General features: G+C 46.6%; 38 protein-coding genes. 23 read left to right on the top strand and 15 right to left on the bottom strand.

Annotation, left to right across the window (positions count from 1 at the left end; genetic code table 11):
- Nucleotides 1-1,022: 1,022 nt before the first annotated feature.
- The 6 genes from ACO0LE_RS18245 (at nt 1,023) to fabI (ending at nt 10,033) form a co-directional block, all read left to right on the top strand.
- Nucleotides 1,023-2,804 (top strand): ABC transporter substrate-binding protein, encoded by a 1,782-nt coding sequence (locus ACO0LE_RS18245; RefSeq protein WP_422961763.1) that lies wholly within the window; start codon nt 1,023-1,025, stop codon nt 2,802-2,804.
- Between the two features lie 238 nt (nt 2,805-3,042).
- Complete coding sequence (locus ACO0LE_RS18240; protein ID WP_422961762.1) at nt 3,043-4,890, top strand: ABC transporter substrate-binding protein; 1,848 nt, start codon at nt 3,043-3,045, stop codon at nt 4,888-4,890.
- 181 nt (nt 4,891-5,071) lie between these two features.
- On the top strand, nt 5,072-6,010 hold the full coding sequence (locus ACO0LE_RS18235; protein ID WP_422957221.1) for an ABC transporter permease: 939 nt from the start codon (nt 5,072-5,074) through the stop codon (nt 6,008-6,010).
- Between the two features lie 8 nt (nt 6,011-6,018).
- Complete coding sequence (locus ACO0LE_RS18230; protein WP_422961761.1) at nt 6,019-7,125, top strand: ABC transporter permease; 1,107 nt, start codon at nt 6,019-6,021, stop codon at nt 7,123-7,125.
- A gap of 9 nt (nt 7,126-7,134) precedes the next feature.
- A complete protein-coding gene (locus ACO0LE_RS18225) occupies nt 7,135-8,823 on the top strand; it encodes an ABC transporter ATP-binding protein (RefSeq protein ID WP_422961760.1) in 1,689 nt (562 codons plus the stop codon).
- Between the two features lie 427 nt (nt 8,824-9,250).
- Complete coding sequence (fabI, locus tag ACO0LE_RS18220) at nt 9,251-10,033, top strand: enoyl-ACP reductase FabI (protein WP_422961759.1); 783 nt, start codon at nt 9,251-9,253, stop codon at nt 10,031-10,033.
- A gap of 89 nt (nt 10,034-10,122) precedes the next feature.
- Here the strand turns inward: fabI and ACO0LE_RS18215 are convergent, their stop codons facing one another.
- Genes ACO0LE_RS18215 through modA form a run of 4 tightly spaced genes read right to left on the bottom strand, consistent with a single transcriptional unit; the run spans nt 10,123 to nt 12,868 of the window.
- Nucleotides 10,123-11,013, bottom strand: a complete 891-nt coding sequence (locus tag ACO0LE_RS18215) for a sulfate/molybdate ABC transporter ATP-binding protein (RefSeq protein ID WP_422961758.1) — start codon at nt 11,011-11,013, stop codon at nt 10,123-10,125.
- Between the two features lie 6 nt (nt 11,014-11,019).
- Nucleotides 11,020-11,700, bottom strand: coding sequence for a molybdate ABC transporter permease subunit (gene modB, locus ACO0LE_RS18210; RefSeq protein WP_422961757.1), 681 nt, complete (start codon nt 11,698-11,700; stop codon nt 11,020-11,022).
- Complete coding sequence (locus tag ACO0LE_RS18205; RefSeq protein WP_422961756.1) at nt 11,697-12,116, bottom strand: TOBE domain-containing protein; 420 nt, start codon at nt 12,114-12,116, stop codon at nt 11,697-11,699. Before ACO0LE_RS18205 ends, modB begins: the two co-directional genes overlap by 4 nt.
- Complete coding sequence (gene modA / locus ACO0LE_RS18200) at nt 12,113-12,868, bottom strand: molybdate ABC transporter substrate-binding protein (RefSeq protein WP_422961755.1); 756 nt, start codon at nt 12,866-12,868, stop codon at nt 12,113-12,115. The genes ACO0LE_RS18205 and modA overlap by 4 nt, the downstream gene beginning before the upstream one ends.
- 333 nt (nt 12,869-13,201) lie before the next feature.
- On the opposite strand from modA, the gene bcsZ reads away from it, so the two are divergent.
- The 5 genes from bcsZ (at nt 13,202) to ACO0LE_RS18175 (ending at nt 21,698) form a co-directional block, all read left to right on the top strand.
- Nucleotides 13,202-14,302, top strand: coding sequence for a cellulose synthase complex periplasmic endoglucanase BcsZ (bcsZ, locus tag ACO0LE_RS18195; RefSeq protein WP_422961754.1), 1,101 nt, complete (start codon nt 13,202-13,204; stop codon nt 14,300-14,302).
- Nucleotides 14,303-14,647: 345 nt separating this feature from the next.
- The gene (locus ACO0LE_RS18190) at nt 14,648-16,144 is read left to right on the top strand and encodes a DEAD/DEAH box helicase (RefSeq protein WP_422957212.1); all 1,497 of its coding nucleotides are present in this window, start codon (nt 14,648-14,650) and stop codon (nt 16,142-16,144) included.
- Nucleotides 16,145-16,337: 193 nt separating this feature from the next.
- A complete protein-coding gene (selD, locus tag ACO0LE_RS18185; protein ID WP_422961753.1) occupies nt 16,338-17,393 on the top strand; it encodes a selenide, water dikinase SelD in 1,056 nt (351 codons plus the stop codon).
- A gap of 102 nt (nt 17,394-17,495) precedes the next feature.
- Nucleotides 17,496-18,440 (top strand): transaldolase, encoded by a 945-nt coding sequence (tal, locus tag ACO0LE_RS18180; RefSeq protein ID WP_422961752.1) that lies wholly within the window; start codon nt 17,496-17,498, stop codon nt 18,438-18,440.
- Nucleotides 18,441-18,908: 468 nt separating this feature from the next.
- Entirely contained in the window at nt 18,909-21,698 is a 2,790-nt protein-coding gene (locus tag ACO0LE_RS18175; protein ID WP_422961751.1) for a TonB-dependent receptor domain-containing protein, read from the top strand.
- Between the two features lie 113 nt (nt 21,699-21,811).
- On the opposite strand, the gene ACO0LE_RS18170 is transcribed toward ACO0LE_RS18175, so the two are convergent.
- The 5 genes from ACO0LE_RS18170 to ACO0LE_RS18150 all read right to left on the bottom strand — a co-directional run bounded on the left by ACO0LE_RS18170 (nt 21,812) and on the right by ACO0LE_RS18150 (nt 26,274).
- Nucleotides 21,812-21,952 (bottom strand): integrase core domain-containing protein, encoded by a 141-nt coding sequence (locus ACO0LE_RS18170; protein ID WP_422961750.1) that lies wholly within the window; start codon nt 21,950-21,952, stop codon nt 21,812-21,814.
- Nucleotides 21,953-22,113: 161 nt separating this feature from the next.
- Complete coding sequence (locus ACO0LE_RS18165; RefSeq protein ID WP_422961749.1) at nt 22,114-24,126, bottom strand: prolyl oligopeptidase family serine peptidase; 2,013 nt, start codon at nt 24,124-24,126, stop codon at nt 22,114-22,116.
- A 174-nt stretch (nt 24,127-24,300) separates the two neighbouring features.
- Nucleotides 24,301-24,897, bottom strand: a complete 597-nt coding sequence (locus tag ACO0LE_RS18160; protein ID WP_422961748.1) for a HupE/UreJ family protein — start codon at nt 24,895-24,897, stop codon at nt 24,301-24,303.
- Nucleotides 24,898-25,010: 113 nt separating this feature from the next.
- Nucleotides 25,011-25,448, bottom strand: coding sequence for a ribonuclease HI (gene rnhA / locus ACO0LE_RS18155; RefSeq protein ID WP_422961747.1), 438 nt, complete (start codon nt 25,446-25,448; stop codon nt 25,011-25,013).
- Nucleotides 25,441-26,274, bottom strand: a complete 834-nt coding sequence (locus ACO0LE_RS18150) for a class I SAM-dependent methyltransferase (protein WP_422961746.1) — start codon at nt 26,272-26,274, stop codon at nt 25,441-25,443. Before ACO0LE_RS18150 ends, rnhA begins: the two co-directional genes overlap by 8 nt.
- 8 nt (nt 26,275-26,282) lie before the next feature.
- Between ACO0LE_RS18150 and gloB the strand changes: the two genes are divergently transcribed.
- The 3 genes from gloB to ACO0LE_RS18135 all read left to right on the top strand — a co-directional run bounded on the left by gloB (nt 26,283) and on the right by ACO0LE_RS18135 (nt 29,164).
- Entirely contained in the window at nt 26,283-27,122 is an 840-nt protein-coding gene (gene gloB / locus ACO0LE_RS18145) for a hydroxyacylglutathione hydrolase (protein ID WP_422961745.1), read from the top strand.
- A 139-nt stretch (nt 27,123-27,261) separates the two neighbouring features.
- Nucleotides 27,262-28,428: an elongation factor P maturation arginine rhamnosyltransferase EarP gene (gene earP / locus ACO0LE_RS18140; RefSeq protein ID WP_422961744.1), complete on the top strand. Its 1,167-nt coding sequence runs from the start codon at nt 27,262-27,264 to the stop codon at nt 28,426-28,428.
- A gap of 160 nt (nt 28,429-28,588) precedes the next feature.
- Nucleotides 28,589-29,164 (top strand): elongation factor P, encoded by a 576-nt coding sequence (locus tag ACO0LE_RS18135; protein ID WP_262838891.1) that lies wholly within the window; start codon nt 28,589-28,591, stop codon nt 29,162-29,164.
- Nucleotides 29,165-29,257: 93 nt separating this feature from the next.
- On the opposite strand, the gene ACO0LE_RS18130 is transcribed toward ACO0LE_RS18135, so the two are convergent.
- Complete coding sequence (locus ACO0LE_RS18130) at nt 29,258-29,758, bottom strand: hypothetical protein (RefSeq protein ID WP_422961743.1); 501 nt, start codon at nt 29,756-29,758, stop codon at nt 29,258-29,260.
- Nucleotides 29,759-30,017: 259 nt separating this feature from the next.
- Between ACO0LE_RS18130 and ACO0LE_RS18125 the strand changes: the two genes are divergently transcribed.
- Complete coding sequence (locus ACO0LE_RS18125) at nt 30,018-31,601, top strand: ABC transporter substrate-binding protein (protein WP_422961742.1); 1,584 nt, start codon at nt 30,018-30,020, stop codon at nt 31,599-31,601.
- Between the two features lie 101 nt (nt 31,602-31,702).
- On the top strand, nt 31,703-32,530 hold the full coding sequence (locus ACO0LE_RS18120) for a class II glutamine amidotransferase (RefSeq protein WP_422961741.1): 828 nt from the start codon (nt 31,703-31,705) through the stop codon (nt 32,528-32,530).
- Nucleotides 32,531-32,676: 146 nt separating this feature from the next.
- On the opposite strand, the gene ACO0LE_RS18115 is transcribed toward ACO0LE_RS18120, so the two are convergent.
- From ACO0LE_RS18115 to ACO0LE_RS18105, 3 genes are all read right to left on the bottom strand, one after another.
- The gene (locus ACO0LE_RS18115; protein ID WP_422961740.1) at nt 32,677-34,296 is read right to left on the bottom strand and encodes a thioredoxin family protein; all 1,620 of its coding nucleotides are present in this window, start codon (nt 34,294-34,296) and stop codon (nt 32,677-32,679) included.
- 246 nt (nt 34,297-34,542) lie between these two features.
- A complete protein-coding gene (locus ACO0LE_RS18110) occupies nt 34,543-34,965 on the bottom strand; it encodes an energy transducer TonB (protein ID WP_422961739.1) in 423 nt (140 codons plus the stop codon).
- Nucleotides 34,966-35,486: 521 nt separating this feature from the next.
- Nucleotides 35,487-36,833: an MFS transporter gene (locus tag ACO0LE_RS18105; RefSeq protein WP_422961738.1), complete on the bottom strand. Its 1,347-nt coding sequence runs from the start codon at nt 36,831-36,833 to the stop codon at nt 35,487-35,489.
- Between the two features lie 140 nt (nt 36,834-36,973).
- On the opposite strand from ACO0LE_RS18105, the gene cyoA reads away from it, so the two are divergent.
- The 7 genes from cyoA (at nt 36,974) to ACO0LE_RS18070 (ending at nt 44,020) form a co-directional block, all read left to right on the top strand.
- On the top strand, nt 36,974-38,038 hold the full coding sequence (gene cyoA / locus ACO0LE_RS18100) for a ubiquinol oxidase subunit II (RefSeq protein ID WP_422961737.1): 1,065 nt from the start codon (nt 36,974-36,976) through the stop codon (nt 38,036-38,038).
- A 2-nt stretch (nt 38,039-38,040) separates the two neighbouring features.
- Entirely contained in the window at nt 38,041-40,059 is a 2,019-nt protein-coding gene (gene cyoB / locus ACO0LE_RS18095; protein ID WP_422961736.1) for a cytochrome o ubiquinol oxidase subunit I, read from the top strand.
- Between the two features lie 61 nt (nt 40,060-40,120).
- Nucleotides 40,121-40,717: a cytochrome o ubiquinol oxidase subunit III gene (cyoC, locus tag ACO0LE_RS18090; protein WP_422961764.1), complete on the top strand. Its 597-nt coding sequence runs from the start codon at nt 40,121-40,123 to the stop codon at nt 40,715-40,717.
- On the top strand, nt 40,714-41,217 hold the full coding sequence (gene cyoD / locus ACO0LE_RS18085; RefSeq protein ID WP_422961735.1) for a cytochrome o ubiquinol oxidase subunit IV: 504 nt from the start codon (nt 40,714-40,716) through the stop codon (nt 41,215-41,217). Before cyoC ends, cyoD begins: the two co-directional genes overlap by 4 nt.
- Complete coding sequence (locus ACO0LE_RS18080; protein ID WP_422961734.1) at nt 41,214-42,086, top strand: SURF1 family protein; 873 nt, start codon at nt 41,214-41,216, stop codon at nt 42,084-42,086. Before cyoD ends, ACO0LE_RS18080 begins: the two co-directional genes overlap by 4 nt.
- Before the next feature lie 54 nt (nt 42,087-42,140).
- A complete protein-coding gene (locus ACO0LE_RS18075) occupies nt 42,141-43,466 on the top strand; it encodes an ATP-binding protein (RefSeq protein WP_422961733.1) in 1,326 nt (441 codons plus the stop codon).
- 17 nt (nt 43,467-43,483) lie between these two features.
- Nucleotides 43,484-44,020 carry a response regulator transcription factor gene (locus tag ACO0LE_RS18070; protein WP_422961732.1) on the top strand — a complete coding sequence of 179 codons (537 nt, stop codon included), beginning with the start codon at nt 43,484-43,486 and terminating at the stop codon, nt 44,018-44,020.
- Between the two features lie 123 nt (nt 44,021-44,143).
- On the opposite strand, the gene ACO0LE_RS18065 is transcribed toward ACO0LE_RS18070, so the two are convergent.
- Together ACO0LE_RS18065 and ACO0LE_RS18060 are read right to left on the bottom strand one after the other, a co-directional pair.
- The gene (locus ACO0LE_RS18065; RefSeq protein WP_422961731.1) at nt 44,144-44,695 is read right to left on the bottom strand and encodes a fasciclin domain-containing protein; all 552 of its coding nucleotides are present in this window, start codon (nt 44,693-44,695) and stop codon (nt 44,144-44,146) included.
- 569 nt (nt 44,696-45,264) lie between these two features.
- A partial coding sequence (locus ACO0LE_RS18060; protein WP_422961654.1) for an IS3 family transposase occupies nt 45,265-45,358 on the bottom strand: 94 nt, incomplete at its 5' end.

Below are 45,358 nucleotides of genomic sequence, written 5' to 3'. Positions count from 1 at the left end.
CGACTACTTTGACCCCTAATCCGTTGATCAGGGCGTACACGAGTACGACGTGAAATGCAACGACCAGCCCTATCCCTAGCAACTTCTTGCCCGGCTCTTGCTGGCGATTTGAAAAATCCATACCTACTTTCCTCCGAATACCACAACATATTGCTAACAGGCATACCCACTTCAACAAATACTGAACTGGATAACCATTAAAAGGTGGCACGCATATTGGGTGCCGATCTGACTCAAGCAAACTTCATGCTCAGCGCAGAACGACAAATCGCATTTCGCCAAAAAAATGAATTATATGGCGAAGCAACCGATTGCGTACCCATTCTTTCACTCAATTTTTTGTAAATACAAAATAAATCCGGTTTTAAAAGAATTTATTTTCAGCCATATCACATCATGTATATGAGTGAGATCAGTGAATAAGTTGACCGTATTTACATCTAAAGATTTATGTAAAAAAAAGCGTTTTTTCACATAAGAAATGAAAATGAAAGCATCAAAAAAATTTCGATGGCGCATGGAACCACTTCTGAGCACGCCCTGTCAATACTCGCTATTTTACATTTCCCAAAAAAACAACAGCCAATTTTTTAGAGAGAAAAACAGACAATTGCGATGCATTCCATTTGTGCTTTGCAGCAAATAAATAGTGCGTAGATATAACATTTGCGACAGAAGCTACTTTTATTTTGTGGCAGACCTAAACATCCAGAATAAAATTTTTTTTCATCTCAAAATCATTGCATATTCGGCTGAATATTATGTATCTCACATTGTGCATTTTGGTGCAGAACAGCATTGCTCTTGCCATTCATGCAAATAGAAAGATAGTATTTTTTACAAGTCAAAAAATATCGCGCCATATTGGTGCAAATAAATAAGAAAAATAAATTTTACTTTTGTGCTGTACCGTATTGACTTGCGTTATGGTTACGGCTTTTTTAGCCCCCTGCCTGCCATGAGCCTTTACCCGTATGAAGAAAGCTCAAAACAACGTCAGAAAAATGAAGAGGTGTCGAGTAATGTTGGGTTCACTTAAATTAAAGCTCATTGCGTTTGGTCTGATCCTGATGTCGGGCGCGACGACCACTCTGGCAGAGAATCCGGCAAATCCGAACAAAATCATAAGGCAAGCATTTGAAGGTGCGGATGATGGCTTTGATATGGTTAAAACATCCAATCACTATTCAGGCTGGGTGGTGAATGCTATTTTTGAACCGCTGCTCACCTATGATTATCTGGCACGCCCGGCAAAACTGATCCCAGGTACGATAGAAGCGATGCCGGAAGTCAGTGACGCAGGCAAAGTTTTTGTGTTCAAAATCAAGCCAGGCATCTTCTTCGCCCCAGATGATGCATTTAAGGGTAAAAAACACGAGCTGACCGCACAAGACTATATATATACCTTTAAACGCATACTCGATCCGGTTAACCGCTCCCCTCACGCCAGTTTCATTGACGGCAAAATTGCGGGTATGTCCGAAGTCCAGGCAAAAGCAAAGAAAACCGGTAAGTTCGATTACGACATGCCCATTACAGGCTTAAAAGCGCTCGACAAATACACACTCAGAGTCGAACTCCAGGACACCGACTATAACTTTCTGTACGTGATGGCCTATTCTGCCTTTGGTGCGGTCGCGAAAGAAGTGATCGACACTTATGGAGAGCAATCAGGTCTGCATCCTGTCGGCACTGGTCCCTACATGATGGAAAAATATCTGCCTCGCAGCAAAATTTTTCTCAAGGCGAATCCGGAATACCGTGGCTACATCTGGGACTTCCAGTCATCGGGCAGTGCCTGGGATGATCAGATCGTCAAAGTCATGAAAGGTAAAAAAATGCCGCAAGTCGGCAGAGTCGAGATCAGTATTATCGAAGAAGAACAATCCCGCTGGCTAGCGTTTCAGGATAAACAGATTGATATAGATAAACTGCCTCAGATCGCCGCACCTGCTGTACTTGACGGAGACAAGCTCAAAGCCTCCTTTGTCGCAGAGGGTATCAAAATGGACAGGGTCGCCGACGCAGGCCTGACTTTCTCCATGTTTAATATGCGTGACCCCGTTGTTGGCGGTTACACCAAAGAAAAAATCGCACTACGGCGTGCAATCGTTATGGCTTATAGCAATGCGGACGAAGTCGCTCAGATGCGGCTTGGGCAAGCGATTCGTGCCGAGAGCATGATACCGCCGGGTGTCGTCGGATATGACCCGAAATACCGCAGCAGCATTCCTTATGATATTGGCCTCGCCAACAAACTACTCGATCATTTCGGCTATAAACGCGGTGCTGATGGCTACCGCAACAAGCCAGACGGCTCACCCCTGGTCATTAAAAAAACCATGGAAGCGGCCAATATCTATAAGGTACAAGCAGAGATTTTTAAGCGTGGACTGGATCAACTCGGTATTCGCATCGACTTCGTGGTCAGCAACTTTGCGGACAATCTGAAAGCCGCCAGTGCCTGCCAGCTCGCGATGTGGAGTGGTGCCTGGAATGCCGACTATCCTGACGGTGAAAATTTCCTGCAATTACTGTATGGCCCTAAAGCAGGTCAAGGCAATCACGCCTGTTACGAATCGCCGGCCTATGATGCAATGTATAGAAAAGCCATGTCACTACCCTCTGGCGAAGAAAGAAATAAAATTTATTCGCAGATGAGTCGTCAGATCGAAGCAGATACGCCATGGGCATTGCACTCAACACGTATCCGCAGCTGGCTGATACGGCCATGGATACAAGGTTACAAAAAACATCCTATCCTGCACGCAGACTGGCAATATCTCGACGTTGAGAAGCATTGAAATTGCCCATCAATCAGTATCAAGAACAATTCAGGACACTCAGAACTGTTTGGAACAGGTATAGACACAAATAAATACGCGAGTAAAGTGAAAACACTAAGACGTAAAAGCATCAACTGAGGCCCAGTGTCTTCGTTTACATTTGCCAATATATTGTCTCTGTATTGTCCATATTGTTGTCCATACAGTTAAACAAGTATTTTTATTCAGGTCGCTTTAACAAGGAGACCCACTAGCAATGAAGTCATCATCTATTTTGCACAAGCTCATCGTTTCGCATCGACCAAAAGTCTCCGCACTCGCACTTGCCATCGGTGTATTCACCAGCCTCGCCTCCCTCCCCGTGTCTCATGCAGACGCCGCGACCAGTCCGGCAGATCCTGACAAAGTATTGAAGTGGGTATTCAACGTTGCGGAGACCGGTTTCGATCCGGGTGCCGCAAAAGATTTATATTCAAACGGTGTTAACTACGTCATCTTTGAAACACTATATTCGTATGATTACCTCGCCAGCCCGGTCAAACTGATTCCGCGTGTGGCGGAGAGCATGCCGGAGGTCTCTGCCGACGCAAAAACCTATACGATTAAAATCAAGAAAGGCATTTTCTTTACGCCGGATGAAGCATTCAAAGGGAAGAAGCGCGAGCTGACCGCTGCCGATTACGTCTACACATTAAAGCGGCTGATGGATCCCAAACTATCCTCGCCGCATTCCTGGCTAATCGCCGGAAAAATTGCCGGTCTGGACGCCTTGGCCGCACAAGCCAAAAAAACTAATAAATTCGACTACGATGCCAAAATTCCTGGCCTGGAAGTCGTCGATAAATATACCTTGCGGATTCACCTGAACGAACCGGATTTTAATCTCGGCCTGATTCTGGCGCACAACCCGACCGGCGCCGTCGCACGCGAAGTCATCGAAAAATATCAGGACATCCAGGGTCAGGTCATGTCCAATCCTGTCGGAACTGGTCCATACATGCTGGTGCCAGATGAATGGGTGCGTGGATCTAAAATCATACTTGTCGCGAATCCCGATTATCGTGGCGACGTCTGGAATCATCAAGGCAGCAGTCCTGAAGATCAAAAAATCATGGCCGCAATGAAGGGCAAGCGCATGCCGCAGATTGGTCGTATCGAAATCAATGTCATGATCGAAGACCAGTCGCGCTGGCTCGCTTTCCAGGGTGGCGAGGTCGATATTTTTGAGCTAGAAGGGCCACTCGCTCCGCAGGCGCTGGACAACGGCAAACTGAAACCCGCATTACAGAAAAAAGGCATCTTACTCTCACGGATACCTGACCCTGAGCTCACCGTGTATTACTGGAATATGCAGGATCCGGTCTGGGGTGGCCTGACAAAAGACAAAATCGCACTGCGCCGCGCCGTTGCGATGGCGCACAACGTCACAGAAGAAATCAATATTGTCTATAACGGCAATGCCGTTCCACTCGACTACCCTATACCACCGGGCGTAGTCGGTCATGATCCTAATTATAAAAGCAGCATTCAATACAATCCGGCCGCCGCCAATATGTTGTTAGACAAATTTGGCTACAAAAAAGGGCCCGATGGTTTCCGCGCCCTGCCCGATGGCAAACCGCTGGAAATCCGCTACACCGCACGCACAGGTCCGATCGGCAAGCTGCAGACCGAGGTCTGGAAAAAAACCTACGACTCGATCGGCATCCGCATGAAAGAAGATCTGGTGCAGTTTTCCGAAATGCTGAAAGCAGAAAAAAACTGCCAACTACAAACACGCAATGCACCGTGGATCGCCGATTACCCTGACGGCGACAACTTCATGCAATTATTTTACGGCCCTAATTCCGGTTCAACGAACAATGGCTGCGTCAAGATTCCAGAATATGACGCTCTGTACGTACAGTCACAGAAACTACCACCTGGTGCAGAACGCGATGCGCTATATCACAAGATGGCACGGATTATGGAAGTCAATACAGCACAAAGAACTGGCTTTGCCCGCTACAGAAACATGCTGGCACAACCCAGAGTCATCGGCTATAAAAAACATCCGATTATCTATGGCGAATGGATGTTCTTTGATGTTGAGAAAAATAAATAAGCCCTGAGATCGTGATCGACTTTTATCTATCTTAGGGTTCAAGCAAAATGACTCCGGCAAGGCGCAGCAAGCAAGACCGTATCAATACCAATAACGATAGGGTGCTGCGACACCGCCGGAATGTTTTGCCTGAGTCCTGTATACCAACAATCGCGTAATTAACTTAGTTAGAAAGTACTCCATGACCGCCTATATATTGCGCCGCTTATGGCAGATGGCACCCACGATGCTGGGGGTGATTTTGCTGGTGTTCTTTTTATTTAACTGGGTAGGCGGCGATCCCGCCTATATTCTGGCAGGCAAAATGTCAAACGCTGAGCAGATTGCAAATATCCGCACCCAGCTTGGTATTGATCAGCCTTACTATGTCCAGCTAGGAATTTTCATCAAGCAAATTCTTACGTTCAATTTCGGCACCAGCTGGAGCACCGGCGAGGCCGTGTCCTCCATCATCGGCACACGCCTTGGACCATCACTCACGGTGCTGGTACCCTTAACAATCATCGAAACACTGATTGCGATTGCACTTGCGCTGGCGATTGCATTCCGTCGAGGCAGCCTGACCGATCGTGGAGTTATGATTGCCTGTACCTTCGGCATGTCTATCAGTATTCTGGTCTACATCATCGTGGGGCAGTATTTCTTTGCTTATAAACTGGGACTGTTTCCTGTTCAGGGCTGGGGTAATAGCTTTGCCGAAAATCTGTTCAAATATTCTGCACTGCCCATCCTGATTGCTCTCGCTGTCGGTGTCGCCCCCAATCTGCGCCTGTTCCGCACGTTTGTACTCGACGAGGTGAATCAAGACTATGTACGCACTGCACGCGCTAAAGGTGTGTCCGAGGGCCGGGTCAAATGGGTCCATGTACTACGCAACGCCTCAATCCCCATTATTACGCACGTCATGTCGAATTTGCCGGCATTGCTGATCGGCGCGTTTCTGATTGAGCGCTTCTTCTCTATTCCCGGTATCGGTCGTGAAGTCATTCTGGCGGTAGAGCGTAGCGACTTCCCTGTCATCAAAGCGATCACTGTCTATGTTGCCGCCGCAACGATGTTCTTTAATCTGTTGACCGACCTGCTGTATCAAGCGGTTGATCCACGAGTTCAGTTGAAATAAGGTTTCCCATGTCAACGTTACAAACAAATCACACTGCATCGCCTGGATTGTGGGCACTAGCATGGCGCCGGCTGCGCGCCGACAAAATTGCGATGTCAGCCATGTCTGTGGTCATCGCCTTTTTAGTGGTTCTGATCTTATCGGCCACGGGTCTGATCGCAGCCGATTGGGAACAAGAGATTGGTGCCAGCTATGCGCCACCGCACTTCATCGGCGCGGACTCCTCAATGGCTATTGCCAAAGTAGCAGACGAACCTTTACCTGATAATCCGCTGGACCCTTTAGCCGATGTCCTGCGCGAATTGCGTAAAGTGCCGGCAAGTCAGCAAGTAATTATTACCAATGAGTATGGCGTACCGGATCCACTCGCTAAAGAAATGAGCGAGATCTATACGGAGCTGGCGAAGGTAGGTAAAGCGACCGTTGCTGCCAAGCTCGATACACTGCCGTTTGGCGCGGACAAATGGGGACATGACATCATCAAAAAAACGATCAAGGGAGCAGAAACATCGATCATCGTTGGTCTGGTCGCCGCCTTCCTGGCAACCCTGCTGGGCACACTGTTTGGTGCACTGGCGGGTTACTTCGGCAATCGTGTCGATGATTTTTTTAACTGGTTTTACAGCATCTTCACCTCGATTCCCTACCTGCTATTGATTCTGTCAGTCGCCGCCGTATTACAGCAAAAAGGCGTGACTACGATTATTCTGATCCTTGCATTTACTGGCTGGACAGGTCCATTCCGTCTGATACGTGCAGAATACATGAAGCATAAAAACCGCGAATACGTCTGGGCCGCTGACGCAATCGGTGCATCGGATTTCCGTAAGATGTTTATTCATATTTTTCCGAATGTCAGCCATGTCGCCTTAGTCCAGGTATCGATTCTGGTCGTCGGCTTTATCAAATCAGAAGTCATTTTGAGTTTCCTTGGTTTTGGTGTACCCGTTGGTGTGGTGTCCTGGGGCAGTATGTTGAATGAAGCGCAGAATGAACTCATTCTGGGTAAGTGGTGGCAACTGGTCGCCGCGACGGCGGGGATGGCTGTATTAGTCACCGCCTTCTCTTTGTTCACCGATGCCCTGCGTGATGCGCTCGACCCCAAGCTCAAATAAGGACAGACCATGAGCCAAGAATCATTACTAAAAGTTGAGAATTTGCGTGTCTCTTTTCGTATCAATAAAAAAGAGAGCGTAGAAACTGTTAAAGGTATTTCCTTTGAGATTCCGCGTAATTCAACCGTCGCCCTAGTCGGTGAATCCGGTAGCGGCAAATCGGTCAGCTCGCTCGCGATCATGGGCTTACTTCCGCCCGATACCTCCAGTATTGCGAAAGAAAGCAAGATCACCTTCGAAGGCCGTAGCTTGCTCGATCTCAGCCTGGCTGAGCGCCGCCAGTTATGCGGCAAAGATATCTCGATGATTTTTCAGGAACCGATGACGTCCCTGAATCCGGTATTTACCGTGGGATTTCAGATCGGCGAAGTTTTGCAATTGCATATGGGGATGAACGCCAAACAGGCGCGGGCCAGAGCGATTGCCTTGCTTGAAGAAGTCGGCATTCCTGACCCTGCAACAAAGATCGATGCGTATCCAAGCCAAATGTCTGGCGGTCAGCAGCAGCGGGTGATGATCGCGATGGCAATTGCCTGCGAGCCAAAACTATTGATCGCCGATGAGCCGACAACTGCGCTCGACGTCACGATACAAAAACAGATTATTGATCTGATCGAAGCGCTGCGTGCAAAACATAAGATGTCCGTGCTATTCATTACACACGATCTCGCACTGGTAGGCGAAATTGCCGATCAGGTGATCGTCATGCGTAATGGCGAGGTACGTGAAGCCGGTGATGTGAAACAGATATTCGAGCAGCCAAAAGACACGTATACACAAGCCTTGCTGCACTGCCGCCCTACTCTGGATTCGCGCCCGTGGCGTTTGCCTGTGATCGCTGATTTTATGAATAACCAAGGCGCCGTCATCAATCATAAAGAACGTCCCCGCGGTCTCAAAGGGGATGAAGATATCGTCCTCGACGTACGCAATCTGGGTAAGAGTTTTTATAGCCGTGAAGGTTTTTTCGGGAAGAAAGAATTCAAGGCAGTCGAAGGCGTGTCATTCAAACTGGCGCGTGGCAAGACATTGGGCGTCGTCGGTGAATCTGGTTCCGGTAAGACAACGGTAGGTCTGACACTGATGCGCTTGCATCAGGCAACTTCAGGTGAAGCTATCTTTGATGGCAAGGATATCTTGTCCATGTCGAATAAAGACTTCCTGCAATATAAGCGTCGAATTCAAATTATTTTCCAGAATCCCTACGCCTCGCTGAACCCACGCTTTACCGTAGGCCAGATTCTGATGGAGCCAATGCAGATACATCAGATTGGCACCAATGACACCGAGCGCTCACAAATGGCCTACACTTTATTGGAAAAAGTCGGTCTGCCTGCGGTGGCTTTTCACCGCTATCCGCATGAATTCTCCGGTGGTCAGCGTCAACGTATAGCGATTGCACGTTGCCTGACTATGAAGCCGGAAGTGCTGGTGTGCGACGAATCAGTCTCTGCGCTGGATGTGTCGGTGCAAGCTCAGGTATTGAACCTGTTACAGGATTTGCAAGAAGAGTTTGGCTTGTCTTACATTTTCATTTCGCATGATCTGGCCGTCGTCAAATATATCGCCGATCAGGTGATGGTGATGAACAAAGGCAAAGTCGTTGAGCTGGCAAATTCAGATGACTTGTACCTGAATCCAACACAGGCTTACACCAAGACCTTGCTTAACGCGATTCCACGTGGTTTGCATTCTTAGTTAATCGCTTTAGTTTTGCTTCTGCATCGCTTCTGCGTCGGCTCTATTTCACTCCTACTTCGCTCTTTTTAATGGCAGAACACATTAAAACGAGCGAAATAGCCAGTGGCTTGGGATTTTCAGTCTGATATTGCTTAGTGCCTCATGTGGAAATATTTGCCGACTGGGCTTCTTGCATCTACAATTCCGTGCGGCTGAGGGATTCCTCTAATTGGCGCCAATAAAAATTTGTTCAGAATTATTTCAGCACAATACCGCTGAGTGAGTAACGGATAAGTTTTGGCAACTAAGACGACAACGCGCTGAATTACCTCAATTCATTACATCACTACAACGCACCACAAACCAATACCGCACTGTTTATGCGCTTCTTCAAGGTTTTTTGACCTGTAGGCCGCATAGATACTACGGTAGCATAGGAGTTAATATGGGATTTCTGCAAGGCAAAAAGATTTTGATCACAGGTTTGTTATCAAACCGCTCTATCGCTTACGGCATCGCCAAGGCATGCAAACGCGAAGGTGCCGAGCTCGCATTCACTTATGTCGGTGAGCGCTTTAAAGACAGAATTACCGAGTTCGCAGAAGAATTCGATAGCAAACTGGTGTTTGACTGCGACGTTGGCAGTGATGAACAAATTAATGCCGTATTTGCGGATCTGGCCCAATCCTGGGATGGCCTCGATGGTCTGGTACATGCGATCGGTTTTGCACCGCGTGAGGCGATTGCCGGCGATTTCCTCGATGGCTTATCACGTGAATCCTTCAAGATTGCGCATGATATTTCCGCATATAGTTTCCCGGCGCTGGCCAAAGCGGCACTTCCAATGTTGCGTCAGGATTCTGCACTGCTGACCTTGTCCTACCTCGGTGCGACAAAAGCTATTCCAAACTACAACACCATGGGTCTGGCAAAAGCCTCGCTGGAAGCCTCCGTACGTTATCTGGCAGAATCGTTGGGCAAACGCGGCGTGCGCGTCAACGGCATCTCCGCTGGTCCAATCAAGACGCTGGCAGCGAGCGGCATCAAGGATTTTAGTAAATTGTTAGGCTTTGTCGCGGCAAATGCGCCTTTGCGTCGTAACGTAACAATTGATGATGTCGGCAATACTGCGGCGTTCTTACTGTCGAATTTATCTGCCGGCATTACAGGCGAGATTACTTATGTGGATGGTGGTTTCTCACACGTCATGGGTATTACGCAAGACTAAAATCTGCACCTCTAAAATCTGCATCTTGCAATGAAAAAGCGCTCTACGCATAGAGCGCTTTTTTGTATCCGGCACTGATGACTAAAATGTCAGGAGTAGTCCTGAGACTTAAAAATCAAAGGACTGAAGGCCTTGGTCGAAATAGAGATGTAATCACCAATTTCTACATCATCGATCTCATCTTGAGACGCAATAATTTCAACGATATCCTGCCCCACCAATAAAGACAAAATAAAAACCACTTCTTCGCGCCGGATCGCCAGAACCTGAGCCCGTAAATTCAACTGCCCTGCCAGTCTCTGCTGTAAAAATACTTGTGCCGGGGTACCTGACCGGACAACCCGTCCCTGCTCCACCACTTGTACTTTATCAGCCAGTTTGAATACCTCACCGACATCGTGACTAACCAGGATCGTCGTCAAAGAATAATCCTGATGCAGCTTTTGCAATTCGTCCTGTAAGCACGATCGCATTGCCAGATCTAGGGCCGACAATGGCTCGTCAAGCAACAATAATTGCGGCTTTCTGATCAATGCGCGAGCCAGCGCAACACGTTGCTGCTGCCCGCCCGATAACTGCGCCGGCAGTTGATCCTGTAAGGCAGTAAGTCCAGTCGCATTCAGTAACTGATCGATTAATGCGTCGCGATGAGGATCCTTGCTATGAAGCGCATAGGCCAGATTGGCGCGTACACTCATATTCGGAAATAACGCGTAGTCCTGAAAGACAAAACCAATACTGCGCTTTTGTGGCGACACCATGATTTTTTTCTCAGAATCAAACCAGCACACGCCATCGACCACAATCCGTCCATGATCTGGCACAGTTAATCCTGCCAACATGCGCAACAATGTGGTTTTTCCTGCGCCGGAATCTCCAAACAGACCAAGTAGCTCACCACGCCCGAGATTCAGTTGTATATCCAGATTCATCACACCGGACGAACTCAATAACTTCTTTTGCAGGTTCAGCTCTAGCATGGCCATTTAAAAGGTTTTCAACATACGTTTATTGTTCAGATAGACCAGCAGCAAAATGGCAAAGCTGATGGCAAATAAAATCATTGCGTAAAAATGTGCAGCAGCATAATTCAAACTTTCGACCTCATCATAAATCGCAATCGATGCGACCTTTGTAACGCCCGGAATATTCCCGCCTATCATCAGCACAACACCAAATTCGCCGACCGTATGAGCAAAACTTAATACGACTCCAGACAATAACGCACTGCGGCAATTCGGTAGCAAAACACAGAATAAGGTAGTCAGATCAGATTTACCCAGAGTGCGCGATGCCTCCCTGAATGAAGCAGGCAAATTCTGCAAACCCGACTGCAATGGGTGCACCATAAACGGCAAACTGAAAATCACCGAACCGATGACCAGACCGCTAAAACTGAACACTAATTTCAATCCCAGAACTTGCTCCAGCCAGTGTCCAAACGCCTGTTGCGGACTAAAGGCAAGCAAAAGATAAAAGCCAAGCACAGACGGCGGTAAGACCAAAGGCATGCTGACCAGCGTCTCCAGAACTGGTTTTATACGACTGCGTGTGTATGCCAGCCAATAGGCAAGCGGGATGCCTGCACATAACAAAATGAAGGTGGTCAACAAGGCCAGCCGGAAGGTTAACCACAAAGGTTGCAGATCAGGCACTGTAGCGCTCATACGCTTGCATCCGTTAAGTCAGACAGCAAACTCATCTCATTCGATTTCACTAGCCCCTCAACCTGATCACCCAGCTCTAGCTGTAAATGACGTGCAGAGCGCGTTGTAATTACCGAGTGCAGCATCATGCCATCCATCTGCATGGCAACACGTGTCAGCAATTGTCCATACTCCAGTCCCGTAATGATGGACGGCATACGATTACGCAAGCTGATCTGACCAGTTAAATTTTTCGCGAGGGCGACTTCTGTTTCTTTAAATAAGAGGTTCACCGCTTGTCCGTTCTTCCATAACTCAAACTGATCAGCCGCCCCCATTAAGGTCGCAGTAAAGCAATGTGGCCCGACCATCACATCGACAATCGCGACACTACCATAAGCTTCAATCGCAGCAATCTTCCCCGAGAATTTATTCATGGAAGCAAATAACCGTAGCGCTCAAAAATTGCACGGGATTTAGCGGAGTAGATAAAGTCAAAAAATTGTTGTGAAATTTTAGGATGATGATCTTTACCATAGTTGAGAATAACTGCGCCTTGCGCAATCGGCTGATAACTCGCCGGTGGCACATCAATCCATTTCCCCTGCCCCTTCATCTCAGCAGATAACACAACCGACTTGGCAGTAAAGCCAATGTCGGCCGCGCGCGAGTGGATATATTGGTTGGTCTGCGAAATACTCTCGCCGAAAACGAGTTTGGCTTGAAGCGGCGCAGCAAGTTTGTAATATTGAAGACTGTTCATCGCCTCCCGTCCATAAGGTGCGGTCTTGGGATTGGCAATGGCGATTTTATCGATAGCGGTGCTGGCAAGCAGTGATTGCCAGTCACGCAGATCCACGTCTTTGAGTGTCCACAACACGAGCGCACCGCGGGCATAGACCTGTGGTGGCGAGACGCTAAAACCTTCTTTATGCAGCTTTTCCGGAAATTCCATATCGGCCGAAAGAAACACATCAAACGGCGCACCATTCATGATCTGCGTCACAAACTTACCAGAAGAGCTGAAACTGGCCCGTATGTCATGCCCTGTTTCTTTTTTAAACTCGATTTTCAAGTCTTCAAATACGTACTGGACATTGGCAGCAACAGCGACCGCAATCGTCTCAGCCTGTACTGCAGGAGCCAGAACGCCAGACAACACCAGAAAAATAAACGCAGGTATTTTCATTTAATCCTTATTGACGATAAACTAGGTATGTCTGTGAATCGAACTTAGGCAAAACCACTCCGTCAATATTACCGCGCTCTTGTGTACCATGCATACGATGTGTACTGTCGCGTCACTGCACATAGCGGGAATAATTTTGTACAGGTTCTGTACCTCTTGTTTCATTGAGTTATAACTCCTGGCACTCTCCGAATTTTACAAACAAATTCCCTATACGTCTTTGACGAATTCCGACAATTTCGACTTAAGCCTAAAACAATGACCTATCCGGATAAAACAGCATCACTATCGACAAAAATAATAACGATATCCATGCTATCTCTGGGATTGTTCATGATTGACGCCAGGGCAACAACTACTTGTGACAAGAACTGGGCTGAGTGGGACACATTTAAAAAGAATTTTATCAATGAAGGTGGTCGCGTCATTGATGCGAGTACGCAGCGCCTCCAGAGTACATCAGAGGGGCAAGCGTATGCTTTATTTTTCGCCCTTGTTGCGAATGATCGTAAAAGTTTTAATTTACTGTTGAGCTGGACTGAGGCGAATCTCGCAGAAGGTGACCTGACAGCACGCCTGCCTGCCTGGCTATGGGGAAAAAAAGATGATGGTAGCTGGGGTGTCATTGATAAAAACCCGGCTTCAGATGCCGATCTTTGGCTCGCCTATACCTTGGGCGAAGCGGCAAATGTGTGGAACGACAAACGGTATGCAGCACTCTCAACGCTGATCGCAAAACGTATCTTGCGTGAAGAGACCGCAACACTGCCCAAACTCGGACTGACTTTATTGCCAGCACCGAGCGGCTTCACTCCCAGCACAACGAGCTGGAAATTAAATCCTAGCTACATGCCGATTCAGATTCTGCGCTGGTTTGCCAGCCATAGCGATGACGACCGCTGGGACAAATTAATCAGCTCATCGGTCTCGGTCATCACTCATTCCGCGATCAAAGGCTTTAGCCCGGACTGGACTATTTTTGATGCTAGCAATGGCAGGCAAACCTTCATTCCCGATTTGCAAGGTGCAGAAAAAGGGAATGGCGGCTATAACGCGATTCGCGTTTACCTCTGGGCCGGCATGCTGTCAGAACAGGAGCGGTATCGCAAAGATATACTAACAGCTCTCAAACCAATGGCGACGCTGATCGAAGGCAAGGGCTATCCACCGGAATTGATCAACATTGATACGGGTGAATTTAATAAACCAGCGTCCAGCGGCTTTTCTGCGGCGGTTTTACCTTTTTTAAAAGCATCTGGCGCGCATAAAGCATATGAAGAACAGAATTTACGGATACAAGCCCAGACCATCAAAACCGATGCGTATTACGATCAGGTTCTCGCTATGTATGCCCGCGGCTGGCAAGAGCAACGCTATCAATTTAACGGTAAGGGCGATGTCTTGCTAAAATGGAAATCAGCTTGCAGCAACTAGTCATGTGTCAGCGGATTTCTGATACGTAGCTGCTTTTTCCTGAGAAATACTGTATTATCCTGTTTTTGCGCTGCAATATAAATTTGTAGTGACTAAAAGTACCTTGCAGCACCGCAAACCCTGCATATTTGTGATGACACAAATAATGCAATGTAAAAGCCCTCCCGCCCTGCATGTCCAGTAACACATCTTGGACATCATCCCGGCGCAAAGCTTTTTGTGCCGAAATTTCATCGTTTCCTTATTGGTATCCTTTGTTCATTTCGTTTGGTTGGCGTTGCTTTTTTACGCGTATTGCAATCGTATCTACGTTTGCTTTGCGCTGATTTTTAACGAAAGATTAGAATGACTTTTGAAGCATTAGGCTTACACACGTCCGTTATCCGCGCTCTCACTGATGCTGGCTATACCAAGCCAACCGGTGTTCAAGAACAAGCTGTTCCGGCTGCGATCAGCGGCCGTGATTTATTAGTATCCTCACAAACAGGCTCAGGCAAAACTGCCGCCTTCATGTTGCCAGCACTGCACAAATTTGCGACTGCAGCAGAAACCGCATTAGAGTCCCCGGGCAAAACACCCAATCAAGCACAACAGTCAGCACGTGCCCGTGGTGATCGTCCGCGTTTCGTTGCAGCAAAACCAAAAATGCTGGTGTTGACACCAACACGTGAACTAGCTTTGCAAGTAACAACGGCAACAGATAAATACTGCGCTTACATGCGTCGCGTCAAAGCTGTCTCCATTCTGGGTGGCATGCCTTATCCAAAACAAATGCAATTGCTGTCACGCAATCCAGAGATCCTCGTAGCGACACCTGGTCGTTTGATCGATCACATGGAATCCGGCAAAATCGATTTCTCTGAACTAGAGATTCTGGTTCTGGATGAAGCAGACCGCATGCTGGATATGGGTTTCATTGACGATATCGAAAAAATCGTCGCTGCTACGCCAGAATCACGTCAAACCATGTTGTTCTCCGCAACACTGGATGGTGTTGTTGGCAATATGGCTCGTCGTATCACTAAAGATCCGATGATCATCCAGATCGCCGGATCGGCATCCAAGCATGAAAATATTCAGCAAAAAGTCCATTTCGTGGATGATCTGTCTCACAAAAATCGTTTGCTGGACCATTTACTGCGCGACGAAACAGTGGATCAGGCAGTTATCTTCACTGCCACCAAACGTGACGCAGATACGATCGCTGACCGTTTGAATATCGCTGGTTTCGCAGCGGCTGCTTTGCATGGCGATATGCATCAGGGCGCACGTAACCGCACACTAGACGCATTGCGCCGTGGTCAGGTTCGCGTTCTGGTAGCAACAGACGTAGCGGCACGTGGTATCGACGTTCCGGCAATTACTCACGTATTCAACTACGATTTGCCGAAGTTCCCTGAAGATTACGTCCACCGTATCGGCCGTACCGGTCGTGCCGGCCGCAATGGCGTGGCAGTTTCTCTGGTAAATCACGCAGAAGGCATCAACGTAAAACGTATTGAGCGCTTCACCAAGCAATTAATCCCTGTCGATGTAATTGAGGGTTTTGAACCGAAGAAAACAGCGTCACCTGCCCGTAGCGCAGCGCGTAAGCCAAGCGGCTGGCGTCCAGGCGACAGCCGTAGTGCTAACACAGGCACTGGCGGCGGCTATCGCGGCAATAATGCAGCGAACGGCAACCGTAGCGAAGGCACAGGCTACGGCGCAAGCAAGCCAGGTCAACGTACTTTCAGTAAGCCGGCTGGTAGCACCGCTGGTGCGCCACGCAAAGAAGGTAGCGGCGGTTACAAAGGCACTCGTTCAGGCGATACCGGTGCACGTCGCTCTTTTGGCGATCGGTAATCGACTGGCCAGCAGGCAATAGAAAGCTTCAGTTGTAAGCAAAAAATAAAAGCGATCACTTTATGTGGTCGCTTTTTTTATATTGGCTATCACGCCAGAGACTGTTACATAGTACAGTTATCTCGATTACACTAAGCAAATAGACGATAGCAGAATTATTCTGCAAATTAACTCACTCACCTCAAGCCTCAAGATGACCTCAAGTACAGCACCTGTCCGACTAACTTCTTTTTCTCATGGCGGCGGCTGCGGTTGCAAAATAGCGCCGGGTGTTTTGGCCGAGATTTTAAAAAAATCGACAGGATTCCCTATTCCTGCCGCTTTGATGGTGGGGATAGAAACTGCAGATGATGCTGCTGTATATAAGCTCAATGAAGAACAAGCGCTGATTGCGACAACTGACTTCTTTATGCCTATTGTTGATGATCCATTCGATTTCGGGCGGATTGCAGCAACTAATGCGATTTCTGATGTCTATGCAATGGGCGGCACACCGATTATGGCCTTAGCCTTGGTTGGCATGCCCGTCAGTCAATTACCCATTGATGTAATTGGGAAGGTCATTCAGGGAGGCGAATCGATTTGCGCTGAAGCCGGGATACCAATTGCAGGCGGACATACCATCGATTCTGTTGAGCCTATTTATGGCTTAGTCGTGCTGGGCTTAGTACATCCGTCCAAAGTCAAACGAAATGCAGGTGCCAATGTCGGCGATAAACTGATACTGGGTAAGCCACTAGGCGTGGGCATATTATCGGCCGCGCTTAAAAAACAAGCGTTAGATGATGCCGGTTATGCCAGTATGATCAGCAATACCACCAAACTCAATCGCCCGGGAATCGCTTTATCCAACATGGCAGGTGTACATGCGCTGACCGATGTTACTGGCTTTGGTTTATTGGGTCATTTATTGGAAGTGTGCAGAGGCGCAGGCGTAGCCGCAACATTAAGCATGTCCGGGATTCCCCTGCTGCCAAATGTTCTGGCATTGGCCGAGGCCGGGTATATCACCGGAGCATCAGGACGAAACTGGGCAGCCTATGGCACAGATGTTTTACTCGATCAAAAAATCACGGCAACACAACAGGCTTTGCTAAGCGATCCGCAAACATCGGGAGGCCTGCTGGTCGCCTGCGCCCCCGATGATGTCCCGGCAGTACTGGCACTATTCCAAGCGGAACATTTTTCGGAAGCAGCGGTAATAGGAGAAATTATTGCAGGTTCACCAGTTGTCCATGTTGGTACCTGAAGCCATATCATCGTTACGCTAACATTTACACTCTGCCTTAATACCACGCGTTGACTCCGTTCAATTTTACTGACTCACTATTTACCTTCATTTAAGTACATCATGAATCAATTAGAACAACTCAAAAAATACACGACTGTCGTTGCCGATACCGGCGATTTCCAGGCGATGAAAGCTTACACTCCGCAAGACGCGACAACGAATCCGTCGCTAATTCTGAAGGCGGTTCAAAAACCGGAATATCGTCCTATGTTAGAGACGATTATCACCACTCATGCAGGCAAATCCGTCGATGACATCATCGATCATTTGCTAGTTGCGTTTGGCTTAGAAATTTTGAAAATTGTTCCAGGTCGCGTCTCAACAGAAACAGATGCACGCCTGTCCTTCGATACCGCGGCCACAGTTACAAAAGGTCGTAAGCTAATCGCACTGTATGAAGCAGCAGGAATTATGCGTGACCGTATCCTCATCAAAATTGCATCTACATGGGAAGGTATCCGTGCGGCTGAGATTCTCGAAAAAGAAGGTATCCGCTGCAATATGACATTACTGTTCTGTCTGCCACAAGCCGTTGCATGCGCAGAAGCTGGCGCGCAACTCATCTCGCCATTTGTCGGCCGTATTTATGACTGGTATAAAAAGCAAACCGGACAAGAAATTTTCGGCGCAGATGATCCAGGCGTTTTATCCGTAAAAAAGATTTATACCTACTACCGTAAGTTTGGCTACGACACCGAAATCATGGGTGCCAGCTTCCGAAATACATCGCAAATCCTTGAGTTAGCGGGCTGTGATCTATTAACAATCAGCCCGGATCTGCTACAAAAACTCGCAGACTCAACGACCATCTTATCAGCCAAACTTAATAAAGAAGCCGCTCTGGCATCTGATATACAAAAAATTAGTCTCGACGAAAAAGCCTTCCGCTTCCAGCTGAACGAAGATCCGATGGCAACAGAAAAACTATCTGAAGGGATACGTCTTTTCTGCTTGGACACAGAAAAATTAGAACGTATTTTGCGTGAGTATCAGTTAGGCAAATGAAAAAAGTCTCTCTCTGGAACCATTACATAAAATGAACATTCGATAGATAAAAATTTACTCTACGCAATTAATCTTAGTCGAACTTAGTTCATCTGTTAGCTCAAAACACAGGATATCAGCATAAAGTTGCATCTTTAAAATCACACTTGATAAAACTACGCAATTACATCGAAAAAGTACGAACCTACTTTGACAACTTTACCAGTATAAAAACATCAAAAATGGTCTACTTTCCAAATTTCTTATCGTGAAGTTCTGCTAATTATTACGAATATATCAATTGCAATTTATTTGAAAATTTCAGTATCTTCTACGCAACGTTTTCAAGGACAGATGATGGCAAGACGTCACATAATGTGATGTCTTGTCGTTAGCATTATTCTAGATAAATTAGAGTACTTATAGACTTGAATGACAAAAATGGCATAGAAAAATTCTCTGCCTTGCACTGTAACTTTGGGGAAAACAATGAATTTTCAAGAAAAATCGTGCGTCCGATCAGTACGCATTGCGTTGAGCATGTTGGCCTGCTCAACATTTGCAGTTAGTGCAGTACATGCACAAGTCACAGACGAAACTAAAACTGACCAGAAAATCCAAAAAGTAGAAATCACTGGCTCAAACATTAAGCGTATCAACAGCGAAACGGCTTCTGCTGTCCAAGTTATTAGCCGTGATGAAATTGCTAGAACCGGTGCAACAACAGTCCGTGAAGTGCTCTCAACATTAACTGCAAATACAGGTGCACTTACCGATTCTGGTGGCAGTTTATCTTTTGCTGGCGGTGCCTCTGGCGTATCCTTGCGCAACCTTGGCTTAGGCTCTACATTAGTTCTGTTAAATGGACGCCGAATTTCAAATTATGGTCTTGCAGATGGGTATCAAGCTACTTTTACTAACGTAGATGCTATTCCATTTGATATCGTTGATCGATACGAAATATTGCTAGATGGTGCGTCAGCAATTTACGGATCCGATGCAGTTGCTGGCGTAATCAACATTATTACAAAAAAAGAATTCAAAGGTTTAACACTGCAAGCTACTGGACAAGGTTCCACAACCAATAAAAAAATGGATCGAAATGAATCCGTTTCTGCAACTTACGGTTTTGGCGATCTGAATAAAGATGGTTACAACGCATATGCAAACGTAGAGTTGTTCCGTCGGAATCCATACACAGTTAGAGATATTTTTTCAAATGTTGACTCTTGGTACCGTCAGTACAAAGATAAAGGATTCGGAAATACCAGCGGTTATTCCTACCCTGGAAATATCCAAAATCCAGATACCGGCGGTTATAGCCCTGTGGCTGGATGCACAAATGTAGTTAGCAATAGCTGCAGGTATGACCGGTTGCCAAGAGTAGAGGCGATGCCTGACTCGGATCGTGTAAATGTAATTTCAGCTGGTCGCATGAATTTCTCAGAAGCACTTTCGGGATTTTTTGAAATTACCTACTCAAAGACCAAAACCAATTATATGAGTCCGGCTTTTATTTTGGCATCTGGTGCTAATGATCCTTTTTGGAGTTGGTTTGATTCAAAAAATAATAAAGTTATTAGCTATGTTGAGCCTCAAGTACCGGCAAGCAGCTCAGTTAATCCATACGGCGTACCAACATATATCAATTATCGTTTCTTAGATAATAACGGCAGTGTTTTTAATAAAAGAGCGGAAGCAGACCAATATCGCGTACTGGCGGGATTTGAAGGAACCATGGGTGCATGGGATTGGAGTTCTGCTGCGGGTGTGATGGGCGCCAAATCAACATTGAATGATCGTTACTGGCCACATTATGCTAATTTCGTTAATGCAATTGAGAGTGGAGAATATAAATTCGGTGGCGTAAATAGCGCTGAACTTTTGAATCGCATGTTCCCGAACACGACTCTTACTGGTGAAACAAAACAAGCTTTCGCTGATGTAAAGGCATCTAGAGAATTAATGGCATTAGGTGGTGGATCCCTTGCAATTGCCTTTGGTGCTGAGGCGCGCCATGAGTCCATGAGTATTAAAAATAGTGCAAATTTGCTCAATGCTGAAATAGTTAATGCGACGGCAGCCGATATTAGCGGTGCACGTAATATATATGCTGCATTTGCAGAACTGAATGCACCATTCACTAAAGAACTCGAGGCAAATTTTGCAGTTCGTGCGGACAAAGCAGGAAGTGCTGATACCTCTTTGGTTCCGAAACTCGGTTTACGCTACCAGGTTAATCCTGCTCTGATTGTCCGCGGCACTTTAGGACAAGGCTTCCGTGCGCCAAACTTACCAGAATCCTCTCAGGGAGCGGTAACTGGGTACTACAATTCGCAGCGAGATCCCAAGCGTTGCGATACAGCGACTGCTTTGGCAGATGTTTTAAGTCAAGGCAATGCAGACGATCAGAATTTAGCTCAACGGGTGTATGACAGCGGCTGTTCCGTCAGCGTAAACGCGATGATCAAAGGAAATCCAAATCTTCAACCAGAAAAGTCAAATGTCCGCACTATGGGCTTAGTATTTGAGCCGACTAAAAATATCAGTGTAGCGTTGGATTACTACCATATTGAACGCCGCAATGAGATTGGTACTAAGAGCATTACCGATACTCTCAATCAGGAAGATACATTGGGTGGCATTACACGCGGAGCGATTACTGCTGCCGACATAGCAGCGGTCAAACGAGCTAGAGAGCTGGACCCTACAGCACCTAGCTTTACAGCAGGCAATATTACTGGCGCATCACAACAGTATGTCAACCTGAATAAAACTCGTGTCTCTGGAGTAGACGTAGATCTAAAGAGTAAATGGGACTGGGGTAGCTACGGTAAATTTGGCGTTAACCTCAAATCCACCTACCAATTAGATGTCCGCGGATGGGACACTACAACAAATAACTATACTGAAAATTTAGTCGGTACTTATGGCAGAAATCGTGTAGCGAGCGTACTCGAATTTACTCTGTCAAAGGGGGAATTTGACACTGGCTTACGTATTAATCATGTAAGTGCTACCAGTTTAAATACCGATAAATATGATGAATCGTACACACCAGAAGGTTGTGCGGCTCAAAAAATACCAGAGTCTCTGTGCCGTATAGAAGCAGATACAACAGCTGATTTTTCTCTGTCTTATTCAGGTATTAAAAATACTTTCTTGACACTTAACGTCATCAATCTATTTGATCGCCACTCACTGATTAACGTTCGTTCTGATAGTAGTTTGGCAGTTCGTGGTCGTGCAGTTAAACTTGGGCTTCAGTATAAATTTTAATTACTTCATAGCGCCTGTAAAATAGGTGCGCCCAAGAGCAATTGTAGTTAGTCGCTCCAGTTAAAAGCCTTTCAGAAATGAAAGGCTTTTTTACGTTCTGAACTGCCCCAAATTTAGTACGAAACCAACTTGGAGCACGCAGTTAAAAAACGCTCTGCAAATCCGTTCGGTGTCAGGTAACACAGCGAACTGTGTGGCCGTTCGTCATTATATTTCTGACGCCAAGCGCCAATAATTTCTCTTACCTGTTGCATCGATCAAAACCAATGCTCGCTCAAGCAACGTTATCTCTATAGGCATAAAAAAAACTCCAAGAACCTTGGAGTTTTTTTATTTATTTAAATTACAATTCGAATCTTTTACCTTGATAACTACCTAAGAAGTGAATGTAGTAATTCAAATTAAGTCAGAAATATCATTGGCCTATATTCTCACCTAAAAATTTTTCTACGCGAGTCCAAAAATCAACGTTGTTCTTAAGTTGAGACCAACCGTGCCCTTCTTCTGGATATTCGATCCACTCTACTTTAGAATTATGCTCCTTCACAGCCTTCAAAAGTTTAGTCCCATGAACAACTGGAACACGCCGGTCAGCTCCACCGTACGCCAGGATTAGGGGCCGAGTTAGCTTACTCGCATTTTCTAGTGGTGATGTTGCCTTTAATTGAGCAGCATCCTTTTCTTGATCACCTACTTTTTTAGGTAAAAAATAGCGGGTAGTATCGTCATTTGCGTCACTCCATGCAACACTGTAAAGCAAATTAATATCAGAGACACCAACCCATGATATGCCACACTGGTATAAATCGTGTTCCTTGATTAGACCCCACAACGTCGCGTACCCCCCATAACTCGCTCCTGCTATGCATACCCTTTTTGGATCGGCGATTCCTTGAGATATCAACCACCGAGTGCCATCCGTAACATCGTCCTGCATACTTAATCCCCATTGCTTCCATCCTGCTTTATGGTGTTTAAGTCCGTAACCAGTGCTACCTCTAAATTCTGGCTGCAATACTGCATAACCCCTAGAAGCTAGAAACTGTGCCTCAGGATTCCAGCCCCAATGCTCTCCGCGCACATAAGGTCCGCCATGGACTAATACAACAAGTGGGAGATTTTTGTTTTTTCCCTGCGGCAAAGTCAAATAAGCCGGAATTTCCAAGCCATCGCGTGCTTTATATTTCACAAAATCTTGATATGCCATTTGTTCAGGTTTGATCCAAGGACGACTTAAACCTAATACCTTGGTTTGCTCTGTTTTCGTATTAAAAAGTAAGGTCACACCAGGATCAACATCTGAGAATGAAATAACCAACACCGTGTCAGAATCGCCATCGGTACGGACGCTGATACGATTTATCTTGCCAGGAATCAATGCATCAATTTTTTGCTGAATTGCTTTGTATCTTTCATCTAACCAAAGCGTGCCAGGGGCATCAGTTTCAAAATGAACTCCCAATAATTTGTTCGTCTTTTTATCAAATACCGGGGAACCGTTATAGTCGTATCCTTTCAAAGAGACTACCGGCTCAGGAGACATTTTATTTTTATCTAAGTCATATGAGTACAATGCGCGAGTGTCGTGATTGAACAATGCAGTTACGTAAAAAGTACCATCAGGCGCAAAAAATTCCGGCTTAACTCCCTCCTCATCCATTGCATCAGAATCAAAAAGCTTTACCCACTTATCTGCACGTTTTATGTAACTAACATTTTTGCCTTCTTCAAATGTAACCACGGCGCGCGGCACACCATCCTGATCGACAATCCATTGTTCTACGTCACCAGGTCTTTGTATCGTTGTAGTTTGACCTGTTCGGGTATTTAAACGCAACAAGTTGACAGTCCCTCGTCGCTTACTTCCAGAATCAATATATTCAGTAACATAAATATCGTCTGTATCTTTCTCCCTGATGACATCATGAAAAGCATGACGCGGCGAAAGAATGCGCTGAGTCTTTCGCTCAGAAGAAAATTGCCTCTCGATAAGTTGTCGTTGATTGCCCCCATCAACATCAACCGCAAATAAACCAGATCCAGAATAAGTATCTCCCGGCGCAGTTTTTCGATCCATTAAGCTGTAGACCAAACGCTTATTATTTACCCAATAAAACTGGCCAACATCGACTTCAGAGTAGCGAGCCAAGATTTTGGGAGTATTGGTATTGACGTCCATGATAGCCAGCATTAAACGATCTCTCGAATCTGCTGCAAGCATCGCCACCCATTTACCGTCAGGTGACAAACTCGCTTGGCTGAATTCAGAATTTTTAAAAAAACTCTCAACAGGGATTAGCTTGTTAGCATTGATCGTGACGGTGCTCGCATCAGAGGAAATTGAGACTGCTAAAAATAAAGCGGCACTAAAAAATTGAACTACAACTTTATTGCACAAGGTGAATGTTAGATTTAGTTGGCGTGTCATAAAAAATATTTTAAGTGTCAAGAAAAAGCAGTATATCTATTTGAATGCTCAAAACCAATAAATATTATTCAACAATTTGATGTGCCATCGCATACAAAAAAATATTCGTCTTTTATTGAATTGAGACCTATCAACCGGCTCACACTTTCGATGATGAGAGATGGCTTTTTGAATTTAAATAGTTAACCAATATGCGCCGATTAAAGCAATTCCAAAACCACTCAAACGCAATATAGTTTTCATTCTTGAGCTAGTTGCAAACCAGCTTAAACCAAGTCCAGAAACATGCAATATCAAAGTAGCTGCTACAAATCCAGCACCTGCGTTGACAATGGATAATTTAGTGGAAATCTCTATTCCATGCGCGTAGCCATGCAAAGCGCCAAACACAGATACGATAAGCGTCGCTGACCATAATGGCATTTTGACGGCAAAAGCGATTAACAGGCCAAGTACCGCTAACGAGCTTGCTATACCTGATTCAAACAGCGGCAGTGGATAACCGGAGCGCGCGAAGACAGCGCCTGCCACCATCATTAGCGGGAAACAAACAGGCAGTACCCATAAAGCTGCGCGCTTATTTTGCGCAGCCCATAAACCTATCGCGACCATCGCCAGAATATGATCCAGCCCGGAAAACGGATGCGCAAATCCATCGGCAAATCCCATCACCTCCATATGCACGCCATCATGTGCGAAAGCCGACAAGGCATACACGGATAAGAGGCCGCCAATAACAGCCCGGTATAAGGTTTTTTCGCTGATACGCACTTTATTCTCCCCTATAAAAGCGCACTTATTTGGCGCAGATCTTCAATAGTATTCATCTCGAGCAAAAAGTATGCCTTGCGCTTGCTTGGCCGGGCTTCATCGGACTTAACCGCTTACGACAGTACTGACTCAACGCCGCGATTCGCTAGTTGATCCGCCCGCTCATTACCTGGATGTCCGGCATGTCCCTTCACCCACTTCCATTCAATCTGATGAGTAGCCTGAGCCTGATCGAGTTGCTGCCACAAATCGACGTTCTTTACGGGTGCTTTGGATGCCGTCTTCCAGCCTTTGGCCTTCCATCCCTGTATCCATTCTGTAATCCCTTTTAAAACATACTGGCTATCAGAGTGCAAAGTGATATGGCAAGGGCGCTTTAGCACCGACAAAGCCTGGATTACTGCCATCAATTCCATGCGGTTGTTGGTCGTATCTTTTTCACCGCCAAACATTTCTTTCTTATTCTCACCGGCAATCAACAAAGCCCCCCAGCCACCCACGCCAGGATTACCTTTGCACGCACCATCTGTAAAAATTTCTATCTTATCCATGATTCTTATTGCGATTGGTCACGGGCACTGCATTACCGCGCGCTGCACGTTTATGCTTCCATGCCGGACCAATTAAATGCATTCCTTTAATCCGTTTAATTGCTTGTATAGTGTAAGTTGCGCCGAAATAAGGCCACCACCTCGATCCCACATTTTCCATCAAACCGCTGCGCTTTAGCCACTTCTCCGTCCGAAACGGTGGTGCGTAACAGCCAAAATCGGTGTGATTCACCTCCATATTCAAAAGCTTGAGCCAGTCTTTCATCCTCGGCACGCTGATGAAATCACCTTCTTTCGGTAAAAAATAATTCCCAGCAAGACGCCCTGCCGCTTGCCGCCCCCCCCACAAACTTGCACGATTAAATCCGCAAATAATCACGCGACCTTCAGGAATCAAAATCCGCTCTACCTCACGCAAAATCTGATGGGGTTCTTCGGCAAATTCTAATATGTGCGGCAAGACAACGAGATCAATGCTATGCGAGTCAAACGGCAGTTCACAAAAATCGTGACAAAGCACGATAGGCGGCACAACGGGATTCACACGATCTGACATATCGGCCGCATCAGATAAGTCCGACATAGTTACCATGTCACGTCGCTTAGCTGGTGACGCTAGCAAGCCGTTATTCGTCCGCCATTTATTAGGCATACGATTCGCTCTCAAGGCATCAATTTGTGGCAAGCCGATTTGCACTGCATTAAAGCCAAAAATATCCACAGTGAGTCGATCGAGCAATGACTGCTCCCAGTCGAGAATATAGCTGCCTGCAGGCTGAGCCAACCATGCACCGAGGTCTATAATGGGACTTTTATCTGTATTCATCTCAAATCATGATTAGTCCGGACAACTCACCAAATGTGTTTTCATCCCAGCATCCGGGTAGCAAAAAAGCTGCGCTCAGTATATTGACTGTACCCGCATTTGACGACAACTATCTGTGGCTTATTCATAACGGCGTAAATGCAGTCGCTGTGGATCCGGGCGATGCCAATGCCATCATTGCTGCACTGGATTTACATCAATTACGCTTAACGGCTATTTTACTCACACACCACCATAACGATCATATAGGTGGCGTGCCGTCCTTATTGCAACTCCACAAAGTCCCAGTATACGGCCCGGCGAATGATGGCATCGCCGCAGTAACTCGTCCTTTACAGCAAGATCAAAAATTGACTTTATCAGAAATAGGGTTAACGCTGAATGTGCTGGCAGTGCCGGGTCATACTTCAGGTCATATTGCCTACTTCGCCCCTGAGCAGCATTGGCTGTTTTGTGGCGACACCTTATTTGCCGGTGGCTGCGGACGTTTATTCGAAGGTACACCTGCGCAAATGCTGCAATCACTCGATCGCTTAGCAGCATTACCGGAGGATACCGAAGTGTACTGTGCGCATGAATACACGATGTCTAATTTGCGATTTGCCAGAGAAATAGAGCCGGATAATCAAGCGTTACTAGAGCGCATCGTCGCCGAACAAAAAAAACGTGATGAAAATATCCCGACCGTACCAAGTCAGATCAGTCTGGAAAAACAAACCAATCCATTTTTGCGTATCAGGGAAACTGCTGTCATTCGTCGCTTAATCGACGCTGGTAAAATCCCGGCAAATCAAAGTGACGCGAGCAACTTTGGCGCTTTGCGCGAATGGAAAAATAATTACCGCTAAACGATGCCTCAAGGCATATGCCAACTGATCAGAATGCAGTGAGGCTTACTACATTGCTTCCCATGTTCTTCATCACACTCTTTATCACATTCACTCATAGTAATGCTGATTACAAATTGTACAATCTGAACGATTTACTATGCATTTAGAAAAAACGCCGACAACATCGCTCGCAATTTTTTGCAAAGTTGTAGACAACTACGGCGACATCGGCATTTGCTGGCGTCTGGCCAGGCAGCTGGAACAAGAACATCAGATCGCCGTCACCTTATGGGTAGACGATTTGCACAGCTTTCAACGAATTTGTCCTGCCGTTAATATTCATTATGATGAGCAACGGCTCGCTAATGTCGTCATCAAACATTGGCATAATCAGGAAGCACAGTTTACGCCTGATGACATTGCGGACATCGTGATCGAATTTTTTGCCTGTGATATTCCGCCAGCCTACATTATGGCAATGTCAATGTGCGTGCCGCGTCCGGTCTGGTTAAATCTCGAAGGCCTGACTGCCGAAGAATGGGTGGAAGGTTGCCATACATTACCATCGCCACATCCCAGACTATCACTGACAAAGCATTTTTTCTTTCCCGGATTTACCGATAAAACCGGTGGCTTATTACTAGAGGCCGAACTGGAGAAAAATCGCAAAACTTTTCAGTCCAATCCCGTTGCAGCAAGGAACTTTCTTGCTCAATTAGGTGTTACGCCATCGGAAATGACAGCGTTCAAAGTCTCTTTATTTTGCTATCCGCAAGCACCCGTTTCAGCATTATTCAAAGCTTGGGAAAGGAGCTGCACGCCGGTCACTTGCCTGGTACCGGAAGGAGTAGCCTCATCGGCAGTCGGAATGTTTCTCGGCGAAGAAGCCCTTGCCGGCACCTCGTCAACGAGGAGTGCATTGACAGTTCGCGTGCTGCCTTTTATCCCCCAACCAGACTACGACAAACTGCTATGGGCATGCGACCTCAACTTTGTAAGGGGAGAAGATTCTTTCGTCCGCGCTCAATGGGCAGGCAAGCCATTCATCTGGCATATTTATCCTCAAGACGAGAACTTACATCACGTTAAATTGAAAGCATTTTTACAGCGTTATTCGCCGGATATTGCAAGTGCTGCCACATTCTCATTGGCCTGGAACGATGCTCTTAATCATGAGGGTCCGGTTGACTGGACCTCAATCTGGCAATCCACTCTGGCAGATATACAAAAAATTACGAATCACTCTATCGATTGGCAAGCGCAATTGCACAAAAATGGTGATTTAAGCAGCAATTTACTCAGGTTTGCCCGTTCACTTAAGTAATTAGCGGGTAAAAATGAGGTAACATGTGCGGTTAATTTTTGACGTATTTGAAAATGACTTATCTAATTCAATCAGACGTAGGCTTGCAAGGCTCACTACCCAAAGTAGCCAGTAGGTGACAGATGATTTTTATGCAACCACCTTTTTACGTATATTCACTATGAAACCTGCAAAAGAAATTCGTGTTGGCAACATTATTATGGTCGACAGCAAGCCTATGATCGTTTTGCGTTCTGATGTCAATGGCTCAAGCCGCACGGGCTTCACCTACAAGTGGAAGATGAAGAATCTGCTGACAAACAGCCCGCAAGAAAACGTATTCCGCGGCGATGACAAATTCGACGTCGTTGTACTGGACAAAAAACCGGTTACTTATTCTTACTTTGCCGATCCTTTGTTTGTATTCATGGACGCGGACTATGAGCAGTACGAAATTGAAGAAGAAAATTTGGGCGATGCATTGCACTACCTGAAAGACGGCATGGAATGCGAAGCGATTTTCTATGATGGAAAAGCCATCTCGGTCGAATTGCCAACGACGATCGCACGTCAGGTTATCTACTCTGAGCCAGCAGTTAAAGGCAATACATCAGGCAACGTGTTGAAAGAAGCAAAGATCGAAAATGCGATAGAAGCGCATTGCCACACAGTTCAAGTGCCACTGTTTGTGAGCCAGGACGATGTAATCGAAATCGATACGCGTACCAACGAATACAAACGCGTAGTACGTAACTAATACTCGTTATATTTGCCGGAATACCGGAATAAAAAAGCTGCCGCGCCTGTCAATCAGGCCGGCAGCTTTTTTTCGTCCATTGATTTGGTAGCGCTAACTACCGGATTTGACTATTTTGATTCCAAATTTGTAAGCCTCTGATGCGATGGCGTCAGGACTTGCCTTCGCAGGACTTACGCTGACTAAAGAAAAACGATAAGCGCCATAGCTAGCATCACCTGGCAAATTCATCGCGGGCGGTGCAGATGTTCCGATTACCAGTTTTTCTTCCGCCTTACCATTCATACTGACTTTTACACTCACTGTTGCCTGCCCTGCCCAGACGCAGCGCGTATTAACAGGGCACCGACTATCCGTAACATCCGTCACTTCAAGTTTTAGCACCCCGTCTGCAGAAGTCACAGGCTGATGATAAGAAAGCGAGATCACTTGTGGTTCCTGATCAGCCATCGCAATTTTCTCCGGGGGTTTTGCAGCACAGGCACTCATCGTCAGCCCTGATGCCAGCAGTATCAACATAGCAGTCATTGAAGTTTGGCTCTGGCGAATACCCTGAAAAATTCGCTGGAGTCCAGATTGAGCAAATACAGGCATAACGTCTCCACATAAAATGAAACTGAAACCGATTAAACATAATCGACAAGATTGTCAGATTAACATAATTAAAAGCGAATGAATAAGGAATGCCACTCCAGATTTTCTGACCAACTCGCCCATCCCTTATACCTTGACAGCATATAAGCAGACGCATTGATTCTTTTACTTTATGCTAAGCAAGACCTACTATCGCTTTTTTGAACGCAGCGTGGCACCAAAGAGGCGTTCAGGCATTTTTAAGACACGGAGTAATACCATGCGTTTATTCGCACGCACGACATTGATCGCTTTAAGCACGGCCAGCGCATTGCTGTTTGGCGCAACCTGGACAAGTCATAGCGAGGCCGCTGATTTGCATATAGGCTTATCGGCTGATGTAACCTCATTTGATCCGCACTACGTCAATAGCGGACCTAATAATTCTTTTGCTTTTCACGTGTTCGATGCATTGGTCAATGTCGACGCCAACGGCAATCTCGTGCCTGGATTGGCGACATCCTGGAAGGCAATCGATCCATTAACCTGGGAGTTCAAATTACGTCATGGCGTAAAATTTCATGACGGATCGGAGCTGACGTCGGCTGACGTCATTTTCTCACTGGATCGCCCGGCCACACTGCTCACTAGCCCTGGTCCTTTCACCAGCTACACCAGACAAATCGTCGGCAAGCAAGCCGTCGATGCCTATACCATTCGCTTAAAAACAGCAACGCCTTACGGGCCGCTGCCATTGGATGTTAATTCGATCTTTATCGTCTCGAAAAAAATTACTCAAACAGCGAGTACTGATGATTTCAATAGCGGCAAAGCCATGATCGGCACCGGCCCGTTTAAATTCGTCAAAGCCAAACGTGGCGAGAGTATTGAGCTGATTCGCAATGATCAGTATTGGGGTGAAAAACCCACTTGGGACAAAGTGACTTTTCGCATACTGACCAGCGGCGCGCCACGCATTGCCGCCTTGCTGGCGGGAGATGTAGACGCCATCGACGGCGTGCCGCCTGCAGACCTGCCAAAGCTGAAAACGAACCCTAAGATCAAGTTAGAACAAAAAATTTCCTGGCGGACGATTTTCTGGCACCTGGATCAACAGACGCGCGTATCACCTTACATAACGGACAAGGCTGGCAAACCTCTGCCGAATAATCCCTTTCATGATATCCGCGTACGTAAAGCGATTTCCAAAGCAATCAATCGTCAGGCCCTAAGCGATCGCATCTTAGAAGGCCTTGCCGTCCCCGCATCGAATATCGTGGCACCGGGTATCCTCGGCTACGACGACAGCTTAAAGATCGAAGCCTACGATCCGGAAGGTGCAAAAAAATTACTCACAGAAGCAGGCTACCCAAACGGTTTCTCTCTGACGCTGCATGGCCCGAATAATCGCTACATCAACGATGAGCAAGTAGTACAGACTGTCGCTCAATTCCTGAGCAAAATCGGCATACAAACCAAAATTGAAACCTTACCAATGACCGTATATCTGCCAAGAGCCGCTAAAAGCGAGTTCAGCATGTCGTTACTCGGCTGGGGCACTCTGGCTGGCGATTTTGCACTTCGGACGGTTACCGGGACAGTGAATCCAGAAACTGGCTGGGGAAGCTGGAATTGGGGGAAATATAGCAATATCGCTTTAGATAACCTCATCCGCAATTCGCTGGGATCCGTTGAGGACAGCAAACGCCGGGACTTCGCAAAAAAAGCCATGGGACTTGCAATGAGAGACTACGCAGTAATTCCATTACATCACCAGTACGCAACCTGGGCGTTGCGAAAAGGCCTCAAATATACGGCAAGAACCGACGAATTTACCTTCGCACAGAACTTCAAAGTCGAATAAATGAAAAATAATTGCAATTAAGTGTAAATAATTTACACCTTACTTCACAGCAAGAGTATTTTAGAAGTAGTACTTTGTTTTTAGTGTCAGGATAGCAGGCGATGTGTCAGTTACTCGGAATGAATTGCAATAACCCCGCTGAGATCACCTTCTCGTTTGAAGGATTTTCAGCGCGTGGCGGCCTGACGGATGAACACAAGGATGGTTGGGGTATCGCCTTTTATCACGGCTCTGGTTGCCGCTTATTCACTGATCACCTGTCTTCCATCACCTCGCCTCTGGCCGAGATGATCAAACGCAATCCCATCAAATCCTGCAACGTCATTGCGCATATACGCAAAGCGACTCAGGGCACAATCATTCTGGAAAATAATCATCCCTTTATGCGTGAGCTATGGGGGCGGTACTGGATCTTTGCCCACAATGGTGATCTGAAAAATTTCCATCCCGAATTACAAGGCCTCTACCATCCGGTTGGTGAAACCGATAGTGAATGGGCGTTCTGCTATCTAATGGAAGGCCTGCGTACGCGCTTTCCAGATGCCAGCGCACAGACCATTCCAGAATCAGATGTCCTGTTCGATGCAATCACCGATATCACGCGGGAAATCGCCTCGCACGGGGTATTCAACTTTATGCTGTCCAACGGCGATGCTCTTTTTGCACACTGCTCCACCAACTTACACTATGTCGTGCGTGAGTATCCATTCTCTACCGCGGCCTTGATCGACTGCGACAAGAGCATCGATTTTAGTCAATTTAATAAACCTGACGATAAAATCGCCGTGATTGCTACCAAACCACTCACATCCGATGAAGCATGGTCCGCATTCCACCCGGGTGAACTGAAAATGTTCCTTGCAGGCCATCCGGCGAAAGGTATTTTGGTTCCAGTGGCTATTAGTGAACCAGTTCCAGAAATGGTTTAAGCATTCAATGTTATTGCAGTCGCGCATAAAAACACGGTATGCCCATATATAAATAATACTAAAAGCGCCTTTCAGCACTTGCCTGAAGATAAAAAAACAGCTCACATGCTTTTCAGCGTGTGAGCTGTTTTTTTATCAGGAGTGTCTCAAGATTTAGCGTTGCTCAGAACAGCCTGACATGCTGCCCGTTGCGGATCATTTGCCGGCAATTTTGCACAAATGCCGTCGAGTTGTGTGCGGATTTTTTGGAAAGATGCTTGATGTTTGCCATCCTTATTCCATTCCAATAGCTTCTTTCCCATACGATCCAGATAGGCGCGGTTACGCTCATAAAATGCGTTTTCGGTAGTGCCAATTTCTGCCAGTACGCTCTGCACTGCTTTTTCTATGCGTGCATCTTCCAATGCCGCCAATTCTGTCAAACCACTGACATAACTGGAGCCCCACTGCAAACGCGTTGCAGGACCTTTGGCAGCATTATAGGCTTGCTCATACCAGTTCACGGCGGCAGCTTTATCACCGCGCTTCTTGGCATTCGACGCTAAGCTGGACATGAAATAATATGGCGAATGTGAGCGCTTTAATTCTGCCTTCAGCAGATTGTCAGACTCATCCAGCATTCCCGCAGAGCCATACGCATGCGCAGCAGCATTCACGACCGATTGACGCTCATACGCATCTGTCGTCGCCTGCTCAATCTGCGTTACACGTTTTTGAATATCTTTCAGAAAACCAGGCTCAGGTTTGGCGTTATCTAATTTAGCCAGCGTCGCTAAACCATTGACGGCACCTAAACGATCCGTTTTTGACAGGGTTGTGTCATCGGCCAGTTTAAGCAAAGCGGCATTCAGTGCCGCAATCAACTTACTTCTGGTATCGGTTTTAGGTGCGCTGAGATAATCCAGTAACTCAGCGGGACTACCGGTGACGATGTCCATATTATCCCTGGCGAGATGAGTATCTCCCAATGCCTTAATCACCTTCTCCACCGCTACAGTCTTGTCAATACTGTTCTGTCCCGGCGGTGTCGAAGCACTCACCGACAAGGCTTTTAAGTATAAGCGGGTCGCATTGGGACCGGCAGGACAAAGCTCAGCCAGACGAAACAAAGTACTTGCAACGTCTTTGTTATTGACCAGCTTTTGCTCAGGATCATCCCAGGAATAATCTGCTAATAAACTCCAGTCCTCCGCGCTGACTTTTTTACTTCCGGCCAAAGCAAGCTTCAGACTGTCTTGCACTGACAAACTACTGTTCATCGCCGAAACCAGCACTTGCAAATATCGTTCAGCATCAACCTCACCAGGTAAGCGCGTGATTTCAGAACCATCCGGCTTGAACAAGATCATGGTCGGATACCCGCGCACCTTGAAGCGGGCTGCCAGTTTTTGCGCGCCTGGTGTATCACCATCCAGATACACTGGGATGAAATGACGGGAGCGGTCGATAAAATCCTGCCGATTAAAAATAGTTGCCTTGACTTGATTACAAGGCGGACACCAAACGGCTCCCCAATATAAAAACAAGGGTTTCTTCGATGCCTTCGCTTGGACAAATGCGGCGTCCACATCATTATCTTTACGCCAATCGATACCGCCTGAGTCGCTGTGACCAGTTGATGCGGCGACAGATGCTGCTGATATGGCAGGTTTGTCCACTGCAAAAACGGAATTAGCCGAACATAAAATCAGACCGGCAATAGAATTCACCAGTACGCTTGATAATGTGCGTGCAGTGCTGGCAGATACGTCAGATTGAATTTTCATGGGATCAGATGATTTGCAAAAACCAGAAGTAGTGAGTCCTTTAGTTTAGCAAATATATCAGCGACCAGGGTTCGCGATTCTCTCGGTTAAAGCAGAACATTTTCACGCATGCTTATGCGTTGATCTGCGTTGATTTGCTTTAGCCAGGTTCGCTCAAGTGTTGCATTGTTTTGCGATGATTGAGCAGAGGAAATCAGTGACGGGTAGTTTTGACAGCGATGTACAAGTTAGCGGCCAAATTGATGATCAGGTCAGGCTCCATACATATTCAATTTTTGTCCAGGCTTGCTGAGGTTTGCCATCTTTTGTCGCTGGCTTGAATTTGCATGCAGTATAAGTTTTCAAGGCTGCCTTATCCAGAGTTTTTGAGCCACTGGACTTATCAACTTTAGAGTCCATTACAGCATCATCCGGGCCGACCAAGACCGAGAAAACAACCGTACCAGATTCTTCATTCATCAAGGACGCTTTTGGATAGGCTGGTTTCTCACAGGATTGTTTTTCGAGAACAGGCACACTTTCAGAAGCAAATGCAGAAGACGCCGAAATTAAGAAGAGGGATGCGATCAGGAATTTTGTCATCATTACACCAGAAATTAAAAAATAGGAATTTGCCCTGACAACACTCGCCAAAAGCAAAGGCGCATAGTGTAACTTTTTAATTTCCACATGGCAATTATTTCCATGGGAAAATATTTTCTCATGTAAAAGAGTTTAACTCCAATGGAATATGAGAGGCTTGCATGAACCGATAAACCCGAAAAGAACAATGCGGCTTATCAGGACATCGGTGACGTTCGATTTGCCTTTTAAACAATATATAGCAGCGCCTCGCAGATGACTGAGTCCGATGCACTCATACGCCAATAGCCGGTGTTACAAGGCTTAAAAATTTGCCATAACCCGAGGCGATATGTCCGAGATGAGGTTCTTAGAAATTTTCTGGATTTAGTCCACAGTATTGATGCGCCTTCCAGAGGCATTTCACTCCAGAAGGCGCATCAATACTGCGGATTCATTGTTCGAATTATTCCATAATCCGATATTTACAGGACTGATGCAAATACTAAACCCGCGCATAACAGATACGAGTTGACACAAAAAAAAAGCAAAAGTCAGCGATTCCTGGGAATATGGAGTTTTTTAACAGTTCCCCATGTAGCGTTATAAACTCAGCTTACCTCTTCACATCAATTTTTTATTTCAAGCGCACGGTTCAAACTCAGGGCGGCCATGGAACATGCGGCACCAGACAATAAGTACAGGCTGACATACTCCAGACCAAAATGCGACGACAAGCCCAGCGCCACTAAAGGAGCAAACCCCGCACCGACCAGCCAGGAGATATCCGAAGTTAACGCAGCACCGGTGTAGCGATATTTAGGTAAAAAATTAGCCGTTACTGCTCCTGCTGCCTGACCGTAAGACAAGCCCAGCACACTAAATCCGAGCAAAATAAAGATATTTTGCCCCAGCTCGCTGCCACCCAGTAGCGTCGGCACAAATCCGCTCAACACCGCAATCATTAATGCGAGTGAGCCCAATAATTTACGGCGTCCGATACGATCTGCAATCAGGCCAGAAACAATTACTCCACCCGCCATCAATGCGGCACCAATCATTTGTATGATTAAAAAATGGCTGAGGTCACGTTGTGAATACAAGGTAATCCAGGACAACGGGAACACTGTCACCAGATGGAACAAGGCATAACTTGCCAGGGCAGCCAGCGCGCCGATCAGCAAATTACGACCTTGGGAACCAGCCATTTCTACGATGTTGGTTGGCTCCAGTTCTTTTTCATCCAGTAAGTGCGTGTATTCATTAGTGGAGACCAGTCTCAATCTGGCAAACAGCGCCACTACATTGATAGCAAAAGCGACATAAAAAGGATACCGCCAGCCCCAATCGAGAAAATCGGCAGCCGACAGATTTGCCAGAAGATACGCAAACAATCCTGCAGCAATCATAAAACCAACGGGCGCGCCCAGTTGTCCTAGCATCGCATACCAGCCGCGTTTATTCTGAGGTGCATTCAAGGCAAGCAAGGACGGCAAGCCATCCCAGGAACCGCCCAGAGCAAGCCCCTGCCCTATTCTCAGCGCAGACAGCAAGACGATCGACGTCACGCCGAGGTGGCTAAATGTCGGCAAAAACGCGATGCCCGCTGTAGAAATGCCTAACAAAAATAAGGCGATCGTCAACTTCGCTTCACGCCCAAGGCGGCGCTGTATCTCCATGAAAGCGATCGTCCCAAAAGGACGCGCCAGAAAAGCGAATGAAAAAATAACAAAAGCGTACAGCGTACCCTCGAGTCTTTGCTCAAAAGGGAAAAATACTTCTGGAAAAACCAATACCGATGCAATGGCGTACACGAAAAAATCAAAGTATTCCGATGCTCGCCCTATCACAACGCCGATCGCAATCTCTCCGGGTGCAATTGACCCGTGATCGGCTTTGGTATTTCTGGTGTTCTTTGTAGAAGAATCTATAGTGAAGTTTGATTGTTTTTCGCTGCTGCTGATAATGGTAGTCATGGTCGTCTCTGTCGTTATTGCCGGTAACTCTGCGGTTACTCATGTCTGTATGGTTAGGGTAGGACAAAACGTCCAATCGTCAATGTCCGTCACTAGAAGTACAGTAGCACAAATTTTTTTAGTATTGATATAGCTCAAAAATGACTTCACTAATAACTCGGTTCATGTTGGTTTTATTACCAACGGTCTTGCTTGCAGGCTGCAACACCGTTGTAATGAATCCTTCCGGCGATATCGCGGCACAGCAAAGCCATCTTATCTGGGTATCCACCATGCTCATGTTACTGATCATTGTTCCCGTGATCATTTTGACATTTTTATTTGCATGGCGATACAGAAAAAATAATACCGCTGCCACGTATGAGCCAGACTGGGATCATTCCACCCAGCTGGAACTCGTGATTTGGGGCGCTCCTCTGCTGATCATTATTGCGCTGGGACTGATTACCTGGATTAGCACCCATACACTAGATCCTTACCGCAAATTGTCACGCATCAGTGAAAATAAACCCATCCCTGCGGGCACCAAAACGCTGAATGTTGAAGTGGTAGCCTTGGACTGGAAATGGTTATTCATCTACCCCGACCTCGGAATCGCTACGGTGAATGAACTGGCAGCACCTGTAGATGTTCCTGTGCATTTTAAAATCACTGCATCTACTGTCATGAACTCCTTTTTCATTCCTGCCTTGGCGGGTCAGATCTACGCCATGCCCGGCATGGAAACCTCGCTGAATGCAGTGATCAATAAAGCAGGTGAGTTTGATGGTTTTTCCGCTAATTACAGTGGCGCAGGATTTTCGGACATGCGGTTCAAATTTCATGGTTTAAGCGCACAAGATTTTGATCTTTGGGTACAAAAAACCAAGGCACAAGGAAGCACGCTGGCTCGCAACGACTATCTGCAATTGGAAAAGTCTAGTCAACGCGACCCGATACGCCGCTATGCAGCCGTTGACGCGGATCTATATCACGCCATCCTGAACCGCTGTGTTGCAGATGGCGAGGTCTGTATGGACAAAATGATGATGAGCAATGCCAGCGCAAACGCAAACGCAAACGCAAAAGCCTATGCTGCATCGGGTATCAAAACCAGTTTCACTAACATGTTTGCTGAGCGCGTAAAGCAAGACAGTACGTCGCGCCTCGCATTGAATACAGATGCTGATATCTGCTCCGCATCCCCTCTTACCACCGGAAAATAAAGATGCAAGACCACATCGATCTGACAAAGTTGATTTTCGGCCGTCTCACCTGGGATGCCATCCCCTTTCACGAACCCATACTGCTCGCGACATTCATTGCGGTCGGTCTGGGCGGTGCTGCCGTTCTTGGCGCACTGACGTATTTCCGTTTGTGGGGCATGCTATGGCGTGACTGGTTCACGAGTATCGACCACAAACGTATCGGCATCATGTATGTAATTTTTGCTTTGGTGATGCTACTGCGTGGCTTTGCAGACGCCATCATGATGCGTCTGCAGCAAGCGCTGGCATTCGGTGATTCCGCCGGTTTTTTGCCACCACATCACTATGACCAGATCTTTACGGCGCATGGCGTGATCATGATTTTTTTCGTGGCGATGCCTTTGGTCACCGGACTGATGAACTATGTAGTACCGTTGCAGATTGGTGCACGCGATGTGGCGTTCCCTTTCCTAAACAACTTCAGCTTCTGGATGACCGCATTCGGCGGCGGCCTGGTGATGGCGTCACTGTTTGTAGGTGAGTTTGCCCGTACCGGCTGGCTGGCTTATCCGCCGCTGTCCGGGATTCTGGCAAGCCCGGATGTCGGCGTTGATTACTACATCTGGTCACTACAGATTGCTGGTGTTGGCACACTGCTCTCAGGGATTAACCTGATAGCGACGATCGTAAAAATGCGTGCCCCTGGCATGACGATGATGAAGATGCCCGTATTTACTTGGACTGCGCTGTGCACCAACGTACTGATTGTTGCTGCCTTCCCGGTCCTGACTGCGGTGCTGGGTATGTTGTCACTGGATCGTATGTTCGGCACCAACTTCTTCACTAACGACATGGGCGGCAACGCCATGATGTATGTGAATCTGATCTGGATCTGGGGTCATCCTGAAGTCTATATTCTGGTCTTGCCAGCGTTCGGTATTTTCTCTGAAATCGTGTCGACCTTTTGTAGTAAGCGTTTGTTCGGCTATACCTCCATGGTCTATGCAACCGTGGTGATTACGATCTTGTCTTACCTGGTATGGCTGCATCACTTCTTTACCATGGGATCTGGCGCGAGTGTCAATTCGTTCTTCGGCATCACGACCATGATTATTTCTATCCCGACCGGTGCGAAGATATTTAACTGGCTGTTCACAATGTACCGTGGCCGTATTCGCTTTGAATTACCAATGTTATGGACTATCGGCTTTATGATCACTTTCGTCATCGGCGGCATGACAGGCGTGTTGTTAGCCGTGCCGCCAGCCGATTTCGTTCTGCATAATAGTCTGTTCCTGATCGCTCACTTCCATAACGTGATTATTGGTGGCGTATTGTTCGGCATGTTCGCCGGAATTAACTACTGGTTCCCAAAAGCGTTTGGTTACAAACTCGATGATTTCTGGGGCAAATGCTGCTTCTGGTTCTGGACGATCGGTTTCTACTTCGCTTTCATGCCCTTATATGTACTCGGCCTGATGGGTGTGACACGACGCCTGAGCCATTTTGAAGATCCCACTTTGCAAATCTGGTTCCAGATCGCTGCATTCGGTGCTTTCTTGATTGCTTTGGGTATCGCCTCCTTCATCATTCAGTTGTATGTCAGCTTTAAACGTCGCGCCTCATTGCGTGACTTTACTGGTGATCCTTGGGGTGGTCGTACGCTGGAATGGTCAACATCATCTCCACCACCAGCCTATAACTTTGCGTTCACACCTAAAGTTTATGACAACGATGCATGGGCTGATATGAAAAGCAATCAATACGCTCGTCCTCAAGATGGTTTTGTCGCGATTCATATGCCAAAGAACACGGGCGCTGGTTTCATCATCGCCTTGCTGAGTGCGGCATGTGGTTTTGCCCTGATCTGGCAAATGTGGTTGCTGGCAAGCCTGGGTTTTGCCGCAATGATGGTGGCGATTATTGTTCACACTTTCAATTACAAACGTGACTACTACATCCCTGCTGCTGATGTCGTCGCGACAGAAGGCGAACGTACCCGCTTGTTAGGTATCGGCCAAGGTGCGAGCTATGTCTAATACGGTAACTTTTCCAAACGAGGACACAAACTTGAACAACAGTGTAACTTCACACGCAAGCATGCATGCCAGCAGTGACTTCTATGTCAAAGAGCATCATCCGGAAAACGGCACTTTGCTAGGCTTCTGGCTTTATCTAATGAGTGACTGTCTGATTTTCGCCTGCCTGTTTGCAACCTATGCTGTACTCGGTCGCAACTATGCAGGTGGCCCTACAGGAGCAGAACTATTTGATCTCCCGCTGGTTGCTGTCAATACGTCGCTGCTCTTGCTATCTTCGATCACCTATGGCTTTGCCATGTTGGAAATGCAGCGTAAGCGCGTTCCAGCCACATTGATCTGGCTTGCCATTACCGGTTTGCTTGGAGCCTGTTTTATTGGCTTTGAGCTGTATGAATTTGTACATCTGATCCATGAAGGCGCCGGTCCTCAACATAGCGGCTTCCTGACCTCGTTCTTCGCCTTAGTTGGTACACATGGCTTGCACGTCACCTTCGGTATTGTCTGGCTGATTACATTGATGTTCCAGATCGGTCGTCATGGCCTTATCCCAGAAAACGGCAGAAGATTGATGTGCCTGTCTATGTTTTGGCATTTTCTTGATGTGGTCTGGATCGGCGTCTTTACCTTTGTTTATTTGATGGGAGTCTTGCCATGAGCGCAAACCAAGAACACATGGCGCATGTCCACGACAACAGCGGTCATCACGACGGGCATCATGAACATGGTCACATGCATGCCGATCACGGCAGTTTGAAAAGCTATGCCACAGGATTTATCCTGGCAGTGATTTTGACGGCAATCCCATTCTGGTTAGTTATGGGCAAGGTTTTTGATAAATCAAGTACGACCGGATTTATTCTCCTCGGATTTGCGGCAGTACAGATCGTGGTACATATGGTGTATTTCCTGCACATGAATACCAGGTCCGAAGGTGGCTGGTCAATGCTGGCGCTGCTTTTCACCGGCATGCTGGTCTTCATTATGATGAGCGGTTCGCTATGGGTGATGTACCACTTAAATCACAATATGATGCCTGGCATGATGCACGACACCATGCAAGAAACTAAGCCGGAGTCTGTGGTCAGTCCGGTAGCGCCACCAGCTATACCTAAGCAGCCAGCAGATGATATGAAGACTATGCGCTCTATGCCATGAGTCTTATCGAGTCACCCTCGGCCATACCAAGCGACGGATTTACGATAAAGAGAAATCCATCATCTTCATCCGGCGCTTGGAGGTGGTGGATCTTATGTACCCTCGTCGCAATAACACTTGGATTTATAGTATTAGGAACTTGGCAGATATATCGCTTACAGTGGAAACTGGACCTGATACAAAGAGTAGAACAGCGCGTTCATGCGCCTGCACAAGATGCTCCTACCTGTAATACTGCATCAACGATCACAGCAAAATCCGACGAGTACCGGCATGTCCGTGTCAGCGGTAACTTTGCAGGTTCAAACACAACACGCAACATTCTCGTACTCGCCTCCACAGAACTGGGTCGCGGCTACTGGGTCATCACACCGTTCGAGATCAGTAAAGAATGCATCGTTCTTATTAATCGTGGTTTTGTGTCGGAAAAAAATGCTGCAATCTTGCAACAGGAATCTGTAAAAAATTCTTCGCCGCCCATCAAGGTAGCAAGCGACCAGACTTCCTCTTCAAATAAAATCGTAGTCACGGGACTACTACGAATCAGCGAACCGGACGGTACTTTTTTACGAGCAAATAAACCGGCAGAACATCGCTGGTATTCCCGCGATGTCAAAGCAATGGCAGCCTCGTTTGCGATGAGCCATGTTGCTCCTTATTTCATTGACATGGATGCGACGCCGGAGGCGAAAGCATTCGCCAATACGGTACCCGGCGCAACTCCCGCAGGTGGTTTAACCGTCATTCAATTTCATAACAACCATCTGGTCTATGCAATCGTCTGGTACCTGCTAGCACTGATGACCTGTTTCGCTTGTTTCATTCTGGTTCGCCAGAAAAGTAATCATGGTGATTCAGTGCTGAGCTAGTAAAATCATTGAATGCCGCCGGGCGACAACCAATCTCTGTGGAGCATCATCTGCATGATCAATTACATCGGCTTGTCTGAAAAACCAAGAGTCAAGGAAACTCAACAAGCCATCGCCAAAGATTACGAAAACTCCGCGGGTCATAAAAATATGCTGCAACTCATTCAGTTACGCTGGATGGCAGTATTGGGACAACTATCGACTATTTTTATCGTCAGTGTCGAATTCAATATCCATTTGCCGATTTTAAAAATGCTGTTCGTGCTGATCTGCTTAATTGCCTTCAATATCGCCAGTCATCTGCGGTGGCACGAGCGCTCGGTCGTGAGTAACGGTGAGTTATTGTTTGCGCTGCTGGTCGATGTTGCCAGCTTGACCGCACAGCTGTATCTGAGTGGCGGAACGACCAATCCCTTTTGTCTGCTGTATCTCTTACAGGTCATATTAAGTGCCGTCTTGCTGGAGGCATGGTCGAGCTGGATCATTGCGATGATCTCCAGCGCGTGCCTGGCAGGCCTTTCCACTTTTTCTATCCCCCTGCCCCTCCCGGTTGCAGAAAATGGCGGACTGTCAAAACTTTATATCGCAGGCATGATTATTTGTTTTGTGTTGAATGCCGCACTCTTAGTATTTTTTATTCAACGCATTTCACGCAACCTTCAGGCTCGGGATATTCAACTCGCCGATCTGCGTCAGCAATCGGCTGAAGAAAACCATATTGTCCGCATGGGGCTATTGGCATCCGGTGCAGCTCATGAATTAGGCACGCCACTCGCCACTCTGTCAGTCATTCTCGGCGACTGGAAACGAATGCCTGAATTAAGCAAAAATACCGAACTAATCGAAGAAATCAGCGAAATGCAAACTCAACTGCAGCGCTGTAAAAGTATCGTGAGCGGCATCTTGCTCTCTGCCGGCGAAGCACGGGGAGAGTCTGCGATCAAAACCACGATGACGACCTTTTTAAATGAACTAGTGCAGGAATTCACGACTACCCGGCATCCTGTCGGTTTTGAGTTTCTCAACAATATCGGTAACGATATCGCCATCGTTTTTGATACCGCGTTAAAGCAAATGCTCTATAACGTTCTAGATAACGCATTAGAAGCATCGCCAGATTGGTTACGATTCGAAATTAAGCGGCAAAACGACATGCTGATCTTCACAGTCACCGATTCAGGCCATGGATTTTCGCCCTCGATACTACCCAGAATCGGAGAACCTTATCAATCAACGAAAGCACAACCAGGCAGCGGATTAGGACTATTTTTTGTAACGAATGTGGCACGAAAATTAGGCGGCAGTATGCGTGTACACAATCGTACCGAAGGAGGCGCCGTAGTCGAACTTACTCTGCCGCTCTCAGCGATCATGCTTTAAAAAAACTGGAAGAATTTATGTCTGATAATCGTCAACTGCTTATTATTGAGGACGATACCGCATTCGCAAAAACCCTGACGCGTTCATTTGAGCGACGCCAGTATATGGTGCTGCATGCCACCAGTTTTGAAGATGCTGAACAATTATTAAAAACGCATACACCGGCATACGCGGTAGTAGATCTCAAACTCAACGGCCATTCATCCGGTCTGGCTTGCGTTCAGCTATTGCACCATCACAATCCTGCGATGTTGATTGTGGTACTCACAGGATTTGCTAGTATTGCGACTGCTGTTGAGGCCGTCAAATTAGGTGCCTGTCAATATCTGTCCAAGCCATCAAATACCGACGATATTGAAGCAGCTTTCGGTCATATTGCTGGCGCAGCTGAAGTGGAACTGACGAATCGTTCTACATCGATCAAAAACCTGGAATGGGAAAGAATTCATGAGGTTCTGGCAGAAACCGATTTTAATATATCTGAAACAGCCAGACGATTGGGCATGCATCGGCGCACACTGGCACGCAAGCTGGAAAAGCAAAGAATTAAATAACTCTGCACGTTCGCAATTAGTCAGCGATGACAATATGCTCTTAATATGAAGCGCCTGACGTAAAAACACCGGACAAATCATCCGGTGTTTTTTGGACGTCGAGGTCTTACGAGCTAGGGCAAGCTACTTAGGCATCAATACAGTATCAATAACATTGATCACACCATTAGACTGATATACATCGTAGGTACTGATGTTGGCGACATTGCCGTTGTCGTCTTTGACGGCAATATTATGTGAGCCATTCATCATGAATTTCAATTTACCACCGCTTACGGTATCCATTTCTGCAACACCACCTTGCTTTTTAATCTGAGCGGCAATACTCATAAAGTCATGCTTGCCTGGCACTACATGGTAGGTCAGAATTTTAGTCAGCGTCGCCTTGTTTTCCGGCTTCACCAAAGTTTCTACCGTCCCGGCTGGTAGCTTAGCAAATGCGGCATTCGTCGGTGCAAACACCGTGAACGGACCTTTACTCTTCAATGTATCAACCAGACCTGCAGCTTTGACTGCGGCGACTAATGTTGTGTGATCGGCAGAATTCACCGCATTGTCGATGATGTCCTTGTTTGCCAGCATACTCTGACCACCCACCATGACATCAGCTGCATTGCTTAGCGCAGTTGCCGCCATTGCTGCCGCAAAGATAAAAGCGAAATTGAATTTGAGCATGATCGTTTCCTTATAAAGTAAATGCGAGATCGCACAATCTTCTACGGGAACTTTTGATCATCGGATTCAAGAAAATCAATCTAAGGACCACTTTCATGAAATTCATTTGAGATGTATTTCAGCGGCAGGGTCAATTTTCCAAACAACAGTCGCGAACAAACATACGTAAACAGGCAATCCTTCAAATTCTTTCCCGCGGTCAGGCACCATTACTATCAAAATCACTGTTATATAAATTTAATTAGTATTCAAATGGTATTCTTACCACATTAACAGACCGCATTACATACATGCATTTTTTGGTAACAGTCGAGTCACTTTGAAATTGTTTTTCATCCCCAACAATATTCGACTACCAAACCGAGGAAAACAAACTGTTAGACCCAAAAAAAAATGAAAAAAGTGAACCGACTAATGCGGATAATACTGCGAATACAACCAGTAATTTCAGATACAACAAAACGGTTGAAATTGCCATTGTCAGCAACAATCCAAGAAAAAGAGCGACAGCACTTTTCTTAAATGTTGTCATTGGAACTCTGGACTTCCCCTAATTTCGTAGACAACTCTTAACTTCCAAATTGTTGTTGCTCGAAAGCTAGGGGACTCATCTGATTCAAATGACTATGTCGCCGTTTGCGATTGTAGAACACTTCGATGTAA

Origin of the sequence: Undibacterium sp. Xuan67W, from assembly GCF_049340165.1 — a bacterium.
GTDB lineage: Bacteria > Pseudomonadota > Gammaproteobacteria > Burkholderiales > Burkholderiaceae_D > Undibacterium.
The sequence above is the reverse complement of the archived record's forward strand: the minus strand, read 5'-3'. Positions and strand labels throughout refer to the sequence as shown.

Bases quoted from the DNA above. Each gene is read 5' to 3' on its own strand.
- ACO0LE_RS18150 (WP_422961746.1), bottom strand. From the start codon at position 26,274: ATGAATACAGATAAAAGTCCCATTATAGACCTCGGTGCATGGTTGGCT.
- ACO0LE_RS18245 (WP_422961763.1), top strand. From the start codon at position 1,023: ATGTTGGGTTCACTTAAATTAAAGCTCATTGCGTTTGGTCTGATCCTG.
- ACO0LE_RS18170 (WP_422961750.1), bottom strand. From the start codon at position 21,952: ATGCAACAGGTAAGAGAAATTATTGGCGCTTGGCGTCAGAAATATAAT.
- ACO0LE_RS18190 (WP_422957212.1), top strand. From the start codon at position 14,648: ATGACTTTTGAAGCATTAGGCTTACACACGTCCGTTATCCGCGCTCTC.
- tal (WP_422961752.1), top strand. From the start codon at position 17,496: ATGAATCAATTAGAACAACTCAAAAAATACACGACTGTCGTTGCCGAT.
- bcsZ (WP_422961754.1), top strand. From the start codon at position 13,202: ATGATTGACGCCAGGGCAACAACTACTTGTGACAAGAACTGGGCTGAG.
- gloB (WP_422961745.1), top strand. From the start codon at position 26,283: ATGATTAGTCCGGACAACTCACCAAATGTGTTTTCATCCCAGCATCCG.
- cyoD (WP_422961735.1), top strand. From the start codon at position 40,714: ATGAGCGCAAACCAAGAACACATGGCGCATGTCCACGACAACAGCGGT.
- ACO0LE_RS18115 (WP_422961740.1), bottom strand. From the start codon at position 34,296: ATGAAAATTCAATCTGACGTATCTGCCAGCACTGCACGCACATTATCA.
- rnhA (WP_422961747.1), bottom strand. From the start codon at position 25,448: ATGGATAAGATAGAAATTTTTACAGATGGTGCGTGCAAAGGTAATCCT.
- modB (WP_422961757.1), bottom strand. From the start codon at position 11,700: ATGAGCGCTACAGTGCCTGATCTGCAACCTTTGTGGTTAACCTTCCGG.
- ACO0LE_RS18135 (WP_262838891.1), top strand. From the start codon at position 28,589: ATGAAACCTGCAAAAGAAATTCGTGTTGGCAACATTATTATGGTCGAC.
- ACO0LE_RS18065 (WP_422961731.1), bottom strand. From the start codon at position 44,695: ATGCTCAAATTCAATTTCGCTTTTATCTTTGCGGCAGCAATGGCGGCA.
- ACO0LE_RS18080 (WP_422961734.1), top strand. From the start codon at position 41,214: ATGAGTCTTATCGAGTCACCCTCGGCCATACCAAGCGACGGATTTACG.
- ACO0LE_RS18070 (WP_422961732.1), top strand. From the start codon at position 43,484: ATGTCTGATAATCGTCAACTGCTTATTATTGAGGACGATACCGCATTC.
- ACO0LE_RS18215 (WP_422961758.1), bottom strand. From the start codon at position 11,013: ATGCTAGAGCTGAACCTGCAAAAGAAGTTATTGAGTTCGTCCGGTGTG.
- ACO0LE_RS18125 (WP_422961742.1), top strand. From the start codon at position 30,018: ATGCGTTTATTCGCACGCACGACATTGATCGCTTTAAGCACGGCCAGC.
- earP (WP_422961744.1), top strand. From the start codon at position 27,262: ATGCATTTAGAAAAAACGCCGACAACATCGCTCGCAATTTTTTGCAAA.
- selD (WP_422961753.1), top strand. From the start codon at position 16,338: ATGACCTCAAGTACAGCACCTGTCCGACTAACTTCTTTTTCTCATGGC.
- ACO0LE_RS18240 (WP_422961762.1), top strand. From the start codon at position 3,043: ATGAAGTCATCATCTATTTTGCACAAGCTCATCGTTTCGCATCGACCA.
- ACO0LE_RS18105 (WP_422961738.1), bottom strand. From the start codon at position 36,833: ATGACTACCATTATCAGCAGCAGCGAAAAACAATCAAACTTCACTATA.
- cyoB (WP_422961736.1), top strand. From the start codon at position 38,041: ATGCAAGACCACATCGATCTGACAAAGTTGATTTTCGGCCGTCTCACC.
- ACO0LE_RS18120 (WP_422961741.1), top strand. From the start codon at position 31,703: ATGTGTCAGTTACTCGGAATGAATTGCAATAACCCCGCTGAGATCACC.
- cyoC (WP_422961764.1), top strand. From the start codon at position 40,121: ATGCATGCCAGCAGTGACTTCTATGTCAAAGAGCATCATCCGGAAAAC.
- ACO0LE_RS18075 (WP_422961733.1), top strand. From the start codon at position 42,141: ATGATCAATTACATCGGCTTGTCTGAAAAACCAAGAGTCAAGGAAACT.
- fabI (WP_422961759.1), top strand. From the start codon at position 9,251: ATGGGATTTCTGCAAGGCAAAAAGATTTTGATCACAGGTTTGTTATCA.
- ACO0LE_RS18230 (WP_422961761.1), top strand. From the start codon at position 6,019: ATGTCAACGTTACAAACAAATCACACTGCATCGCCTGGATTGTGGGCA.
- ACO0LE_RS18205 (WP_422961756.1), bottom strand. From the start codon at position 12,116: ATGAATAAATTCTCGGGGAAGATTGCTGCGATTGAAGCTTATGGTAGT.
- ACO0LE_RS18130 (WP_422961743.1), bottom strand. From the start codon at position 29,758: ATGCCTGTATTTGCTCAATCTGGACTCCAGCGAATTTTTCAGGGTATT.
- ACO0LE_RS18235 (WP_422957221.1), top strand. From the start codon at position 5,072: ATGACCGCCTATATATTGCGCCGCTTATGGCAGATGGCACCCACGATG.
- cyoA (WP_422961737.1), top strand. From the start codon at position 36,974: ATGACTTCACTAATAACTCGGTTCATGTTGGTTTTATTACCAACGGTC.
- ACO0LE_RS18225 (WP_422961760.1), top strand. From the start codon at position 7,135: ATGAGCCAAGAATCATTACTAAAAGTTGAGAATTTGCGTGTCTCTTTT.
- modA (WP_422961755.1), bottom strand. From the start codon at position 12,868: ATGAAAATACCTGCGTTTATTTTTCTGGTGTTGTCTGGCGTTCTGGCT.
- ACO0LE_RS18175 (WP_422961751.1), top strand. From the start codon at position 18,909: ATGAATTTTCAAGAAAAATCGTGCGTCCGATCAGTACGCATTGCGTTG.
- ACO0LE_RS18165 (WP_422961749.1), bottom strand. From the start codon at position 24,126: ATGACACGCCAACTAAATCTAACATTCACCTTGTGCAATAAAGTTGTA.